Origin of the sequence: Streptomyces sp. MMG1533 (assembly GCF_001279775.1) — a bacterium.
Taxonomy (GTDB): domain Bacteria; phylum Actinomycetota; class Actinomycetes; order Streptomycetales; family Streptomycetaceae; genus Streptomyces.
The window spans coordinates 115,343-163,084 of the sequence record NZ_LGDG01000272.1 but is presented as its reverse complement, the minus strand read 5'-3'; the positions used below and the strand labels follow the sequence as shown (position 1 = coordinate 163,084).

Here is a 47,742-nt window from a genome sequence, read left to right as displayed (position 1 = left end):
CGTGTCGGGGAAGACGATCCGGGGGTGGACGACAACGGCACTCCGCCGGTGATGGGAACCGCACCGGCGGTGAAACTGGTCGAAAGCCAGGCCGGGGGCGAGGGGTCCGCGCGAGTCGTCGATGTGCCCGTCACCTCCGTCAACTCGGCCGACTTCCTGGTGACGGGTGCCGCGTTGAAGGGCAGGGGCGGACCACTTTCCTCGGTGGGGGATCGCGGCCCGACCGCTGCGCGCCTGACGCTCATCAGTTGAACCACGCCGCCCCGGACGGCTGCCGGTGTGGAAGCAACAAGGCAAGGAGATTCCCATGCGGATCGCCAACCTGAAGGGACTGCTGGTCCTGCTGACCGCGCAGGGCGCAGCGGACGTCGAACAGGCCGGCGCAGAACCATGGTCCTCGGCCGGGGATCGTCCGTCGCGGCGCACATGAGGGTGGCACCCGACAGCGCGTGCCGGACGGTGTGGTCGTCGAGGGAGCTCTCCCGGTCGCCGAAGGACTCGGCGACCGGCGGCAGACCGGCCTCACGCCGCAAGGGCGCGAGGAGCCGGTCGGGATCAAGGGACAACAGGTAGTCGAGGGCGGTGGTCTGCGTCCAGGAACGGGCCGGGGAAGGCGTACCGCTGAGGGGGAGTGCCCGCATGAGTCCTTGCCGCTCTTGTCCGAACAGCGGCCCGACACCGGGATCGTCTCGTCAGCCGTGCCGTGGCTGGCGTACCACCGCGATCTCTCCCGGTGCCAGCGTCACCGAGCCCGGCGTCGCCTTGCCGGTGAGGAGTTCGACCGCGTCCTCGGCGACGGGTACTGCCGCGCCGTGGCCGCCGTGGTCGATGAGGAACAGGTAGTCCGCGGACGGGGATCGGCGGCGCACCACCTCGACGCCCTCCGGTGCCGTGCGGACCGGTTCCACTCCGGCCTCGGTGCAGAGGGCGGTGAGGCAGGACGTGAGGGTCGCCGGGTCCGGGTGCGTGGCCAGGTACCAGGCCGTGCCCTCGCCGTACGTGTTCCGTGTCACGGCGGGTACGTCCGTCAGGGGTCCGTCGGTGTACCAGGTCACCGCCTCCGCCCCCTCCAGGCGTACGCGTTCGGACCACAGTGAGGAGGTACCGCCCCCGCGCAGCGCGACCGTGTCGCCGGGTTGCAGCGGGAAGTGCTCGTCCGAGCTGATGCCCAGCGCCTCGCGGAACGCTCCGGGGTAACCGCCCAGCCGGACATGGCAGTTCCGGTCGACGGCTCCGCTGTGAAAGCCGACCGCGAGGGTGCCGCCCCGCTCCGCGAACCCCGCCAGGTTCGCCGCGCCCTCGTCGTCGACCAGGTACAGGCCCGGAACCAGGACCAGACGGTACGGCGACAGGTCCGCGTCCGGGCGTACGAAGTCCACGGCGACGCCCGCCCGCCACAGCGGCTCGTACCAGGCGCGCACCAGGTCCACATAGCGCAGTTGGCTGTTGGGCTGGGCGGGGAATTCCAGGGCCCAACGGGCGTTCCAGTCCCAGGTGATGGCGACCTCGGCCGTGCCGGTGCTGCCCCGCACCTCGGCCAGCGCCTTGAGGTCGGCGCCCAGTCGGACCACGTCCCGCCAGATCTGGCTGTCGGTGCCGGCGTGCGGAACCATCGCCGAGTGCCACTGTTCGGCGCCGGCCTTCGACGCCCGCCACTGGAAGAAGGCGATGCCGTCCGCGCCGTGGGCCACGTGTGCCAGGGCGTTGCGGCGCAACTCACCGGACTTTTTGGCCCGGTTGACGGTCTGCCAGTTCACCGCGCCGGTGGAGTGCTCCATCAGGAACCAGGGGCCGCCCGCCAGCGACCGCATCAGATCGCTGCTCAGCGCGATCTCGATCTCCGCCTCGGGGTCGGTGGACATCGCGTAGTGGTCGTTCGACACCACGTCCAGCTCCGGGGCCCACCGCCAGTAGTCCAGCGCGTCGGTGATCGCCATGAAATTGGTGGTGACGGGAGTGACGGGGGTCGCCTCCCGCACCACGTCCCGTTCCGCCTTGTAGAGCGACAGCAGTTCGTCCGAGCAGAAGCGGCGCCAGTCCAGCAGGTTGGACGGGTTGGGGCCGGCGGCGGTCGCCCGTGGGGGCAGGATCTCGTCCCAGTCGTAGTACCACTGGCTCCAGAAGGTGGTGCCCCAGGCGTCGTTCAGCGCCGCCAGGTCATCGGCGTACTTCGTACGCAGCCAGGCCCGAAACGCCGCCGCGCTGGTGTCGCAGTAGCAGGCGTTGGTGTGGCAGCCGTACTCGTTGTGGATGTGCCACATCGCCACCGCCGGGTGGTCGGCGTACCGCTCGGCGAGCGCGCCCGTGATGCGCAGGGCGGCCTCGCGGTAAGAGTGGCTCGACGGGCAGAACGTCTGGCGGCTGCCGTACGACAGCCGGCGGCCGTCCTTGTCGACCGGCAGCGCCTCCGGGTGGGCACGGTAGAACCACGCCGGGGGCGCCGCGGTCGGCGTCGCGAGGTCGGCGGCGATGCCATTGTCGTGAAGCAGCCCGAGGATCCGGTCCATGCGCGAGAAGTCGTAGGTGCCTTCCGAGGGCTCCAGCAGGGCCCAGGAGAAGATGCCGACGTTGACGATGTTGACGCCGGCCTCGCGCATGAGACGCATGTCCTCGGCCCACACCTCCTCGGGCCACTGTTCGGGGTTGTAGTCGGCGCCGTAGGCGATGCCGGGGACGGAGGGGAAGGGGTGCGTGGTCACTGTGCGGCTCCGGGATCGGCAGAGTTGGTCACTTGAGTCGGGACGTGGCGGTGCTGGTGACGAAGCCACGCTGCAGGGAGGGGGAAGTGCTGTCGTGCACCCGGATGGGGTGTACGTCCTCGTCGGCTGCCGCCGAACGCACCGGTGAAGGCCGAGAGTTGATGGACCGGTGCTTCGTCTGTGCGGCGTCACGCCCCGCAACGCCTGCTATAGGAAACCGGTTGGGGAGAACTTCGGCGAACGCTAGGTGCGGTCTCCGGGTGGTGTCAAGAGGTCAGAACATCCCAAAAGTACGAGTATGACCGGGTGTTCACGTCCGTCGGCGTGACCTTGGCGCAAGCATCCTGACTCATTCGATGCGGCGGTGGCAGCTTCTTGTACCGCTACAAGAAACCGGTTGCTAGCATTTTCAACACCTCGAACAAGGCAGCGACGGTCGGGATCGCCGCGCCATCCCTGCTCGCGCCCCGCAACTCAACGCCCCGCAGCCCCACCGCACCCCGCGCACCCCGCCGACGCCGTGCTCCATCCCGCCGCCCAGCACGCGGCGGGGCCTGCGTGACCAGGCCGAAGCTCACCACCATGTCAAGAGGAGCCGGAACCCGTATGACCGATCCGCTGACGACCTTCAGCCCGGGTGAGGGCCGAAGGCCCCCGAGGGCCGCGTTGCGCTCGGACGCCCCCCGGCTGCTCCTGGACGGCGACTGGAGGTTCCGGCTGTCGCCGTCCACCGCCGAGGCGCCGACGGGCATCGAACGGCCGGACTTCGACGACTCCGGATGGGAGGAGCTGCCCGTCCCCGCCCACTGGCAGTTGCACGGTCACGGTGCCCCGGTCTACACGAACGTCTCCTATCCCTTCCCCCTCGATCCCCCGTACGTCCCGGACGACAACCCCACCGGTGACTACCGCCGAGCCTTCGACCTTCCCGAGGAGTGGAGCGATCTGGGAGCGGCCCTGCGCTTCGACGGGGTGGACTCCTGCTTCACCGCCTGGCTCAACGGGCGGGAACTGGGATGGTCGACCGGCAGCCGGCTGCCCACCGAGTTCGACGTCACCGGGATCGCCCGGCCGGGCCGCAACGTCCTCGCGGTGCGTGTCCACCAGTGGTCTCCCGGCAGCTACCTGGAAGACCAGGACATGTGGTGGCTCTCCGGCATCTTCCGCTCGGTCACGCTTCTCGCCCGCCCTCTGGGAGCGCTCGACGACTTCTTCGTGCACGCGGACTTCGACCACACCACGGGTCGCGGCACCCTGCGCGTCGACACCTCCGCACCCGCCCGGCTGACCGTCGAGGAGCTCGGCCTGTGGGATGTCCCCGCCCAGGGGCCGTATGACATTGCGGCGGTCGAGCCCTGGACGGCCGAGACTCCCCGGCTGTACGCCGGTGAGCTGCGGGCCGGGGGAGAGACGATCCCCCTGCGGTTCGGCTTCCGTACCGTCGCGGTCGAGGACGGGCTGCTGAAGGTCAATGGCCGGCCCGTCCTGCTGCGGGGCGTCAACCGGCACGAGTTCCACCCCGACCACGGGCGCGTTCTCGACGAGGAGACCATGCGCGAGGACATCGTGCTGATGAAGCGCCACAACATCAACGCGGTCCGCACCAGCCACTACCCACCGGACAGCCGGTTCCTGGAACTGTGCGACGAGTTGGGCCTGTGGGTGATGCTGGAGTGCGACCTGGAGACGCACGGCTTCTCCCTGACGGGCGACTGGCGCGGCAATCCCAGCGACGATCCGCGCTGGCGCGAGGCGTACCTGGACCGCATGGAGCGGACCGTCGAGCGGGACAAGAACCACCCCAGTGTCGTCATGTGGTCGCTGGGCAACGAGGCCGGTGACGGCTGCAATCTCCAGGCCATGGCGGAGTGGGCCAAGCGGCGCGACCCGGACCGGCCACTGCACTACGAGCACGACTGGGGCAGTCGCTACACCGACGTGTACAGCCGTATGTACACCTCCCACGAGGAGCTCGACGCCATCGGCCGGCGCGCGGAGGAGCCGCTCGCCGACCCGGTCGCCGACGCGCGGCGGCGCGGGATGCCGGCCGTCGTCGTGGAGTACGCCCACGCCATGGGCAACGGTCCCGGCGGACTCGCCGAATACCAGCGCCTGTTCGAGAAGTACGAACGATGCATGGGCGGCTTTGTGTGGGAGTGGATCGACCACGGCCTGCGCCAGGACGGTTACTTCGCCTACGGTGGCGACTTCGGGGAGGAACTGCACGACGGAAACTTCGTCTGCGACGGCCTGGTGTTCCCCGACCGCACCCCCTCCCCGAGCCTGGCCGAGTACAAGAAGGTCGTGGAACCGGTCCGCATCACCATGGCAGCGGACGGCATCGAGATCGCCAACCTCCACGATTTCCGAGACCTCTCTCATCTGGTTCTGACCTGGTGTCTGGAACACGACGGCGAGAGGACCGCCTCCGGCAACCTGCCGCTTCCGGCGATTCCCGCGGGCAGCCCTCCGGCCCGGCTGCCGTACCCCGCGGCGGACACCGCCGGCACACTCACCGTCAGCGCCCTCCTCGCCAAGGACGAGCCCTGGGCCCCCGCCGGCCATGAGGTCGCCTGGGCCCAACGCATCCCCGAGCAGATGCCCGCACGCCGACCGACCCGCGGGTCCAGGCCGGACCCCGGTCTGTTCGACACCCGCACCGGCCGGCTGACCCGGCTTGGAAACCTGCCCGTCACCGGCCTCCGACTCGACCTGTGGCGGGCGCCGATCGACAACGACCGGCTCGGCCACGATCCGGTGGCGGACACCTGGCGGCGCATCGGCCTGGACCGTCTGCACCACCGTCTCCTCGGCATGGACACCGAGGACGACACGGTGGTCGTACGTACCCGGGTCGCCCCCGCCGCCACCGACCTCGGCATGTACGCCACCTACCACTGGCAGGACACCGACGAGGGACTCCGCCTCACCACCGAGATCGAACCGGACGAAGGCTGGCAGGACATCCCGCTGCCCAGACTCGGACTACGCCTCGCCCTGCCCGCCTGGATCGACCACGTGACCTGGTACGGGCTGGGCCCCGGGGAGGCGTATCCGGACAGTCGCCGCGCCGCGCGCCTGGGCCGGCACAGCGGCACCGTCGACGCGCTGCAGACTCCGTACGTCTTCCCCCAGGAGAACGGCAGCCGGGCCGACGTCCGCTGGGCGGAGCTCACCGGCCCGCGCGGCGGACTACGCGTCACCGGTACTCCGACCTACCACCTGACCGCCCGCCGCTGGACCAGCGAGGACCTCGACACCGCCCGGCACACCGACGAACTCCGCCCCGGCGACGCCGTCCACGTCAACATCGACCTCGCCCAGCACGGACTGGGGTCCGCCGCGTGCGGCCCTCGCGTCCTGCCGCACTACGAGCTGACCGCCCGGTCCGCCGCTTACAGCGTCACCTTGTCGGAGATCTCCGGCAGGTGATCACCGAGTCGTGTTCACCGGCGGGCTCACCCCTTTGTAGTTGATCTGCTTGGCGAGCAGCTGCACTTCGGTGCGGCCGAGGTACTCGGCGCCGGCCTGCGAGACGAAGGCGTTGCGGCGGTCGGCCTTGGTGTCGGAGGCGTAGGTGACGACCTTGACGTTGTTCCAGAACGCGCGCCCGGATCAGTCGCTGCGGCGGGCTCGACTGTCATGCGAGTGTCGTATGGACCAGGCGGCCGTGGAAGATGAGTGAGGCGGCCTGTTTAAGGCGGCGGACGCGGATGCTGACCTCGTAGGCGTCGATGCCGTCGATGGCGGCGACGCTGGTGGTGAGGTAGCGGTAGAAGTCCTCCGCGTCGCGGCAGATGACGCTGACCATCAGGTTGTGGTGGCCGCTGATGGCACCGGCGAAGGCGACTTCGGTGTGCCGCGCGAGTGCCTCCCCGGCCTGTGCGAGGCGGGCGGGGGAGACGCGCAGCCAGAGGGTGGCGTTGAGGGCGTGACCGAGGCGCTCGGGCAGCAGTTCCACGTCGTAGAAGAGCGTGCCTGACGTCTCCAGCGCCTCCAGGCGGCGGGCGACGCGGGCGTTGGACCAGCCGGTGAGCTCGGCGAGGCGGGTGTGGGTGGTGCGGCCGTCCTCGGCGAGGGCTTCCAGCAGGGGGGCGTCCTCGTCCGTGGGGGGCCGCAGTGGTCCGGCGGGGGCGGGTGGCCGGTCGGTGGTGAGCTGCCGCACCTGGTCGGGGGTGAGGCCGTCGCCGTACCCGGTCCATTCGCTGGTGCCGGTCTCGCCGAAGGGGTGCAGGAGGAGGTCGATGCTGACGTCCAGGACCGAGGCGGAGCGGGGCAGTTGACGCAGGAGGATGTCGTCGCGCTCGGCCTCGACGGGGGAGCGGATCATGCAGATGATCTCCGAGCCGCCGGAGGCCAGGTTGGCATAGGCGATGTCCGGCCGCTTGGCCAGGGAGTCCGCCAGGGGCCCGACCCGGTCGGGGCGGGAGCGGATGCGGGCCACCCACTGGGCCTTGCCGTGAACGGCCGGATTGACCAGGCCGACCACGCGCATCACCCCGCTGCGGCGCAAGGCGTGGTAGCGGCGGGCGGCCGTCTGCTCCGACACGCCGGTCACCTCGGCGATGTGCCGGAACGGGAGGCGAGGTGCGCACTGGAGCGCGTGGAGGATTTTACTGTCCACATGGTCGATCACGAGAGGAGTCTGGCACATTCCTGGGGCGGCATAGAAGTTTCTGTTCGTTTTGGGCGGTTGAGTTCATGGTTATGGGCTGCGAGACGGATGCTGGTCGTGTCCTGAAGAAAGGGCGTGACCCCCATGAGCACGCGGCTGGCGCCGACAGCGGCCTGCATCTGCACATTCGTCCTGCTGATGCACCTCACCACGGCGGGCGCGGTGCCGTCCCGCCGGACGGCGCTCCCGCACACCGGTCTCTCTCGCATCCAGCGGGTGATCGGTGACACGGCCCCTGCGCCCGGGCCGGGGCTCCTGGGAGTCCGCGGGCCGGCTGCCCGGCGGGGCGTCGCCGTCGCTCCCTGACCGGCCCGGAGCGCCGTCCTCGCATCCCCCCGCGGGCGCTCCGGGCCTCTGGGCCGCGCTGTGCCGACGAGCCGGTCGCACCCCGCACACGAGCAGTGCCACTTCCCCAGAGAGGCATCCGTCCCCGTGGACCTCACCACCGACGCCTTCCCCTCGACACCCCCGTTAGGCATCCTCGCCAAGCCCCTCGGAGAGCCGGAGCACGCCGACTGGCTCGACGAGAGCTTGTCGTGGAAGCAGACCTGCTGCATCGGTGACTGGTCCTTCCTGCCCCGGCGCCGCTACAGCCACTACTTCCGCAAGATGCTCTCCCCGACGGTGCTGGACGTCGCCGACGCCGAGGTCGGCACGCAGGTCGAGGTCATCTGGGGCAACCCGGGTGACCCGGTCATGCAGATCCGCTCCACCGGTGCCAGCGCCCCGTTCAAGCGCGTCCGCCCCCATGCCGGGCTGCAAGCCCATCTGGCCGCGTACCGGGCGGAGTTCGGGCTGACGGCGTAAGCCGCGGGGCGCCATCACCCACCGACGTCTGGGGGACGCCACCGGCCGCGTCCCCCAGGCAGGGGCTGCCCGCTTCCGCATGGCAGCCCCTGAGCACCACCCACCCAACCGATTGCGGCGCATCACGCCGTACGCAAGAAAACGGAGAATTTCCGTGAACGTCACCACACCGGCGAGCGGGCCGACGGACAGGCGGGCGGCCACCATCGTCATGGCCTGCCTCGGCGTGTTCGTCGCCTACCTGCCGATCACCACGGTCGCGGTCAGCCTGCCCGCCATCCAGCGGGCGCTGAACACCTCGACCGCGCAACTGTCCTGGGTCCAGGACGCGTTCGTCCTGCCCATGGCCGCCTTCATCCTGACCGCCGGCGTCTTCGGCGACGTCCACGGCCGCAAGAAGGTCTTCCAGGCCGGCCTGTTCTTCAGCGCGGCCGGCGCGGCGGTCGCCCTGTGCGCGCACAACATCCAGACCCTGTGGGCCGGGCAGGCCCTGGCCGGTCTCGGCTCGGCCGCGCTGCTGCCCACCACGCTGGCGCTGATCAGCCACGCGGTGCCCGACTTCCGCGAGCGCGGCAAGTTCATCGGCATGTGGGCCATGGCCCTGCTCGCGGCCCTGGCCGTCGGCCCGGTCATCGCCGGCGTGATCCTCGACCACTTCGCATGGCGCTGGATCTACCTGCTGTCCATCCCCCTCTCGCTGGTCGCGACGGCCGTCGCCGCCCCGCTGCTGACCGACTCGCGCGCCCCGCACGGACGCAAGCTCGACTGGCCCGGCCAGATCACCGTGGCCGTCGGCGTCACCGCCCTGGTCTACGGCGTGATCGAGGGCGGTGCCGACTCCTTCACCACGCCGAAGGTGGTCGCCGCCCTCGCACTGGGCGTCGTCGCGCTGATCGCGTTCGTCGTCGCGGAGAAGCGCAGCGCCAGCCCCATGCTGGACCTCGCGGTCTTCCGCAGCGCGGCCTTCACCGCCACCGCCCTGGTCGCCCTGATCACCTTCCTCGGGCTGATCGGCTTCTTCTTCGTCCTCAGCCTGTACTTCGGCATGGTGCAGCAGCTCGGCACTCTGGAGGCCGGCGCCCGCCTGCTGCTGGTCCCGGTCGCCGCGATCGTGGCCGGCGCCCCGGCCGGACGTCTCATGCACCGGGTCCCGGCCCGCTGGATGATCACCGTCGGGCTGCTGCTGATCGCCGGGCCCCTGCTGGCCATGACCAACCTCGACGCCGACACCTCCTACGGCTCCATCGCCTGGCGGCTGATCGTGCTGGGCGTCGGCCTCGGCCTCGTCACCACCCCGATGACGGCCACCGCCGTCGCTGCCGTGCCGCACCAGCTGGCCGGTATGGCCTCGGCCGCCAACAACGCCTTCCGCCAGGTCGGCGGCGCGCTCGGCCCGGCCGTCCTCGGCGCCCTGCTGTCCACCCGCGCCGTCCACACCCTGCCCGGCCACCTCGCCGACGCCGGAGTGACCGGCACCCAGGCCCATACCATCGTCGCCACCGCCAAGGACGGCGGCCTGGGCGCGGTCGCGGGGATGAACCTCGGCTCCACCGCCGGTCAGGTCTACGGCGCCCTGGGCGACTCCCTCATCGACGGCATGCGGCTGTGCCTCATCGTGGCGGCGGTGCTGGTGCTGATCGCGGCCGTGTGCGCGGTCACCCTCCTGCGCCAGCCCAAGCAGGCCGCGGCGGGTGCGGCTAAGGCCGCGGGCACGGCACAGCACGGCCGCCCGGACGCCGCCGCCGAGAACGCTCAGGCGGCGGGCACCGCTCAGCCCGTGGGAGACCGGCGCGGCTGACCGGGCGACGAGGGACAGACGGGGCATCGCCCGGGCCGGTCACACCGACTCGGGCGATGGCCCGCCCCCGTGCCGGGCCGGCGTTGTCGCCGCGTCCGGGGTGCGGTATGCGGTAAGTCAGCGGCGGGCACCGAGCAGGGCCGTTCGACACCGCCCCGACCTCGGCCGATTCGGGGCCAGACAGAGGGCAATTGCCTCTGACTGGCTCCGAGCAGCTCGGGTCGAATCGGGGTCGAATCAGAGCGGTTTCCTCTGACTGCCTCCGATCGCCTCTGCAACCCGTCCTGGCAGGTCACAGCCGGTCCGATCCCGGAAAGTCGCAGGTCAGAAAGGTGCTCCAGGAATCCCGGCGTATAGCACGACTCGTCTGCCGCTCTGCATTTCCACAGGTCAGACGCGGTGTTCTTCAGCGAAGTAAACCGTCCGGGTCGCATCCAGGTTGATTTCGGGCCCACGTATTGTCCGTCCCGTCCAACCCGTGGACGGACAGGGCGGACATATCGGCTCCTGGCCCTCTGCGCCGACGGTCTCGTCGAAACCCCCGACCGTGATCCCGACGAGGGATACGCCCTTCTCCGTGACGCCCTCGCCACACCAGGCCGCCCCCTGGAGGAAACGTGCGAGGATGCCCTGCGCTGCGTGCTGCCCGAGATCCGTACCGACGACGCGGCTCTCCTCCTGGCCCGGACCCGGGCCCTGGCGGCACAGCGCCTCGTCTTCGGCGTGGTGATCTCACTCGCCACCCCGGCGACCGAGGGGCTCTGTTGGTTCCGTGCCCTTCCACCCTCAACGGAGAGCGGGCGCCGGTGCTCGGGCCCATGCCGCGCGTTCTTCTTGGCGAGCCCGTTCCAGAAGATCGTCTTCTTCGCGGTTCGGCAGTGGTTTCGACCCTTGTCCGGGGAGTCGCGTGAGTGTTGCTCGCGGTAGCTGATGGAACATGCGAGCTCTGTCCTACGGCGCTGATGGTCTGGAGCAGGCTGGGGCAGACCTCGGCCCGTCCGATGAGCGGCAGTGGGCCGAGGCTCGCCGCCCCCAGTACGCCGTTGTCGTGGTGGACGCATGCACCGCGCAGCTTGACCGTCTCCCCGTTGATCCGCAGTCCGTGCTCGGGGTCCAGGCCCAGGGAACGGATGCCGAAGGTGACTCTCTCGGCGTCCACGGCCGCTTCGGCGTCCGTGAGGGCCACGGCAGCGCCGTAGAGGGCCGGTGTCTTGGGGCTCCACAGCAACGGGGCGTGGACGTACAGGCGTTGGCGTACGGTCGCGGGCTCGCCCGGCAGCACCGTGGCCTTCGAGACGTCGCTCGCGACGACGCTCCCGTTGGCGTCGCGGATCTCCGTGACGAGGTCGACCGTGCGGATCGCGATCGAGTCGTTCTCGACCCTCGTCGCGATCTCGACCACCGCTCGCTCCCCGTCGATGTCGGGAGTGGTGACCCGAACCCCGTGGGGGGCGATCCGGACCACCTCTCCGACGAGCATCCACGTGTCGCGGTAGACGCCCGCGCCGGTGTACCAGCGCGAGTCGCGATGGGTGCGGGCCTCGACAAGCGGATCTCGTTGTCCTCGCCGAAGCGCAGGAAACGGTCGGCGTCGATGAAGAAGTGCTGGTAGCCGAAGGAGCGTTGACCGGCGTAGTCCCCGTTGATGTGGACGGCGGCGTCCCGGTACACGCCCTCGAACACGGCGGTCAGCCGTACCGCAACGGCGGTAGGCGCGACCTCACTTCACCCCTCCAGTTCACCTTTTGGACATCTCAGATACCCCTGCAATTACCCCGCAATTCTCAGCGGTTTCTCACACGCCCTGGGTTACGTGTGCCTGGCCAGCCGGTCCGGAACGTACGACGAAGGAGGCGCAAGGTGGCACCACTACCCCAGGTGACCGCACTGCGGAAGGCGCAGGGCCGCGAGGCGGACCAGGAGGACGAGCAGCCGCTGCACGTGGCGAGCCGACTGCACGCGTTCAACCGGTTCGAGCTGAAGTATCTCGTGCCGGTCGAGCAGGCCGCCGAGATCCGGGACGAGCTGGCGGAGCGGATGGACCGGGACCTCAACAGCCCGGTCGGCGGCTACGGCGTGTGGAGTCTGTACTACGACACTCCGCAGCTGCGGTTCTACTGGGAGAAGATCGAGGGCCTGAAGTTCCGGCGCAAGCTGCGCATCCGCCACTACGGGGACTTGGACGGCGTCACCGACGAGTCCGCTGTGTGCGTGGAGATCAAGCAACGCGTCAACCGGGTCACGCAGAAGCGCCGGATCACCCTTCCCTACGGCGTCGCACGGAAGCTGTGCGACGGCCGGGAGATGGTGGAGCACTCGCCCAGGGAGCGGGCCTTCATCCATGAGGTGCTCGAACTGGTCATCCGGCTGAACCTGCAGCCCACTGCGATCACCGGCTATCAGCGTGAGGCGCTGGTCGGCCGAGGCGCGGACACCGGGCTGCGGGTGACCTTCGACCGGCGCATCCGCGGCAGGGACCGGGACTTCCACTTCGGCACCGCCGTTCCCGAGAACCGGTTCACCATCCCGCCGCACATGTCGGTGATGGAGATCAAGGTCAACGAGCGCACCCCGCACTGGATCACCGACCTCGCCGCCCGCCGGAACCTCAGCCTCATCCGGGTCTCCAAGTACGTGCAGTCCATCGAGGCGTTCGGCCTGGCACCCCGATCCGTCTTCCACGTCAACGAGGCGGACTATCCGCCGCCCACCCCCACCGAGCAGTCGCTGCCCCAGCAGCGGTCGGCGCACGACGCGCCCTTGAAAGCAGGAGCACAGTGAACTTCGATCTGCAGGAACTCAGCGGTACGTTCAGCGTCGCCGACGTGGTCGCGGCCATGGCGCTGTCGTTCATCCTGAGCACGGTGATCGGTTACGTGTACCGGTACACGCACCGCAACGTTTCCTACAGCCAGTCCTACGTCCAGACCCTCGTCATCGTCGGCATGATCGTCGCCCTGATCATGCTGGTCGTCGGGTCCAACCTGGCCCGGGCGTTCTCGCTGGTCGGAGCACTGTCCGTCGTCAGGTTCCGCAACGCGGTCAAGGAGACCAGGGACGTCGGCTTCATCTTCCTGGCCATGGCGATCGGCATGGCCTGCGGTGCCCGGTTCTACACGTTGGCCGCGGTCGGCGCCGTGGTGATCTGCGTCGTCATCCTCGTGATGTTCAAGTTCAACTGGTTCGCCCTGAACGTCCAGCGCCAGGTCGTCAAGGTTCAGGTTCCGGCCGGCGAGGACTACTCGTCGGACATCCGCGACGTCCTCATCCGCTACACCAGTGAGTTCGAGCTGGTGAGCACGGAGACGATCCGCGGCGGGGCGCTGACCGAGGTGTTCTACACCGTGCGCATGAAGAAGGGCACCGAGCCCAGCGACCTGGTGACCGCGTTGCAGGAGCGCACCTCCGGTCAGCGGGTGACCGTCCTGACCGGTTACGACACGACCGATCTGTGATGAGCGACGGCGAGACGGCCCGCAAGCCGCGGCGGCTACGGGACCGCGTCCCCGTCCGGCTGCGGCACCACTGGAAGCCGGCCGCGGCCCTGTGCGCGGGTCTGGCGGTGATGGTCTATTTCTTCGGCGACGCCCGCATATCGCCGTACGTCACCTCGTCCTCCAGCGTGGAGGCCGACACGATCACCGACAACGTGCGGGGCTCGGTCGATCTCTACGACACGTCGGTGTCCCACTCGGTCCAACTCGAGTACGACCAGACCGAGTTCGACAAGATGATGAAGGAGTTCCGTGAGGACGGCACCAAGGAGTACGTCAAGGCCGACCTCACCATCGACGGCGTGTATCTCGAGGACGTCGGGATCCGCCTGAAGGGGAACTCCACCCTGATGTCCCTGCGCGGCAACGGCCAGGGCATGCCCGGTGGCGGCCGGACCATGCCTGACGGCGCCGGAGACGCGCAGGGCGACCCGGGCCGGCTGCAGGACGGCGGGACCGGGGGCCGGGACCGCGGCCAGAGCAACGGCGGCGGTCCCGGCGCAGCCGCCGGAGGCATGGGCGGAGGCATGGGCGGGGTCACGCAGTACAACCTCTCGGCGAAGAAGCCCGAGGAACTGCCCTGGCTCATCAAGATCGACGAGTATGTCGAGGGCCGCGCCTACCAGGGCGAGCGGGAAATCTCGCTCCGCCCCGGCAGCAACAACCAGGTGCCGGTCAACGAGGCGCTCTCGCTGACCCTGATGGACAGCACCGGCCAGAAGGCCGAGCGCTACGCCTTCACCAAGGTCAAGGTCAACAACCGCCCGGTCACGACCCGGCTGATGGTCGAGGCCCCCGACACCGATTACGCCGAGTCCATCCAGGACGGCAAGGGTGTGCTGTACAAGGCCCGGGCCGGCGGCAGCTTCGAGTACAAGGGCGACGACCCCACCGACTACGAGGACTCCTTCAAGCAGCTCAACAAGGTGGGCAGCCAGGACCTGGAACCGGTCATGAAGCTCATCAAGTGGGCCGACAAGGCGTCGGACAAGGAGTTCGAGGAGGAGCTGGACCAGTACGTGGACGTCGAGTCCCTCGCCACGTACGTCGCCGCGCAGAACCTGCTGCTGAACTTCGACGACATGGCCGGGCCGGGCAAGAACTACCTGCTCTGGTACGACCTGGACACCAAGAAGTTCTCGGTACTGGGGTGGGACTACAACATCACCTTCAGCGGGGATGCGACGTCCGGCCCGGACGACGACACCGGGATGTCCGGTCTCTTCGGCGGCGGCCAGGGCGGCAACGGTGCCGGCCAGAACGGCCAGGGCCAGGGCCAGGGCGATCAGCAAGGACAGGATCAACAGGGCGCGCCTTCGGGGACGCCGTCGGGTATCCCGCAGGGCGAGATGCCTTCGGGAATGCCTTCGGGAATGCCTTCTGGGATGCCGGAGAACATGCCGGAAGGCGGTATGCCCTCCGGAATGCCGGGCGGCGCGCAGGGCGGTGGCCAGGGCGGCCAAGGTGAGCAGGGCGACCAAGGCGGTCAGGGCGACCAGCAGGTCCCGGGCGGCGGCGAGGGCGGCAGTTTCATGGGCCACCCCCTCAAGGAGCGCTTCCTGGAGTCGGACGCCTTCGACGGCATCTACAAGAAGGCCTACCGGCGCCTGTACGAGAAGTTCTACAGCTCGGGCACCGCTCTGAAGGCCCTGGACCGCATCGCCGATCAGGTCCACGAGGCCGGCACGGACTCCAAGGCCCTCGACTCCGCCGTCGAGAAGCTGCGCAAGACGGTCACCGAGCGCACCGCCGCGCTGGCGAAGAACAAGGAGGTCACCGGCTGACTCCTCCCGCCCGGACGGACCCTGTTCCAAGGGCCGTCCGGGCGTCCCGTGCATCCGGTTCGGCCGGGTGAACCGCACGCTGCATGACCGCTCCCACCCCAAGGAACCGCCGATGCCCGTCGTGCCGTCCGGACCCTCGCTCGCCAGGCACACCGTTCTCGTCGTCGAGGACGATCCGAGCATCCGCACCCTGCTCACGTCCGCACTGCACGCCGCGGGGTATGCCGTGGCCACCGCCGACAGCGGGCGGAGTGCCATGTTCGAAGCGGGTCGGTGCCAGCCGGATCTGATCCTGCTGGACGTGGGGCTTCCGGACACGGACGGCTTCGCGGTGACGCGGCATCTGCGAGCGGAGGGCGTCTACACCCCGGTGCTGTTCCTGACGGCTCGTACGGACATCGAGGACCGGATCATCGGGCTCAGCTCGGGCGGCGACGACTACGTCACCAAACCCTTCCACGTACAGGAGGTGCTGCTGCGCATCCGGGCCATCCTGCGCCGCAGCAGCGCCCCACCGCTCGCCGGGGCCAGGCGTGGGCCGCTGCGCTATGCCGACCTCACCCTCGACGAGGAGAGCCACGAGGTGCACAGGGCGGGCCACCCCGTACGACTGTCCCCGACCGAGTTCCGCCTCCTGGTGTGCCTGCTCTCCCAACCCGAACGAGTGCTGGACAAACGGGAGATCCTCAATCAGGTCTGGCACTACGACTTCGCGGGCGACGCGCGTATCGTCGACACCTACGTGCGCAACCTGAGACGCAAGATCGACTGTGTCCCGCCCACGCTCATCCACACAGTACGCGGGGTCGGCTACTGCCTGCGGACTCTCCACGAAGGTCCGGGAGCGGCGGCGCTGTGAAGCGGCCGCCGTGGCATCCGCGCTCCCTGCGCGCCCGGATGGTACTTGGAACCACCGTGCTGGCCACATCCGCGGTTCTGCTCTGCCAGGCCGCGGGACTCACGGTGCTGCGCTCCTGGCTCACGGGCCAGGTGGACGAGCGCCTCGCCGATTTCCGGCCGCCGTCCCGGTTTTACGAGGACGCGGCCAAGGGCGAGGATCTCCCCGAGCGGCCCGGCCACGGCGACGTACTGCCGTCGGACTTCCGGGTGTATTTCTACGACGGATCCGGCCGCCTGCTGTCGGGTTCGCTGGGCGGCGGTCGTGACGACGGACCACGGCTGCCCCGAGTCGTGGCGGCGCTGGGTCTGACGGACGGCCGGCCCGCAACCGTGCCGGACGGCACGGGCGACGGGGACTGGCGCGTCATGGCCGACGCCGGACCCGACGGCATGCGCGCCGTCGTGGCGCTGCCGCTGGACACCGTGGAGGGCGCGACGTCCAAGCTGCTGTGGTTCAGCCTGACCATGGGCGCGGTGGTTGCAGCCGGTGTCGTCCTCTTCGGCAACGTCGTCGTACGGCTGGGGCTGCGAACGCTGACCCGGGTAGAGCTCACCGCACGGCGCATCGCGGACGGCGAACTGGAGCTGAGGGTCCCGGACAGCGACGCCGACACGGAGGTCGGTCACCTCGGGCGCGCCCTGAACACCATGCTCGACCGGTTGCGTACGGCACTGCACCGCACGGAGGCGTCCGAGCAGCAGCTGCGCCACTTCCTCGCCGACGCCGGACACGAGCTGCGCACTCCGCTCACCTCACTCCAGGGATTCGCGGAACTCCTGCTGGGCGACCCGCACATGTCGGTCCACCGGCGCGAGGAGGCCCACCAGCTGATCGCACGGAACGCCGACCGGATGAGCCGCCTCGTCGACGACTTGTTCCTCCTGGCCAAGCTCGGGGACAGCCCGGCCATGCGGTGGGAACCGGTCGACCTGCTCTCGCTCGCCGCCGACAGCATCACGACGAGTGCCGTACACCACCCCGGCCGCAGTATCGTTCTCGACCCGCTCACCGGTGCGGCCGGTGCCCGTGAACAAGCGGACCTGGAGGTCGTCGACACCCTGGGCGACGCTCACCAGCTCGCGCAGGTCACCACGAATCTCCTCACCAACGCCTGCGTCCACACCCCGCCCGGCACCAGGATCCAGGTTCGCGTGGGCACCCTGCGCACCGGCCCGCACTCCGGAGGCACGGACCGCCCCGACCGCACCAGCGCCAACCGGCCGCTTCCTCCCGGCATCCGGGTCTGTGCCATCGAGGTGGCCGACGACGGACCGGGTCTTGAGGCGGCGGACGCGCGACGGGTGTTCGACCGTTTCTACCGCGCCGGTCCCACCGGCGGAGCGGACGCCGAACCCGGCTTTGGTCTGGGACTGGCGATCTCTTCCGCCATCGCCGAGGCCCACGGGGGACGTCTGGAAATCGAAACCCGGCCCGGCGAGGGCTGCACCTTCCGTCTGCTCCTGCCGCACGGGCCCATGGCCGCCGTGGCGCGGCACACGCCGGGGCCTACGGCCCAGGCGCCCTCTCTACCCGGCTGACCTCGGCTTGGACGCCGTTCCCGACCCCTCGTGAAGCGAAGGAGTTCCACTGGTGAAACTCAGCACTGTTCGACTGGGGCAAGACCGTACGGCTGCCGCGCGACTGCAGAAGAAACACTGTGTGCTGCTGCCCTACCCCGACGTCGGTGCGCTGATCGCCTCCGGCGTCGGCTGGCGGGAGCGGGCAGGCGCCGACACCGGCGAGCGCCACCGGCTGGACGACGTGTCCTACGCGCCCCTGATCCTCCATCCGAGCAAGATCGTTCACGTCGGCCCCAACTACGCGTCCCGTGCGCGGGAAACGGGACAGCCCCTCCCAGCCGCGCCGGAGTTCTCCGTACGGGACCACGGCCGTGTCCTCGGCGCCCACGACGACATCCACCTGCCCGCTGAGGGCCACCATGTGGACATGGGCGCCGAGCTGGGCGTGGTGATCGGGCGCCGGGCCCGTGGGGTGACGGCCGAAGCGGCGCTGAGCCACGTCGCCGGGTACACCGTGGTCAACGATGTCACCCTGCGCGGTCGACTCGACGGCACGCCCGCCTCCGCGCCGGGGCCCCAGGAGGCCGTCGCCATCCCCGTGGGGCCCGCCCTCGTCACCACCGACGACGCGCCGATGGGCGGCCGCGGCCTGGCCGTCAGCTGCGTCCTGGGCGGGCGCGTCACGCAGAAGGCCAACACCACGGAGCTGCTGTTCGATGTCGCCACGGTCATCGCTCGCGTGAGCACCGTTGTCACCCTGCTCCCCGGCGACCTGATCGCGACCGGGACACCGGCCGGAGCGGGTGCCGGCCGCGACCCGGAGGTGTTCCTCCGACCGGGAACGGAGGTGGTCAGTGTGATCAAAGGTGTCGGCGAACTGCGGAACGCCGTGGTGCGGCCGCGCTCATAGGGCCCCGTGGGAACCCTTTCGGCCATTGATCTGACTACCCGTCAATTCCCTGCATCCTCCCTCTGCCCCCACAGGCGAGGTGGCAACAGTGAAGCCGCGGCCCTCGACCAGGGCCTCGGAGCCGCAGTCTGCCGTCCCCTCACGCCTGAGGAAGCCATGACTCCCACCCCCCACCTCACCTCACGAACCATCCCCCTGGGGTGTACGGCGCCTTTCCAGCCCGCCGACCGCTCCGCTCTTCCGCAGGCCGGCGCGGCGACCGTGGACATCGTCGTCCCGGTCCACAACGAGGAGCGCGCCCTGCCGGGCTGCCTGCGCACCCTCCACGCGCGCCTCCGTGACGGCTTTCCCTTTCCCTGGCGCATCACGGTCGCGGACAACACCAGATGCCGTCCTCCCCGGACGGAACCGCAGGCAAGGCCCCGAGCGGGCGCGGCGGCTTCGGCGGCGGTGCGGAACTCGCCAGTGACCAGCGCAAGCTCCTGAAGTATGCCGTCGAGCACGCGCCCGACGCGCGCATCAAGCTCGCGGTCGAGGGCCGCGCCAACTTCGCCGGCGCCTTCATCCTGGGCAGCGACGAGAGGGTCATCGGCATGGGCGGCTTCACCAACGCCGACAACGCGCCGTCGGTCGCGCAACTGGAGAAGTGGACCGAGAACGGCGAACTGCGCTACATCTTGGGCTCGGATTCGGGCTCGGGCGGTGGCGGCATGCCGGGCGCGTCCAGTAACTGGACCAAGCAGCGCTCCGGCTGGATCTCCAAGAACTGCACGAAGGTTCCGGCCTCCGTGTACTGCGACAGCTCCGGCACGTCGTCGCAGGAAACCGGCGGCGGGGCGATGGGATTCGGAGCAAGCAACGTGCTGTACGACTGCGCCGCCAAGTAACCGGCAGCGAGACATCAAGGGCACAGTCCAGAGCGACAGACGCCCGAACGACAGAACGGACCGCACCGCCTCATGACCGAGCAGCCCGCGACAGCGGGGCCACGACACCGGCTCCTCGTGGTCGAGGACGAACCCAGCATCCGCACACTGCTGGAGTCCACCCTCCGGCTCACCGGGTACGACGTGAGCAGCGCGGAGAGCGGGCAGGCGGCCCTTGTGGAGGTCGAACGACTGGAACCGCATCTGGTGCTGCTCGACGTGATGCTGCCGGATCTGGACGGATTCGAGGTGACGCGCAGACTGCGGGCGGCGGGCAACGACGTTCCGGTGTTGTTCCTGACCGCCCGCACCGGCCTCGACGACCGCATCACGGGCCTGACCGCCGGGGGCGACGACTACGTCAGCAAGCCGTTCAGCATCGAGGAGGTGCTGCTGCGCATCGAAGCCATCCTGCGCCGCACGGCACCCGGAACCGAACTGCCTGCTGTACAGGACGTCCTGCGCTACGCCGACCTGGAACTGGACGAGCGCGCACACGAAGTGCACCGGGCCGGGCAGTACATCTCGCTGTCACCCACCGAGTTCAAGCTCCTGGCCTACCTCATGGGCAACGCGGGCCAGGTGGTGACCAAGGTCCAGATCCTCGACCATGTCTGGAGCTACGACTTCGCGGGCGATGCCCGCATCATCGAGACGTACGTCAAGTACCTGCGCAGGAAGATCGACTGTTTCGACCCGCCGCTCATCCACACCGTGCGCGGTGTCGGCTACTGCCTGCGGCTGCCCCGCGACCATGGTGGGGCAGCCGACCAGTGACCAGGCTCCTTCCCTCGCCGCCGAGGTCGCTGCGCCGGCGCCTGATCCTGGGCGTGACCCTCCTGGCCACCGCGGCGGTGCTGACCTCCGAGGTGATCGGCTTCGTCGTTCTGCGCTCCTGGCTGCTGGACCGGGTCGACCAGCAGCTCGTCGAGTTCCATCCGCCGGCTCCCGCGTTCCGCGACGCGCTCGACAACAGGCTCCCGGCTCCGCAAGAGCGCCCGAGCATGCTGCCCTCGGACTTCCGCGTCTACTTCTACGACACTTCCGGCCGTCGCCTGAACGACTCCCTCGGCTCCGAGGACAAGCCGGGCCCTCGGCTCTCCGGATCCGCGCAGAATCTCGGACTGCGGGACGGGTATCCCGAAACGGTGTCCGCCGTCAGCGGCGACGGCCGCTGGCGAGTACTGCGCAACCCGGGCCCCGACGGCATGAGCGCGGTGGTCGCGCTGCCCCTCGACACCGTCGACGGCGCCACCTCCAAGCTGCTGTGGCTGAACGCCGTGCTGCTCGTCGTCACGATCGCCGCACTGCTCGCGCTGGCCCGCTGGGTCGTCCGACTGGGGCTGCTGCCCCTGACCCGCATGGAGCGGACCGCCGCCGACATCACCGCGGGGCAGCTCGGCCTGCGCCTGGCCGACACCGATGCGCGCACCGAGATCGGACGGCTGGGGCGAGTCCTCAACACCATGCTGGACCGTTTGCAGAGGGCGCTCCTGGAACGGGAGGCCTCGGAAGCCCGGCTGCGCCGGTTCGTCGCTGACGCCGGACACGAACTGCGCACCCCGCTCACCGCGATCCAGGGCTATGCCGAACTCGCCCTGCGTCCCGAACAGCGCCCGACGCGCGAACGGCGCGAGGCCAACCGGCTCATCGCCCAGAACGCGGAACGCATGAGCCTGCTCGTCGACGACCTCCAACTGCTGGCCACCCTGGACAGGGAACCCTCGTACCGGAGACAGCCCGTCGACCTGCTGTCCCTGGCGGCCGACGCCGTGAGCGCCGCCGCCGTCCACAGCGGGTCCCACCCCGTCGACCTGGGCCCGCTGCACACTCCGGACGATCCGGCCGGTACCCATGAGCTGGACCTCGCGGAGACGGTCGGCGACCCGCACCGGCTGCGGCAGATCGTCGAGAACCTGCTGTCCAACGCGCGCACCCACACCCCGGCCGGGACCCGCGTCCACGTCCGGGTCGGCACGACCGAGGTCGGCCCCCGCACGGGTGGCGTCGACCGTCCCGGACGTACCAGCGCTTCCCCGCCGCTGCCGGAGCGCCTTCCCATCAGCGTCATCGAAGTGGCCGACGAAGGGCCGGGTCTCGCTCCCGTCGACGCCGAGCACGTCTTCGAACGGTTCTACCGGGCCGACCCTGCCCGCTCCCGCGCCCAGGGCGGCAGCGGGCTCGGCCTGTCGATCGCGGCCGCCATCGCAGAGGGCCACGCCGGCCGTCTCGAACTCGACACCGGTCCCGGCGAGGGCTGCACGTTCCGCCTGGTGCTGCCCACCGACGGTTCCGGCGGGGATCCTTCCTGACCTCAGGCGATCAGCCGCCGGTCCGACGCACCCTCTTCCCGGACGTCGAGGCCCGCGACGAACTCCTTGGGCCAGGACACGAACTGGGGTCCCAGGTCCGGCCGGTCGCAGGCGAGGCCGACGACGGTGCGCAGGTAGTCCGCCTTGTCGCCGGTGTCGTAGCGCAGTCCGTCGAAGACCAACGCCGTGCACCACGTCCTCCGTGACGAGTTCCTGGAGAGCGTAGGTGAGCTGGGTCCCCCGCCCCGGCCCGGCGACGTACGCAAGAAATCGACCCCCGTACGCGCGACGCCCCCCGGTGAGGGGGGCGTCGGCATCTGCTGTCCGCGTCAGGCAGTCCGGGTGTGTCCGAGGTCAGGTTCCCCAAGTGATGAGCCTGAGAGTGGAACTCCCCGTTCGGACAGCGGTGAGAATGTTCTGCCCCTGCGGTCCGACCAGGGCCGGGAGAGCGGCGGCGCCTGCGAGGTCGTCGCTGTCACCCCACCTGGTCACCGTGCCGGAACCGGTCACCTGCCAGAGAATGACCTTGAGGTTTCCCGTCTCGGTGATGACGGGGGTTGCCAGCCGTCCAGCGGGCGCCGCACCGAGATCGTGGCCGTTGGTGATCCCGGCCAGTTCGCCGCTGTCTCCGAGCCGCTGGATCACGCCGCTGGGCTGGACCCGCCAGGTGATCAGCTTCAGTGTGTCGGACGCGGTCTTGACCGCGGTCACCGCGACTCCGGACGGGTCCATGAAGACCTTGACCAGCCTGCTGTTTCCGGCCTGGGTTCCGCTGTCTCCCAGCCGTTGCACGGACTGGTCGGTGACGCGCCAGAGGATGAGCTTGAGATTGTCGGATCCGTCGCGCACGGCGGTGAGGACCAGTCGGGTGTCGACGACGGCCACGTCCACGTCGCGGACCTCGCCGGCCTGGCTGCCGCTGTCCGCGAGCCGGGCGAAGGAGCCGTCGGATTTCAGGCTCCAGACGATGACCGAGAGATTGCCGCTGCCGTTACGACAGGCTGTCGTCCAGAGCAGTGAACTCGCCGGGACGACCCGGATCAGACTGGCCGCGCCCGCCTGGTTCCCGCTCTCCCCACGCCGCTGTATCGAGGTGCCGTCATCGCTGACGGCCCAGCTGATCAGCTTGAGACTTCCCGCACCGGTCCGGCAGGCCGTCACGAACCGGTCCCCCGTGAGGGAGCGGGCGAGGTCGATCGACGTGGCCGCACCGGCCTGCTCGGCACTGTCCGCCGTGCGGCTCACGGATCCGTTGGCGTTGAGCCGCCATCCGATGAGCTTCAACGTGCCGGCCTGGGTGCGGACGGCGGTCAGGGCATGGTTGTCGTTGTGGCGCGCGGCGCTGATCTCACCGACGAAGCCCGCCTGTTCGGCACTGTCGCCCCGGCGCTCCAGCGCGGGGTAGAGGCGCCTGATCCCGTCGATGTCGTCCTGCGTCAGGCTGCGGCGGACTCCTCCGTAGCTGCGGAACATGACAGCACCTGTGACGGCCGAATGATCGAGGCCGAGCAAGTGGCCGATTTCGTGGAGCGCGACAGTCTCCGCGTCGAACGTCTGGACAGTGCCGGTGAGACTCCATGTCTCCGCGTCGTCATAGTGCAGCGAGCCGGCGTTCGCTCCGCCGCACGGCGGCGGGTAGAAAGCGTGCGCCAGAGTGTTGCCGACGCCGTCGAATGCGGAGCCGTCTCCGTGGTCGCCGGTGTGCCAGCCGATCACAAAGTCCGAGTTCGCGGTGTCGACCTGCCGGAAGCTCACGCCACGCAATACCGAGGCCCAGGTGGTGAAGGCGCGCTGCACAGCCCCGCGTTCATCGGTGCCGGTGATGTCGCCGGTGCCATTGGTGAACCTGTAGGTGAAGGCCAGCTTGGTGTAATTGCATCCACGCAGAACGAATTCCGCGCCCGTCCCCCGACGAGCAGCATTTACGGTGGGCAGATCCGGAACTCCGCATCGCGGCTGCTCAAGCGCGTCGACGGTGCTTGGATCCAGTTCGCCGGTTTCGCTGATTCCGCCGATGTGCTGGAACATCCGAAGCGCGTCACTCGTGGCTTCGTCCAGTTGCCCGGGCATCACCGTGGTTGTCAAGTACCCGTACTTCGTCAGGTACTTCTGTAACTTCCCGACTTCCTCGTGCTCATCGCCGCGGTGCAGTTCCTTTACTTCCAGTGTGAATCGCTGAGCCGTCATGACTCTTCCCTTCCGCTGTGTGAAGACTCCTCTCATTCATGGCGGAGGCATAGAGCCGGGAAAGCGTAGAAAGACCGGGCCCCACCGCGCACGCACATGCGGTGGGGTCGACTCCCCGGACCAGAACGTGACCGTCTGGAGATGACGGCCCGGGAGCGCACCCCAGAACGGTGGTGCCGTGAGGCCCGGCGTCAGTTCAGGATGTGGCGCGTGGACCTCGATCATCCCCGAGTCGTCACTCCCTGGCTGCACCAAAGTGCCTCGCTCCCGGCCTGGACAACACCTTCGTGGTGGCCGCCGCCCGCACCTTTCTCGACGGGGATCCCCTTACGCCGACCCGCGCTGCCTCTGCCTGCCCAGCAGCGTGCTCGCCGCCCGTGCCCGAGGCGGTGCTCGACGACCGGCTCCTGCGCGTGGCCGCCCCCTGCACCGCCGCCGCCCTGGTCCGCACCGGCTGGCTCCTTGCCGCCTCACTGGTCACCGTCCTGCCCCGGCTCTCCGTGCCGGGCCGGCGGCTGGTGGAGACCGCGGCCATGCTCATGTTCGCCACCCTCCTCGTTTCCCGTCCGGCGTTCCTCCACTACGCCCTGCTGCCGCTGCTGCCGCTGCTGCCGCTGCTCGCCTCGGCGGGCGTACCGGGGAGCGCTCCCCGCTCGCCCTGGTTCTGGATCGCCCTGCTCCCTCAAGTTCAGGCGTTCGCCTGGCCCCTGCTGGAGGCGCCCGAACGCCGGGCGTTCAAGGATGCGGCGATGCTCTGCCTGCTCGCGGTCGTGCTCGGCAAGCGGTGCCTGCACTCGACAGCCGCCGGGCAGCCGAACACCCCGGCCGTGCCGCCGGTGAGCTTCCGGGCCGGAACATGATCACCAGGGGCCGGCCACCCAGGCCGCCGAGGTCATCTGCCGAAGCAGACGTACCGGGGCTGCTGCCGGTGGTGGACTCTCGGCGCACGGTGCTCAAGGTGCTGAGTAGCAGTCATCGGGGCAGGCCGCCACGCGGCTGTCCTCGACACTGCTGCGGACGTGGCTTGTCGTCGGCGTTTCCTCCGGCCGGCGTGTGGCGTAGCGTGGCCGCGTGCCAGAGCCGCCGCTGTCGCCCGCCGCGCCCCGGATTCCTCCGCAGTCTGCCGAGGAATGGGCTGAATCCGTGCGGGAGACGTTGTCCGCCGACATCGGCTCACTCGGGCTTGGCGTGTCTTCGCTCGGCGAGGCGCATGTCTTCGCCACCCTTGCCCGTCATCCGGAATTGTTCGCCGCCTGGCTCCCGTTCAGCAGCCAACTACTGCTCGCGGGCGAACTGCCCTTCGTCGACCGGGAGTTGGTGATTCTCCGGGTGGCACGCAACTGCGAGTCGCCCTACGAGTGGGGCCAGCACGTGAGGATCGCCGCGAAGGCCGGGTTGTCATCGGACGACATGGATCGGGTGGCGGCGGGTCCCGACGCGCCGGGTTGGACGGAACGGCAGTCGCTGCTGCTGCGGGCGACGGACGAGTTGCGCTCCGGGGCACGGATCAGCGGGCCGACGTGGGAAGGGCTGGCCAGGCATCTGACGGAGCGCCAACTGATCGAGCTCCCGATGCTGGTGGGCCACTACCATCTGCTGGCTTTCACTCTGAACTCCTTGCAGGTGCGGCCGGAGCCGGGACTGCCCCCCATGCACTGACGGAAGGGCCGGCCACCCTGTGCGGCGCGAGCCGGGTCACGAGCGCTGCCCCGGCCCGTATCGCTTGCGCGCCCACTACTACCGGGAGAAGGCTTCTCCCGATGGCATGGGTGGCGGTGAACCTGAGAGGGGTCGGGCTACTCGCGTGTCTGCGCACGGGAGTTCCGGAGGGGCGCGAGGCCGTCGAAGACGATGGCGAGCATCCGGTCCCGTACCTCTTCCTCCAGATGGGCGCGTGCTGCGGCTCGTGACGTGGCAACGAGCAAGGCGTACACCTCGGGCAGTTCGACGTCGTCTCGGACGGCGCCGGCGTGTTGGGCATGCCGGAGCAGAGTGCCTACGGCTCCACGCAGTCCCTCCGATGCCTGAGTGGCGTCGCCGGCGTCGCCACCACCGGCCTCGAGCAGGGCGTCGGCTATGGCGATTTTGCCGGCCGCGTCGGCGACGAGGTGGCTGAAGAAGTCGAAGAACGCCGTACCCGGGTCCGTCGTGTGAAGCAGCGTTTCGGCCTGCTCGCGCAGGCGATCGAACCGCTTCACGAGAACGGCCTCCAGCAGCGCCGCCTTGGTGGGGAAGTGACGGAAGACGGTGGCGATGCCGACGTTGGCCAGGCGGGCCACCTCCTCGGTGGATGCAGACTCGCCGCCCTTGCCGAAGACCTCTTCGGCGACGTTCAGGATCCGCTCGCGGTTGCTTCGCGCGTCAGCGCGTTGCGGCCGTCTGCCGCTGGACTCTGGGGTGCCTGGGGTGCCTGGGTTGCTCATTGTTCTTTCGCTCGTATGTCGTCATCCGAAGTCACGACTCCGTATAATCGGAGTCCGCACTTCGGATAGTAGTCCGCCGACACCACTGCGTGTCGGCGCCGATGACAGGAGAGCGCCATGGCCCAAGTCCTCAGCCCGCGTGAGGTTTTCCTCGCCCTGGTGAACGGTGTCGCGGAGGGACGATGGAATGATCTGCCCGATCTGTATGCGGAACAGACCCATGTCGTGCACCCGTTCGACCCGCTTCGTGCAGCCGCGCTCCGTACCCGTGACGAACTGCGCGAACACTTCAGGCCGACCGACGCCGGCCCTCGGCTGCACCGGCAGGCAGCCGACATCACGATCCACGAGACGGCCGACCCCGAGGTCATCGTGGCGGAGTTCGAGTATCAGGGAACAGTCGCAGATACCGGAGAACCCTTCGCGCTGCCCGGCATCTTCGTGCTTCGGGTGCGCAACGGTGAGATCATCAGCTCCCGCGACTACTTCGACCACGTCACCGCCGCCCGAGTCCGCGGCCAACTCGACGCGCTGGTCGCAACCTTGAAAGCCGGCAGTGCCCCCTCGGTCCAGCCGGGTTCGGTTGGGTGATCAAGCGAGTTGCTGACCTCTCCGAGGTCGCCCAGCGAGCCGTCCGCTCACCAGAATGAGCGGGTGACGACCCCATTACCCTCTCCTCATCCTCTCAGTGCTGTTCTCTTCGACTCATGCGGCGTGTTGATGCAGCCGATCGGTGGTCGGTGGAATCCACGGGCGGACTTCGAGCAGACCCTCCACGCCGGACTGTGTGGAACGCCCGCCGGGCTTCCGTGTTGTCGTGGCTGGGTTGGTGTGCCGAGCGCGGGTACGACGGCCCGACGATGTCGGCCTGGGTGAAGCGGCTGCCCCGCCGGACTCGGAGACCCCGGCCCGTTCGAAGATGGCGGTCGACCGGCTGATCGCCCGCCGAGACGTCCACCTGCGGGAGAAGACACTGTGGCGGATGCTGTACGAGACGTGCGTGCGGGCGGAGGAGATCCTTGAGGTCAACCTCGAGGAGCTGGACCTGGCCCGGCGCCGAGCGCGGGTGAAGGCGAAGGGGGCCCGGCCGCGTACCCGGCGCCGGGGCGCTTCGCGCGAGGACTTCGTGCTGTAGCCCGTGTTCCGGGACGTCGGCACGGCCCGCCTGTTGCCCCGGCTGACCAAGGGGTGTATCCGCGGGCCGGTGTTCGTCACCCACCGCAGGCCTGGGCCGGGCAAGGTCCTCGCACCGCGCGACGTGTGCCCGGACACCGGGCCGGCGCGGCTGTCGTACGGGCAGGCCCGCGCTCTGTTGGACGCGCACACAGCCGTCGGCGGGGTACCGGGCACAGGCTGGGACCTGCACAGATAACGGCACTCCGGGCTCACTCACCTCGGCGAGTCGGGGGCGAGCCTGCCGATGCTTATGGCGACGTCGCGGCACAAGAAGCCGGAGAACGTCCGGCGCTACTTCCACCCCTCGGCGGAGGCGATCGCCGAGGTCACCGGTTTGCTTGCGCCCGGCGACAGCCGACGCTGACCGCAGACCGGAGCGGGACCTCACGGATCCGTCCTCCCGCCCAGGGAATGAGCCGCCCGCACTCCAACGCGCGAGCGAAAAGAGAGCCTTGGGGCAGACGCCTTCACCACCAGCCCCGTAGCTCCGCGAGCGCTTCGGCAGGCACTGGCCACTCCGGTACCGGGCGAACTCGGCGCTGTGCTGCACCACCTCAGAGAAGCGATCGACGCGATCCCACCGTGACCGGCCGGAAGATCATACTGAGGTCTACCGGCCGCCACCTGAGCCCAGCACAATCGCCCGTATGACGATCACCACGGGTGCGCCTCCGCCCACGCACAACACGCCCGTCGCGCTCGCCCGGGGTTTCCTGACCGGTGGCGTGGTCGGGACGTCGCTCGCCGCGCTCGTTGTGGGCGGGATCATCGAGAACGCACCGCTGATCGTCGCGGGGTTGGTGCTGCCTGCGGCCTACGGACTGCTGTTGTTCCTCGCCGGTATGCCGAGGCGGGGCCGGGAGGCGGCGGTCGTGCCCCGCACGGCGCTTGCGATGATCGAGAGTCGGGAGGCCGTCGGCGGCGAGACCAGCGACGTACCGGTGCGGTTCGAGCTCACCGTCGTACCGGACGACGGGCCGGCGTACCGGGTAGAAATCACGCAGGACATCAACCTCGTGGACCTGCCCGACTACCGGCCGCGCGGTGTCGTGGTGGTCCAGTACCCGCCGGACCGGCCATGGCGGGTGCGCATCGTCAAGCGGCCGACGCCGGAGTGGGAGGACCGGGCGGCCTCGGCCCGCCTCGATTCGGTGCCTGGGACGGCCAGAGTGGCCGCGCCCCCTGAGGGCTGTGCCTTCGGCTTCGTCGTGCTCCTCGGCCTGCTGCTCGGCGCGGCCGCCGTGGTCCTGCTTTTCCGCGCGGACCTCTTTGACCAGGACGACACCGCGAAGCCGCCTTCGGCCGCGCGGCCGTCCGTTTCCTCCACGTCGTCGACCACGGTTGTGGTTGTGTCGTCGGCGTCCGGAACGGTCGCCCTGGGCCCGGGCCAGTCGTTTCTCGACAAGGGCGAGCTGGACCGGACCCTCGGCTCGCTTACCAAGGGTAGGGACACACGCCAGGCGCTCACCGTCGTCGTGCAGGAGCGCCTGCTGTCGGTCGTGTTCTCGCCCGCCGGCACGCAGACTCCGGGGTTCGACCCCCGTGCGCTGCCCTACGACCGTTTCCCCGCCCTGGTCGAGGAGGCCACGACCACCCTCGGCGTCCGCTCCCCGCGGACCTGGCAGATCACCGCCGACCGTCTCACCGGCTCCCTCATCATCAGGGTCGCTGTGACCGGGGCCGAGCGCACGGCGTCACTGGAGGCGGACGGACAGGGCAAGGTGGTGCGGCGCGCGCCCGCACGGTGAGGTGCCCTGGGACCGCACTGTTCCGGACGGCAAGGGGTGGCTCGGTGGCCGTCCCTGAAGTGGCAGGAGGAAAGACGGATGGGCTGGCACGGATATCTGGTGCTGTGGTGCGGCGTGTTCGGCGCGGTGGCGCTGGTCGGATACGGGAGGTCGCTGGCCGGGGTGACCCGGGCGCAGCGGACGGTCCGGACGAAGGGGCGGATCGAGCGGGTGGATGAGCCCCGGCACGGAAGCTCCCCGAAGGACGGGATAGCCGTGGTCGCCTCCTTCCAGGACCCGGCCACCGGGCAGGAGTTCACCGTCACCAACGACGGTGAGCGCGGCGAGAGGATCAGCGTGGCCTGGACGGGCCGAGAGATCGGGGTCCACTACCCGCGCGGCAGGCCCCACGCCTTCCGGTTCGCCAACCACCTCTCCGAAGGCGGGCGCGGACTCGGCTGGCCGACCTTCGCGCTCTTCCTCGTCTACGCCGGTCTGGTCGCCGTCGCCGCGATCGACCGGGGCTGGCCGTGGGCGCTGCTCGGCTTCTGCGGACCCTGGGCCCTCTCCGGCGCGTACCACCTGCCCGGGAACGTCCGCGACAGGAACCGCCGTATCGACGCGCTGGCCGCCATGGCCGCCGTACCCGGCCGTGTCGTCGCCGTGCTCAAGAGCGTCACCGTCGACTCCGATGACGGCTACACCTCCACCCACCTGGTACCGGTCGTCGCCTTCACCACCCTCGACGGCAGGGCCGTCACGGCCTACTGCGAGTCCGGACTGCCGGACCCCGCCGGATCGCGGGGCCTGGACGTCACGATCCACTACACCCCCGACGACCCAGCGGTCTTCGTCCTGGACGTCGAGGCCGAACGCCGGTCCTGGAAGCGGGACATGGCCGTCAACGTCGTGGGTGTTCTGGTCGTGGCGGCGGCGGCCGTGGTGGGGGTGGTCGCGCTGTGACGCGGGAGCCGGGCTATCTTCTCGGCATGGATCCGCTGACGTTCGACTACGAGGACCTGCATCTGCGGGTGGACCGGGGGGGTGTTCGAACTGTTCTACCTGGCCAGTCCCGCTAACACCTTCCGGGTGCCGCTGCGGTGGCTGGGGGCGCTGGTGCACTGCAAGAAGCCCAACCAGCCCGGCCAGTTGTTCATCGGTTCCGTACGTGATCCGAACGCCGCGCTCTACGGCACCGCCCCGGCCGCCTTCTGCTACAGCACCTCGCCCGCGTTCCGGGTGCCGCACGGTGACGAGCTCTTGTTCCGCGCGTACCTCACCGAGGTGGCCGGGCTCGCCGACCGGAGGGTGGTCTGACGTGGATCCGGCGAAGCCGAAGGTCTTCCAGCACGGGCGTGTGCACATCCAGGCCGACCGCGGGATCCTTGAGGTCTTCCGCCGCAGTAACGTCATCGGGCCGTACCGGTACCCGCTGGCCTGGGTGACGGTGTGTGCCGAGGCACGCCGAGGCGGTCTGACCCGGCTGTACTTCGGCATCGCCGAAGACCTGGGCGAACCGATCTACGGGAGCGTGCCGGGCGCCGGACCCGTGTTCTTCCGGCACGAGATCCCGACCGCCGACGAGCCCCTCTACCGCGCCTTCTTCACCGAACTCGCCCAGCTGGCCGACCGCCCGATCGCCGTGTAGGACCGAGGCCGGGCAGTCGACGGCCATGGCCCGACTCCGGCTGCCCCGAGCACCGGCTCCCTCGTCCCGGCCCGCACGGCAACGCCGTCCGGGTGGCACGGGGAACACGACGGCTCAGCTCGACGTATACAGAGCCCCGGTGGGCAGACGACCTGTTCAGGGCCGGCGGCCCAGCGAACTGACCGGAGCGCTGGGAGGAGAGCTTCGGCCGGGACGAGTTGGACGACCGGCACGAGGAGACCAGCCCGTACGAGCTGCGCGTGCGATAGCCCCCGACCGGGGCCCGGTACTTCCGAGGCCGCGGTGGACGCCCGTCGGCGCCGGCCGCAGCCCTGGCCTACTCGTCGTCGGCGGCGTCCGGTGCGCGCAACGGGCGCAGTCCGCCGGGCAGCTCGGGGAGCTGGAACGAGTACCGGCCGTGCATGGTGATGTGGTGCCGCACGAACGGCGAGAGGCGGGCGACGTCCTCGTCACGGACGTCGAAGCTGTCCGTCCTCAGCTGGTTCACCGCGGCGTCCATGTACCGGGTGTTGAAGAGCACGACGGCGTTGAGGACCAGGCCCAGGGCGCCGAGCTGGTCCTCCGCGAGGTCCGCCACGGTCCCACCATGACGCTGGCCACGGTCAACGGTGACGTCGACGTACGCCGGGACTGAACCCGGCGCCGCCGCCATCGCCTCCAAGGAGGAGAGGGTCTTCCTGATGGGCGTCTGGTCCTTGCCGCCGCCACCGGTGACTTCCCGCAGTCGCGGCGTGATCAGCGCTCCTGGACGCCGGTGCTGTCGTGGATGAACAGGGTCCGGGTGTCCGAGGAGCTGTAGCGCTCCTTGAACTCGAACTCGTCCGCGGTGCCGGCCACCGGGGCGTCCGGCGGTTCGAAGTGCAGGACATAGGTCTTGGCCGTGTCGGACTGGCTCTCCAGCTGAAGCCACCCCAGGTAGCCCGCCGCGGGAAACGTCCCGGTCGCCTTCACCGTGACCGCACTGGGCGAGCGGGTGACCGTGAACTGGGCCGTACCGAGCTCGAGGCGCTTGAGACCGCCTTCCCGCCAGCGCGTGAAGAGATCGATCCATTCCTGTGGCCACGGCCCGCCGAGCGCGGTCGGCGGCATGGTTCCGTCCTCCACGCGATCAAAGATGTGTTCGGCGTGCTCGACCACCTGGGCGTAGTCCCAGAGGTCCAGCCCATGGGGGATCATGTGATCGCGGTCCGTCGCGCTGAACATGGGCCGGATGTGCAGCTCGAACACCGGTGTGCGCATCAGATGTACACCTCCATGCGCACATCCTTGAGCTCGACCTCGTCGAGGGGCGGTACGGGATGCGGGGGCAGTCCGGTCTCGCTGGGTGCGGGGATGAACTGCAGGCTGAACACCAGGTCGGCACCGGCCGCCCCGTGCGAGTCCACCGCGCGCGTCACGTCGAAGCGTGCCGTACGGGAGACGGGGTGGTGGGCGACGGGCGGACCGTCGTGGTCGTTCTCGTGGTCGTGGTCGTGGTCGGCATGCATGTGCGGGTGGGCGCGCCACAGGGTCACGTAGCCCGCACCGAACCGACGTGTGAACTCGCTGTCGTCGGGCTGGAAGGGGGCATCGGAGGGATGCACGAAGCCGCGCAGCATGTAGCTCCCGGTGTTCGGCACCTTGAGCTCGTCGAGTCGCACGAGCAGCCGCTCTCCCCGGGTCTCAGGCACGGTGAACCCGAGCCGTACGAGCTCGTTGTCCTGCAGCTCCGTCACGAGGTCGGCGTCGCCGAGCGGTGTGATCGGCTGGGTCGCCAGCAGATTGAGCGGGGCGGGGGGTGGCACCGGCACGGCGAACGCTGCTTTGAGCTGCTCCGTGTACTCGTACTCGTAGTCGAGGTCCGCGATTTCGGTGAAGTCGGAGACCTTGTTCTTCGGCTGCGTGGTGAAGCCTCGCAGTGCGTGATCCGGCGAGGTCAGGGGCGGGGTTCCGTTACGGTGCTGCCATTCGGCCCACATCAGGTCGATGAAGCAGTGGAAGCTGAAGTAGATCGCGTCCTCGGCCGCCGTCGAGGGGTTCCCCATTTTCCCGCCGATGTAGAAGCTGTGCATCGTGTCGTGCGGACCGCTTTCGAGCCGTCCGGCGTCTCCGAAGGGATCGCCGTCGGGATAGCCGGCGAACTCCTTCTGGTTCGTCTCCGTCGTCACGATCTCGAGAGTGTTCGGTGGCAGCGGCGTGGGCGTGGAGTTGCGCGGTGATTTCAGCCCGGGCTTCTTGAATGCGAGGGGGAATTTCTCGGGTGTCTGCTCGCTGATCCAGTCCCAGTACGGAATGGTGACGTTCTGCGTGCGCGGTGGGTCGGCCGCTCGGAGCAGCTCTTCGAAGTAGTGCAGATGTGCCCGATGCCAGGGCAGGAAGAGGTCGCTGCCGTGTTCGCAGGCGATGGGCGGGGGTCCCGCGGAACCGTTGTGCAGAGCAGCCTGGAACGCGTACCCGGTCGGATCCTCCTCGTCCACCTCCGAACGCTGCCGCAGAATGTCGAGCGCGTGGATGTAGTCGTCCAATTCCGCGTCGGTGAGCGAGTTGATGTCTTTGCGGACCTTGGGCATTGTGCCTCCCATGGGGCGGAGCCGTGGCGGGCAGGTCGCCCGCCGGCGCCAGCCTTCAGCATCAGACGAAAGGAAGGGTGCCGCAAACCGGCGGGGCGCCCATCACCTCCCGGTAATCGACCCTCCCGAGGGGCCTGGGCAAAGTGGGGCCCTCGGGTTCCGGGGCCGCGCACTCGAAGGGGCTGATCCGCCATGTCCGCGACCCTCATCTCCGGCATGGCCCGGACGTCCGAGGGGAGCCAGGCCCGCGTCCGCTCAGACGACCCACCACCGCAAGCGTCAACTCACTTGAGATCGAACTGCGTTATCGGGTTCATTTCCTGCCACGCGGTGGCCTGTCAGGACACCCGTCGGCCGCTTCGCTGAGCCGGTGGTCATCGTGCGGATGCTTCCCCGTGGAGGGGCGAGTGCGGCGGTGCGGGCTGGTGGCGGTGGGAAACAAGCAGTGGGAGGCCGAGTTCGCGGTCGTGGCGTCAGAGGGCAGGAGCCGTCACGGCGTATGAGCCGTGCCGCACTTGGGTGTCAGGAGCGGCGGCCCACGCTGCGGTGAAAGGGCGTCAAGGAGCCATACTTGACCGTGCGGGGGATCGTCCCGTGGTGGCTTGATGCGGGAGAGGCGGCGTCCGGTGAACAGCGTCGGTCAGGGACTGGAAAAGGTCGAAGTAAAGCTCCGGTGGGACCCGAGTCCCTGGGATCAACCGCCTCACCATCTCGACATCATCGCGGCGACCTACTCCGTGGAAGACCCTTACGGGCGGCCGGCGTACGTGGTCCACTTCGACAGCCGCTCGCCGGACGGCACCATCAACATGAGCCGGCACAGCCAGACCGGCCAGGGTTTCGGCTTCGTCGAGGCGATGATGCTGGAGCTCGACCGGCTGGCCGACTCCTACGCACGAGTGGTCGTGGGCGTGGCGGTCCATCAGAACAGTGGCCCCAAGACCTTCGGAGACCTGTCGAACACCGGAGTGCTGGTCCTCGAGGGATACAAGGAGCTGCTGAACGACGATTTCACGCAGGTCGCCGGATCCACAGCCGCGACGGTCGCGGAATTCACCAGGGACGTCTCCGGGGAGTGGAAGTTCCACGAGAGGATCCGAGGATTCGACAGCGATCCCGAGGTCTTCACCGCGGAGATGGGCAACGTCCGGCAGCCCTGACCGGCTTGTCACAGGCGGAGGACGATCAGGGCCGTGTCGTCGGTGTTGCCGCTTGGGGGCAGGAGGTCGGCCAGGAGGGCGTCGGCCAGGGCCTCGGGGTCGGATCGCCGGTGGCGGGTGAGGGAGTCGGCGAGGCGGCTCAGGCTCGTGTCGATGTCCTCGGTACGGCGTTCGATCAGGCCGTCGGTGTACAGGACCAGGGTGGCGCCTACGTCGAAGGGCGTGCGGGCCTGGGGGCGGGGCAGGTGTTCGGGCCGGGCGCTGAGCGGCGGGTCGGTGGCCTGGTCGAGGAAGGTCACGGTGCCGTCGGGGTGGAGCAGGGCTGGGGGAAGGTGGCCGGCGCAGCTGTAGGTGATGGAGCGGTCGTCCCAGTCGATGAAGGTCGTCGTTGCGGTGGTCGACTCGGCGCCCTCGACGGAGCGGGCGTACAGGCCGAGGGCCTCCAGGGCCTGGGCCGGGCCGTCGGCGACGCGGCAGGCCGCGCTCAGTGCGCTGCGCAACTGCCCCATGACGCAGGCGGCCGCCAAGCCGTGGCCGACGACGTCGCCGACGGCGACCGCGAGGCTCCTGCCGGGCAGTTCGACCAGGTCGTACCAGTCGCCGCACACGTTCAGGGCGCCGATGGCGGGCTGGTAGCGCACGGCCGCCTGGTGGTGCCCGAGGGGTCTGGGGGCGGGCAGCATCGCCGCCTGCAGGGCCAGGGCGACCTCGCGTTCGTGGGCGTGCGCCGTGCGCAGGCGTTCGTTGACCTCCTGCAGCTCGCGGGCGCGGGTGTAGAGCTCGGCTTCCAGTACGCGGGCCCGGCTGTCGCCGCCCGGGCCGCCGCGGGCGCGGATGAGTTCGGTGACCTCCTCGACCCGGTGCACGACCAGCACCACCCGCCCGTCGGGGCCGAGGACGGGTGCGTTGACCGGGCTCCAGTAGTGCTCCCTCCACAGGCCGGGCCGCTGTGGATCCTCGATGTCGTAGCGGAGCAGCGCCATGGTGTCGCGTTCGCCGGTTGCCACTACGCGAAGCATCGACTCTCGGGTTTCCCGCATGCCGGCCGCGGCCGGATCGTTGGGGTTTTCGGGGAAGACATCGAAGATGTAGCGGCCCAGCAGCTGCTCGCGGGTGCGGCCGGCCAGTCGCAGGAAGTCGTCGTTGGCGTCGACGTACACCAGGTCAGGGGCGAGCAGCGCCACCATGCCGGGCAGCGCACGGAAGACCGCCGCGTAGTCGATCTGCCGTTCCTTCATGGACTGCCTGCCTCGGCGCCGAGCGTCACTGTGCCGTTTCACGATATGAGGGAACACGGCACGGGGCCCGGGCACTGCTCCCTCTGGGGTCAGGCAGCCGCACATCGCCGACGTGAGGGGCGGGTCTTCGGCAAGGCCCGATGACGGCGCCGGTGGATCCGACACTGCTGCCGGAACACATGCGCCGACCCGGCACGTGGTACGCCGCCCTGACCCGGGCGGGACCGACGTCGACCTGTCGGCCTTGATCGCCGAGGGCAGAGGGCAGAGGGCAGAGGGCAGAGGGCGAGTGGCCGGTGGCCGGTGGCGCGTGGCCCGGTGAGGTGGCCCGCGACGCCCGCCGGAATGGCGTCTCGGAAAGAACCGGTCCGACAAACACATGGCCCCGAACGGGGGAGTAACGCTCATCCGATGGGGCCATAACAGGACGAGGACGTACCCACCCGCGTGCGCGGGCGCGTTGCTGAAACATGGATTGCAAGGTCACCACCGGGCGTCTCCTTTGGGAGAGCGAGAGCCGAGAGGCTCCGAACGGCCAGTCCCCCCAGGTGTCGGAGGGGGATCCACCCATTTACGCCGCACTCGTCGAGGAATGGGGGGCTCGCGGCCGGACGGTCCCCGGTGTGCGGGATGCGCAGTGGACCATCCTCACCTCCGTCGGCCCCGGGCTGGGCTGGCAGTATCGGTACGCCGCCACGCCGCCGCGCACGGGCCGGTGGGGGCACGCGGAGCTGGCTCTGGAGCAGCGCGCCGACCTCGTGCCCGTGTACTGAGGAGGCCGCATGGCGCTGCCACCGTGCCTGTGCCGCCGTGCGACCGGCCGCGGATCCGCTGGGATCAGCCAGGCCGGCCATCGCTCCGGATTCCGGCTGCCTGCGCCGGTGCCCCGCACATCGGGCACTGCCGTCTGGTGTCGTTCGCTGCGGCGAGCCTCCCGAGCGCCAGCTGCAGGGCCAGTTCGACGGCGGCCGGCACAAACAGTGCGCCAGTGCCGTCCGGCGGGACCAGCCAGCGAAGGCGCCCGGCGGAGCGGTGCGGCGAGGGCACCGCGATCCACGATCCTTGGCCCCCGTAGCGGATCCCCGAGCCGGTCCAGGCGCCCTCGGGATCCGGCGGCAGGAAGAAGGCCACCCGGCGGGCCGCGGAGTCCGCGAGCGCCGGACCGGGCGCCTGGGGAACGCACAGCAGGGTGTCGAGGACCAGTATGCCCAGCTCCTCCGGCACGCTCAGCACATCCCAGAACCGCCCGCAGGCCAGCACCGCGATGCCACTCTCGCCCTGCCACTGCCGTTTGCAGGCCCGAGGGTCGGTGGCGGCGGCCGACAGCCATTCCACGGCCTGTCGCGTGACTGATCGCAAGCTGTACCTCCCGAATCCGTTTGCCCGCGCAAGCGGGACCCGCCTCCCCGCCGCGGGGCGGTCGAGCTGGGCTTGTTCATGCTGATAGATATCTCTATTGCGCGGAAGGGGTGGCGAACCGTGGCGATTACCTCCGGAACGTTCGCTCTTGGAGCAAACGTTCTAAGCACCTTCGGGAATCCTTCGCGATCATGACGTTGATGGGGGAGTGGGTCTGTCGTTGGTCGACATGGCGAGACGTGTTGCGAAGGACATGGAATGCGCTGCCGCACCGGGCCTCTCGCGGGGACCCGTTGGCACCCCTCGTGAAGACGGCACAACACCTCGACTACGGCGCCGGACGGTGTTGTTGCCCGGAATCGGAACAGGGCCGGGTGAGCAGCGGGCTGCAGCGGTGACGTGCAGGTCGGTGGTGATAACGGCGACGGCGGCCCGGGCGTGGCCGGTCACGGCGCATGACACGCCGCCGGACGGACCATAGGGCCCCTCTGCAGACCGCCGGGCTTATCGTCCGCAATATGACGAAATGCCATATTGCGTACTTGGTATGCACCGCAGCGGTCCTTGGGGCGGGGCTCGGGGCCGCTCCGCCGGTCGCCGGCCACACGATCCACGTGGTCCGCCCGGGGGAATCGATCCAGAAGGCAGTGGACGCCGCCGAGTCGGGTGACACCGTTCTCGTCGCCCCCGGCACCTTCCACGAGAGCGTCAAGGTGACGACGCCCGGGCTGACCCTGCGCGGCATGGGCCGCAGAACGGTGATCGAGCCGGCCGAGAAGAAGGCCGTGGGCACGAAGAAGGCCGCCAACAGCTGCGCCGAGGGCGGCAACGGCATCTGCGTCGTGGGGACGAAGGACCGCAAGGTCGAGGGCGTCACCGTCGCCTCCCTGACCGTGACCGGCTTCACCGCCAACGGCGTGTTCGCCACGGCGACGGACGGGCTGACCGTGCGGAACGTACGGGCGGTGAAGAACGGGGTGTGGGGCATCGCCCAGGAGGAGTCGGTCCGCGGTGTGTTCCGGAGGAACACCGCCCGGGACAACGGTGACGCGGGTCTGTTCCTCGCCAACTCGGTCAAGGCCGAGGAAGGCGCCACGGACACCCGGGGAACGGTGGTCGCAGGCAACCGGCTGGAGGGCAACCGGATCGGTGTCACCGTCCGGCGCCTTCGGAACCTCAGCGTCGAGCACAACCGCCTCACCGGCAACTGTGCGGCGATCTTCGTCGTCGGTGACGAGAACAAGCCGAAGGCCGGCGACCTGGCCGTGCGCGACAACCGCATCGCGCGGAACAACAAGTTGTGCCCGAAGACCGCCCGGCTGCCGTTCCTGCAGGGCTCCGGCATCGTCCTGACCGGTGCCGAGGAGACGTTGGTGACGGGGAACGTGATCACGGACAACGTCGGCACCTCCCCGTTGTCGGGCGGCATCGTCCTGTTCAAGAGCTTCGTCGGCGGCACCAGCGAGCGGAACCGGATCAGCGACAACGTGCTGCAGGGCAACGCCCCGGCCGACCTCGTGAACGCGGACACCGGCAAGGGCAACACCTTCGAAGGCAACACCTGCAAGGCGTCCAAGCCTGCGGGTCTGTGCTGACCGACCGGCAGTAGTTCATCCGTGGACCCAAGAAGGAAGAGAGGCGGCACATGACGACCGCACAGACCGCCCCACCGCCGCCCATGCGGCTGAGGGAGCTCGTGTTCGGGGCGGCGTGTGCCGCCGCCCTCCGCGCGGCCGCCCGGCTGGGGGTCGCCGACGCTCTCGGCGACAGCCCCATGACCGTGGAGGATCTCGCGGCTGCGGTGAAGACCGAACCCCGGCCGCTGCGACGGCTGTTGCGGGCCCTGTCCTGCTACGGCGTCTTCACCGAGCAGCAGGGCGGGACGTTCGCGCACACCGACATGTCCCGGCTGCTGCGCGAGGACGACCCGCACAGCCTGCGCAACATCACGCTGTGGTGCACCGAGCCGTGGACCTGGGACGCGTGGCCGAGGCTTGACGAGGCGGTACGCACCGGCCGCAACGTCGTCGAGAACCTGTACGGCAAGGAGTTCTTCACGTACCTCAACGAGGACGCCCCCGAGTCGGCCGAGGTCTTCAACCGTGCCATGACGACCTCCAGCGAGCAGTCGGCGCGGGACGTCGCGGCCCTCCTCGACCTGTCGGGCAGTACGTCGGTCGCGGACATCGGCGGTGGCCAGGGGCACGTGGTGGCAAGCCTGCTGGACAAGTACCCCTCGATGCACGGCACCCTGCTCGACCTGCCCCGGGTGGTCGAGAACGCGGTGCCACGGCTGCGCGAGGGCGGCGACCTCGCGGAACGCGCACGCATCGTGCCCGGCGACGTCCGGGTGGCCGTGCCCGTCAAGGCCGATGTCTACGTCATCAAGAACATCCTGGAGTGGGACGACGAGAGCACCGCCAGGACGCTGGGCAACGTCATCGAGGCGGGCGGGCCCGGGGTACGGGTCGTGGTCATCGAGAACCTCGTCGACGACACGCCCTCCATGCGGTTCAGCACGGCCATGGACCTGCTGCTGCTCCTCAACGTCGGCGGCGCGAAGCACACCACCGAGAGCATGGTCGGCCGGCTGACCGATGCGGGCCTGGTCATCGACGACATCCGCCCGGTCAACCCCTACCTGCACGCGTTCGACTGCCACGTCCCCGGGTGACCGACCGCGTCCCCGCACACCACCGGCCGCCGGGCCCGCAGCGTCGCGGGCCCGGCGGCCGGTCGTGGTGAGCCGGGTCAGCCGGCCGGGTCACGCTGCCAGAGGTAGAAGCGCTGTGCCATGGCGTCCTTCGGGGAACGCCAGGTCTCGGGGTCGTACGCGCTGACGTACGCCGACAGGCGCTCACTGACGTTCCGGAACTCGGGATGCCCGGTGACCTCGGCGATGGCCGGACCGGGCTCGCGCTCGGACTCGATCAGGTGCATGTACACATCGCCGAACTGGAAGAGGCTGCGCCGGACGACGCCGACGAGGTGCGGCAGCTCTCCCCGGTCCGACTCCTCGAACACCTTGGCGATGTCGGGAGCCGAACCCGGAGCCATCCGAGCGACGATCAGAGCCTGGTGCATCGGATTCGCCCTCTTCCGTTCAGTCGGCCAGGACGGACTCGGGCTCGTGCCCGGCGGCCGCCTTCTCGATCTTGTCCCGGATCAGGGCCATCTGGACCTTGGAGTTCCGGTTGATGTTGTCCGTCATCCAGGCGTCGTCGACCGGCGCGTCCGGCTTCATCGCGAAGTCCTGCGTCCAGATCATCCGCGTGCCGGTGGGGACCTCCTCGTAGTGCCAGTGGATGTCCATGTGGTCGAAGGGCCCCGTCTCGACCCGGCGAGCCCTGACGCTGAGCGTCTCGCGGTCCGGCTCCCGCTCCGAGACCCAGCTCCACACGGTGCCGTTCTCGTCCGGGTGCATGGTCAGCCGGAAGGTGGTCTTGTTCCCCTCCCGGGAGAGGACCTCGACGGACGCGTACTCGCTGAACAGCCGCGGCCAGTTCTCCAGGTCGTTGGTCATGTCCCAGACCAGGTCCAGGGGCGCGGCGATGATGATCTCGTTCTGCGTGTTTCCGGCCATGTCACGCTCCCGCCGTCATCAGGGCACCGTTTGCCTGGTCGAGGAACTGCCGCGGCGTCTTGCAGCGTTCTGCGTCCGGGGGCATCGGCATGCCGTACCGGTTCTCCAGCTCGCCCACGATCCCGAGCAGGCCGAGCGAGTCGACGCCGAGGGCGTCGAAGCCGGCGTCGTACTGCTTCTGGAGCTCCTCCGGGGTGACGGTGACCCCGGCGGACTTCTTCATGAGTTCGGCCAGCTCTTCCACGGTGATGCGGTCACTCATGCGGTTCCTCTCCTTTGCTGTGCGGCGCCTCGCTACGAGGCGTCGGCGGCGCCGTGCCGCAGCACCAGCGCCGAGTTCGACCCCATGAGGCCCCGGCTCAGGACCAGCGCCGTGCGCAGCTCGGCGGCGCGCGCTCGGACGGTCACGAGGTCGAGGTCATGGCAGATGTCGAAGACGTTGGGGGTCGGGGGGATGAGGCCGTGCTCCATCGCGAGCACCGCCGCCGCGGCGTCCAGCACGGGCGCCGCGCAGTAGCCCCGGCCGATACCGGTCTTCGGCGCCGTGACCGGCACGTGCCGGCCGTGCTCGCCCAGCGCGTCGGCGATCGCCAGCGCCTCGGCACGGTCCGCCTCCGGTACGCCGAGGGCGTCGGCGAAGACCACGTCGATCTCCTCGGGGGCACAACCGGCCTCGTCCAGGGCACTGCGGATGGCCTGAGCGAGCCCCTCCCGGGACTCCTCCCAGCGGGAGGCGCCGGTGAATGTCGCCCCGTGTCCGGCAAAGGTGGCCCGCACCCGCGCGCCGCGCTCCCGCGCCGAGGTCTCCTCCTCCACGACGAGCATGGCGCCGCCCTCGGCGGGCACGAATCCGCAGGCCGCTTCGGTGAACGGGCGGTAGGCGTGCGCCGGGTCATCGGCGGTGCTCAGCTCCTCGTAACCCAGCTGGCACACCATCGAGTAGGGGGCGAGCGGTGCCTCGGTCGCGCCGGCCACGATCACGTCGGTGCCACGCCGCGCGGCCCGCGCCGCGTGCGCGAGGGCGTCCAGGCCGCCGGCCTCGTCGGCGGCGACGACCGAGCATGGACCCTTGAAGCCGCGGCGGATGGAGATCTGGCCGGTGCTGGCGGCGTAGAACCAGGCGATCGACTGGTACGGGCCGACGAAGCGACTGCCCTTTCCCCACAACTGCTGCAGCTCCCGCTGTCCGAACTCGCCGCCGCCGGAACCGGCCGCGGTGACCACGCCCACGGAGAACGGCGCCTCGCGGATGTCGGCCTGGCCGAGGCGGGCGTCGTCCAGCGCGAGGTCGGCCGCGGCCATCGCGAAGTGCGTGAACCGGTCGGTCTGGACGAGGAAGCGCTCCTCGACCGCCGTCGACGGCTCGAAGCCCCGTACCTCGCCGGCCACCCGCAGCGGCAGGTGCTCACAGCCCTCGCGGGTGACCCGGTCGAGGACGCTGATGCCCTCCTGGGTGGACTTCCAGAAGGACTCGGTGCTGGTTCCGTTGGGCGCGACCACACCGATTCCGGTGACGGCAGCGCGCCGTGGATGCGGTTCGCTCATCGTGTCCTCTCCCTCGGCCGGGTCAGGACCACCGCGGACTGGAAGCCGCCGAACCCGCTGCCCACGGAGAGCACGCTGTTCAGCCGGCGTTCGCGAGCGACGCGCGGGACGTAGTCCAGGTCGCACTCGGGGTCCGGAGTCTCGTAGTTCGCGGTGGGCGGTACCACCTGGTGGGCCAGGGCCAGCACACAGGCGACGACCTCTATCGCACCGATCGCGCCCAGGGAGTGGCCCACCATGGACTTGATGGAGCTCATGGGTGTGTCGTAGGCGTGCTGTCCCAGGGTCCGCTTCACCGCGGCGGTCTCGTGGCGGTCGTTCTGCTTGGTGCCCGACCCGTGCGCGTTGACGTAGTCGATCGCCGTGGCCTCGAGCCGGGCGTGGTCGAGGGCGTCCTCGATGGCCCGGGCCATCTCCAGGCCCTCGCTGGTCAGTCCCGTCATGTGGTAGGCGTTGCCGAAGGTCGCGTAGCCGCCGAGCTCGCAGTACACGTGCGCGCCGCGGGCCAGGGCGTGTTCGAGTTCCTCCAGGACGAGCACGGCACCGCCCTCGCCCATGACGAACCCGTTGCGGTCGGCGTCGAAGGGACGTGAGGCGTGGGCGGGGTCGTCGTTGTTCGGGGAGGTGGCCTTGATCGCGTCGAAGCAGGCCATGGTGATCGGGGAGATCGGCGAGTCCGAGGCGCCGGCGATCACCACATCGGCCCTGCCCTCCTCGATCGTGTGGAAGGCGTACCCGACCGCGTCGAGCCCCGAGGTGCAGCCCGTGGAGACGGTCTGCACCGGTCCGCGGGCCTCGAACCGTTCCGCCACCGTCGAGGCGAGCGTGCTGGGCGAGAATGCCCGGTGCAGGTGCGGCTCCGCCTCCCGGTGGTCGACGTCCCAGCGCTGTCCGCCATGGCTGACCAGGACGTAGTCGTGCTCCAGCCGAGTGGTGCCGCCGACCGCGGTGCCCAGGGAGACTCCCACCCGCCACGGATTTTCCCGGGCGAGGTCGAGGCCCGAATCAGATATCGCCTCGTCGCCGGCGACCATCGCGAACTGGATGTACCGGTCGCACCGTGCGGTCTGTTCGTCGTCCAGCCCGTGGGCCGCCGGGTCGAAGTCGCACTCGGCGGCGATCCGCGAACGCAGGCCGGACGGGTCGAAGAAGGTGATGCCCCGCGTCGCCGTGCGCCCGGCTGCCAGCAGATCCCAGAAGGCCGGTACACCGATGCCGCCCGGGGCGACTATGCCTATGCCGGTGACCGCCACGCGCCTGGTCATGAACCCACCCGGGGGCGTGCGCCCGTGCGGCCCACCCCGGCGGCGGTCGCCTCCGTCGGGACCGGGACTGCGTCGGTCTCCTCGGTGTCGACGTGGCCGAGTGGCGGGCTCGGGGCCAGCGGACCGAGATGGAAGACCATGCGGGCCTCCACGTTGCCGACGTTGCGGAAGCGGTGCCGCATGTGGGCGGGGATCATGAGCCCCTGCTCGGGCTGCAGCGGGTGGGGTTCGCCGTCCAGATCCACCTCCAGCTGCCCGCAGATGACGTAGATGAACTCCTCGGAGTACGGGTGGTAGTGCTCTGCGATGCGGTCGCCGGGCTGCACGATGGCCACGCCCATGAAACCGCTGGTGGAGCCGACTGTGGCGGGGGTGAGCAGGGCACGCAGATCGCCACCGCGCCGGGTGTTGGGCTCGACCTCGCTGAGATCCACGACTCTGGTACGGGGTTTGGTCACGACGTTGCTCCGATCGTGTGCTGTGTCGACATGGGGGGCCGTGGCCGCCGCGATCCGCGTGCCGGGCGAATCAGGCGTCGGGCGAGCGGCGGTCGGTGACGGGTTCCATGCGGGCGAGCTTGAGGAAGTGCCTGAGGTCGCCCTCGTCCGGTGCGGAAGTGTTCGCACCGGCGGCGCCCTCCAGGAACGTCGTCAGCTCGGCGACCTGCCCGGGGTCCGGGAGGCCGAGGAACAGTACGGGGTCGCCCGCGTCGAGGCCGCCACGCACGTCGATCAGCCGCACCACGACGTCGTCGCGCTGGAAGATCGTGCTGCGCAGGACGGGGCTGCGGGGATCGTCGGCGGCCGCTTCGTCCTGCTGAGCAAGCACCTGGGCCAGCTGCATGCCGCAGCCGGGCCGGGCCGGGTAGTGCAACGCGTGCCGTTCGGCCGCCGGGTCCTCCTCCTCGGCCGTCACATGGTGTACGGCGGGCAGGGCAGCCCGGGTGAAGAAGACCCGGGCGGACTCCGGGTTGTCGAGGTCCCGGTCCTGCTCCAGATACGGGTTGATGGCCTCCTCCACGGCCCGCACCTCGGGCTGCCGGGCGACGTGGCGCAGCGCAGCGAGCAGGTCGCCCCGCACCTCGATGGCCCGTACCACCCGGTTGCCGTGCATGAACAGGGAGGTGCGGCACAGCCGGGTGTTGTCGTCGACCTTCGGGTCGGGCGAGGCGTAGTCGGCGAGGATCCCGGCGACGGTCGCCTCACTGCCCGGCTTGACGGTGAAGGTGAGCGCGTGGCGGATCACGCCGTCACCGATCCTGGGTGACACCTGGAGCCGGCGCTTGCCGGACGTGGTGTCCGTCGCGGGGCCACCGGTCTCGCGGACGACGTTGAAGCGCAGCGACCTGGTGTCCCGAACGCAGCTGTGCAGCGGCTCCACCATCCGCACGTGCTCCTCGCTGTTCACCCATGCGAGGAAGGGCGGAGCGCTCTCCCACTCACTGGTGATGAGCCACTGGGAGGGATTCTCGATCGACTGGCACAGCTGGTCGCTGACGTGCCCGGGAACGGACGCGACCTGGTTGCAGAGTTGCTCGTAGGCCTCCAGGAACTGCTGCTGTGCTCCGTCGTAGACGTCCACCAGCAGGACGACCCGGAGCCTGGAGCCGTCGAACACTGACTGGGAGACACGCGGCGACACCTGTCGGGTCAGCGGCTGTGATGAAGGTGCAGACGTGGCGGTCATCCTGGGCACATCTCCTTCGCGGGGGAGGGGACCGGCGACCTTTGGTCGCGGTGCTCCGATGTGAGCGTGAGTCGATCCTGTTCCGGTCCCCACCGGCGCGCGATTCGTATGGACTACGTGGGTGACCGACCCTGAGGCGGGACGAGTTCACGTGAGGTGCGCGAAGACCACCAGGTTGTCCGTGTAGTCCTTCACCGTGCGGTCGTAGTCACCCGCGCAGGTGATGAGCCGCACCTGGGCCTGCGGGGTGTCGTCGTACACACGTCGGCTGGGGAAGTCGTCCTTGTCGAACGTCTCCACGCTGTCGACCACGAAGGTCGCCTTGCGCCGGTCGGCTCGCACGACATCGAAGGTGTCGCCCTTCTTCAGTTCACCGAGGCCGGCGAACACGGCGGCAGAGGTGGCGGTGTCGACGTGCCCGGCGATGATCGCGGTGCCTGCCTCCCCGGGGGAGACGCCCTTCGCATGCCAGCCGACGAGGTTCACGTCATCGGCGGGCGGGGCTTCGAGCTGTCCGGTGGGGCCGATGGCGAGGTCCGTGAAGGGAGCGTCCACGGAGATTTTCGGGATGAGGAGGCGCACGGGCTTCGATCGCGGCAGGTGTCTTCCCGCCGGGCGTCCGGCGGGCGATGCCGGCGCTGCGCTGAGCGGCGCTTGAGGGGCTTGCTGGGCCTGCGGGGGGCCGGACGTGCCGGACGACGGGTCCCGGTCGCCGATCAGGCCGGCCGCCACGATCAGGAGAACCACGGCGCACAGCATCATCACGCCGCCGCGAGAGCCCTGGCCGGTCGGCCTCGGCTCGGCGGCGGCGGGGGAGGGAGGAGGGAGTGCCATCGGAAACCACCTCAGTGGGGCACGGGAGCAGGGCGGACGGGGCGGGCCGAAACCGGCCGGGGCGGCCGCCACACGATGCACCGGTGGCGGCCGCGGTTGCTATCACGTCCGGCATGGGTCAGGCCAGACCGTGGGACTTCTTGCGGCGCGCGGCGTACAGACCGGTTCCGGCGACGGCCAGGACCGCCAGCCCGCCCGCGGTCACGGCGGGCGTGTCCAGCGCGCCGCCTCCGGTGTGCATCCCGCCGCTGGGCTTCTTGTGGCCGCCGCTCCAGGAGTCCCCACTGTCCTTGGTCCAGGAGGAGTCCTTGCCGTAGGTCTCCGGGTCGTGCTTGGAGTCGCGGGCCGTACCCGGGTCGTCCGCCTTCAGCGAGGTCAGCGCACCGCCGCCCGTGTGCATGCCACCGCGCGGCGCGTCGTGGTTGCCGCCCTTGCCGTGTTCCTTGCTGTAGGAGGAGTCGTCGTGGTCCCAGTCACCCGCGGCTGCGTAGGCGCCGGGTGCGGTGATGGCGAGGACGGCCGAGGCCGCCGCGGTGGCCAGGAGGATGCGAGCAGAACGCATTCGAGGGTCCTTTCGCCATGACCGGGCAGCTGGCGCTTCGTCAGCTGAGGTGACCCGGCCCTGACGTGATCCACCGTCAGCCAGCGAGCCGTATCCCACCACTCGAGGCACTCAGCCGGGTGACCGAGATGGTCCAGCGATGCCGCGGCCTCACCGGCCCGGCACACCGATGGGTCGTGCCGAAGAGTTGCCGGCATCGACAGCCCTCGCCCGTGCCGAAGGGGCCAACGCTTCGGCCGACAGCATGGCTGTCGGCCGAGGTCGTGCTCATCGAATGTGGCGGTCGGTCAGGTCAGTGCCAGCGCCGTGGTCAGGACTTGACGCAGCGTCGATTCGGCGTCCGGGACCGGACCCGGGGATCGCCATGCCACGAACCCGTCGGGCCGGACGAGTACGGCGCCGCCACGTGTCGTGCCGTGGCGTTCCAGCCAGTCCGCACCGTCCTCGGGAGTCAGCTCGGCGTCCGGCCCGGTCCCCACCCGGTACGAGACCAGCGGGACGGACATCTGCTCCGCGAGGCGGACGGCGGCCTCGTGCCATCCGCTCGGCTCTCCGGCGTCGCTGAGCAGGACCAGGGACCGTTCGTACAGGTCGAGGGTGGAGATGCGCTCGCCCTGGTGCCGTACCCACAAGTGGGGTGCCCTGCTGCCGGGTTCCCCCGTCAGGGCCAGTTTCTCCGGGACCACCGCGGTCGTGGGATCGGTGCCGACGACGGCGCCGTTCGGGTAGCGGTAGCCGAGGGCGACGTTGAGGATGCCGCGCTGAGGCCCCCCGCCGCCGGAGCCGGCCGGCGGGGCGAAGCCGGGGTGGCTGTGCTCGGCCGACCGGGCGGCCGCGCGGGCGCTGGTCGACTCCGCCACCGGGCGGCGTTCGGCGTCGTAGGTGTCCAGCAGCCCGTCCCCTGCCCAGCCGCCGAGTACCGCGGCCAGCTTCCAGGCGAGGTTGTGCGCGTC

44 protein-coding genes and 6 pseudogenes (1 of these 50 running past the window's edge) are annotated in these 47,742 nt (G+C 69.7%); 27 read left to right on the top strand and 23 right to left on the bottom strand.

The annotated features are described in order from the left end of the window. A partial coding sequence (locus ADK57_RS51835) for a hypothetical protein (RefSeq protein ID WP_420711971.1) occupies window positions 1–252 on the top strand: 252 nt, incomplete at its 5' end. A gap of 55 nt (window positions 253–307) precedes the next feature. Further along, complete coding sequence (locus ADK57_RS52135; protein WP_267890804.1) at window positions 308–430, top strand: hypothetical protein; 123 nt, start codon at window positions 308–310, stop codon at window positions 428–430. A 31-nt stretch (window positions 431–461) separates the two neighbouring features. On the opposite strand, the pseudogene ADK57_RS52705 reads toward ADK57_RS52135, so the two are convergent. Both ADK57_RS52705 and ADK57_RS42520 read right to left on the bottom strand, forming a co-directional pair. Then, window positions 462–641 (bottom strand): annotated as a pseudogene (locus ADK57_RS52705) (hypothetical protein); the annotation flags it as partial. 51 nt (window positions 642–692) lie between these two features. Next, entirely contained in the window at window positions 693–2,699 is a 2,007-nt protein-coding gene (locus ADK57_RS42520) for a beta-galactosidase (RefSeq protein ID WP_053755108.1), read from the bottom strand. Window positions 2,700–3,305: 606 nt separating this feature from the next. On the opposite strand from ADK57_RS42520, the gene ADK57_RS42515 reads away from it, so the two are divergent. Continuing rightward, window positions 3,306–6,131: a glycoside hydrolase family 2 TIM barrel-domain containing protein gene (locus tag ADK57_RS42515; RefSeq protein ID WP_053755107.1), complete on the top strand. Its 2,826-nt coding sequence runs from the start codon at window positions 3,306–3,308 to the stop codon at window positions 6,129–6,131. Window positions 6,132–6,161: 30 nt separating this feature from the next. Here ADK57_RS42515 and ADK57_RS51830 read toward each other — a convergent pair. Together ADK57_RS51830 and ADK57_RS42510 are read right to left on the bottom strand one after the other, a co-directional pair. Further along, window positions 6,162–6,296 (bottom strand): annotated as a pseudogene (locus ADK57_RS51830) (rhamnose ABC transporter substrate-binding protein); the annotation flags it as partial. A 43-nt stretch (window positions 6,297–6,339) separates the two neighbouring features. After that, window positions 6,340–7,335 carry an Lrp/AsnC family transcriptional regulator gene (locus ADK57_RS42510; protein ID WP_053755106.1) on the bottom strand — a complete coding sequence of 332 codons (996 nt, stop codon included), beginning with the start codon at window positions 7,333–7,335 and terminating at the stop codon, window positions 6,340–6,342. Window positions 7,336–7,806: 471 nt separating this feature from the next. Here ADK57_RS42510 and ADK57_RS42500 point away from each other — a divergent pair, with 471 nt between their 5' ends. The 3 genes from ADK57_RS42500 (at window position 7,807) to ADK57_RS49595 (ending at window position 10,906) form a co-directional block, all read left to right on the top strand. Next, window positions 7,807–8,181: a hypothetical protein gene (locus ADK57_RS42500; RefSeq protein ID WP_053755104.1), complete on the top strand. Its 375-nt coding sequence runs from the start codon at window positions 7,807–7,809 to the stop codon at window positions 8,179–8,181. Between the two features lie 154 nt (window positions 8,182–8,335). Then, window positions 8,336–9,979 (top strand): DHA2 family efflux MFS transporter permease subunit, encoded by a 1,644-nt coding sequence (locus ADK57_RS42495; protein WP_199830801.1) that lies wholly within the window; start codon window positions 8,336–8,338, stop codon window positions 9,977–9,979. Window positions 9,980–10,378: 399 nt separating this feature from the next. Continuing rightward, complete coding sequence (locus ADK57_RS49595; RefSeq protein WP_234390582.1) at window positions 10,379–10,906, top strand: SpoIIE family protein phosphatase; 528 nt, start codon at window positions 10,379–10,381, stop codon at window positions 10,904–10,906. Between the two features lie 259 nt (window positions 10,907–11,165). Here ADK57_RS49595 and ADK57_RS51825 read toward each other — a convergent pair. Then, window positions 11,166–11,459: pseudogene (locus ADK57_RS51825) on the bottom strand (glycoside hydrolase family 2); the annotation flags it as partial. 461 nt (window positions 11,460–11,920) lie between these two features. Here ADK57_RS51825 and ADK57_RS42480 point away from each other — a divergent pair. From ADK57_RS42480 to ADK57_RS42440, 9 genes are all read left to right on the top strand, one after another. Further along, window positions 11,921–12,760 carry a polyphosphate polymerase domain-containing protein gene (locus ADK57_RS42480; RefSeq protein WP_053755121.1) on the top strand — a complete coding sequence of 280 codons (840 nt, stop codon included), beginning with the start codon at window positions 11,921–11,923 and terminating at the stop codon, window positions 12,758–12,760. Continuing rightward, entirely contained in the window at window positions 12,757–13,434 is a 678-nt protein-coding gene (locus tag ADK57_RS42475; RefSeq protein WP_053755101.1) for a DUF4956 domain-containing protein, read from the top strand. Before ADK57_RS42480 ends, ADK57_RS42475 begins: the two co-directional genes overlap by 4 nt. Then, window positions 13,434–15,257 carry a CotH kinase family protein gene (locus tag ADK57_RS42470; protein WP_053755100.1) on the top strand — a complete coding sequence of 608 codons (1,824 nt, stop codon included), beginning with the start codon at window positions 13,434–13,436 and terminating at the stop codon, window positions 15,255–15,257. Before ADK57_RS42475 ends, ADK57_RS42470 begins: the two co-directional genes overlap by 1 nt. Window positions 15,258–15,369: 112 nt before the next feature. Beyond that, window positions 15,370–16,116, top strand: a complete 747-nt coding sequence (locus tag ADK57_RS42465) for a response regulator transcription factor (protein ID WP_053755099.1) — start codon at window positions 15,370–15,372, stop codon at window positions 16,114–16,116. Window positions 16,117–16,154: 38 nt separating this feature from the next. Then, complete coding sequence (locus ADK57_RS42460; protein WP_053755120.1) at window positions 16,155–17,696, top strand: sensor histidine kinase; 1,542 nt, start codon at window positions 16,155–16,157, stop codon at window positions 17,694–17,696. A 52-nt stretch (window positions 17,697–17,748) separates the two neighbouring features. After that, entirely contained in the window at window positions 17,749–18,588 is an 840-nt protein-coding gene (locus tag ADK57_RS42455; RefSeq protein WP_053755098.1) for a fumarylacetoacetate hydrolase family protein, read from the top strand. A gap of 386 nt (window positions 18,589–18,974) precedes the next feature. Further along, complete coding sequence (locus ADK57_RS42450) at window positions 18,975–19,475, top strand: hypothetical protein (RefSeq protein ID WP_053755097.1); 501 nt, start codon at window positions 18,975–18,977, stop codon at window positions 19,473–19,475. Window positions 19,476–19,547: 72 nt separating this feature from the next. Then, entirely contained in the window at window positions 19,548–20,291 is a 744-nt protein-coding gene (locus tag ADK57_RS42445; RefSeq protein WP_053755096.1) for a response regulator transcription factor, read from the top strand. Continuing rightward, a complete protein-coding gene (locus ADK57_RS42440; protein ID WP_053755095.1) occupies window positions 20,288–21,826 on the top strand; it encodes a sensor histidine kinase in 1,539 nt (512 codons plus the stop codon). The genes ADK57_RS42445 and ADK57_RS42440 overlap by 4 nt, the downstream gene beginning before the upstream one ends. Window positions 21,827–21,828: 2 nt before the next feature. Here ADK57_RS42440 and ADK57_RS42435 read toward each other — a convergent pair. Both ADK57_RS42435 and ADK57_RS42430 read right to left on the bottom strand, forming a co-directional pair. Beyond that, window positions 21,829–22,089, bottom strand: a pseudogene (locus ADK57_RS42435) (UTP--glucose-1-phosphate uridylyltransferase); the annotation flags it as partial. 91 nt (window positions 22,090–22,180) lie between these two features. Next, the gene (locus ADK57_RS42430; protein WP_053755093.1) at window positions 22,181–24,013 is read right to left on the bottom strand and encodes a matrixin family metalloprotease; all 1,833 of its coding nucleotides are present in this window, start codon (window positions 24,011–24,013) and stop codon (window positions 22,181–22,183) included. Window positions 24,014–24,390: 377 nt separating this feature from the next. On the opposite strand from ADK57_RS42430, the gene ADK57_RS42425 reads away from it, so the two are divergent. Further along, entirely contained in the window at window positions 24,391–24,873 is a 483-nt protein-coding gene (locus tag ADK57_RS42425) for a hypothetical protein (protein WP_053755092.1), read from the top strand. Between the two features lie 211 nt (window positions 24,874–25,084). Beyond that, on the top strand, window positions 25,085–25,672 hold the full coding sequence (locus tag ADK57_RS42420) for a carboxymuconolactone decarboxylase family protein (protein ID WP_078973647.1): 588 nt from the start codon (window positions 25,085–25,087) through the stop codon (window positions 25,670–25,672). A 137-nt stretch (window positions 25,673–25,809) separates the two neighbouring features. Here the strand turns inward: ADK57_RS42420 and ADK57_RS42415 are convergent, their stop codons facing one another. Further along, window positions 25,810–26,436 (bottom strand): TetR/AcrR family transcriptional regulator, encoded by a 627-nt coding sequence (locus ADK57_RS42415; RefSeq protein WP_053755090.1) that lies wholly within the window; start codon window positions 26,434–26,436, stop codon window positions 25,810–25,812. Window positions 26,437–26,553: 117 nt separating this feature from the next. Here ADK57_RS42415 and ADK57_RS42410 point away from each other — a divergent pair, with 117 nt between their 5' ends. The 6 genes and pseudogenes from ADK57_RS42410 to ADK57_RS42385 all read left to right on the top strand — a co-directional run bounded on the left by ADK57_RS42410 (window position 26,554) and on the right by ADK57_RS42385 (window position 30,987). Next, entirely contained in the window at window positions 26,554–27,027 is a 474-nt protein-coding gene (locus tag ADK57_RS42410) for a nuclear transport factor 2 family protein (RefSeq protein ID WP_053755089.1), read from the top strand. 197 nt (window positions 27,028–27,224) lie between these two features. Then, a pseudogene (locus ADK57_RS51815) lies at window positions 27,225–27,976 on the top strand (site-specific integrase); the annotation flags it as partial. A gap of 283 nt (window positions 27,977–28,259) precedes the next feature. Beyond that, window positions 28,260–29,360: a hypothetical protein gene (locus ADK57_RS42400; RefSeq protein WP_053755088.1), complete on the top strand. Its 1,101-nt coding sequence runs from the start codon at window positions 28,260–28,262 to the stop codon at window positions 29,358–29,360. Window positions 29,361–29,438: 78 nt separating this feature from the next. Further along, complete coding sequence (locus tag ADK57_RS42395; protein WP_053755087.1) at window positions 29,439–30,302, top strand: DUF3592 domain-containing protein; 864 nt, start codon at window positions 29,439–29,441, stop codon at window positions 30,300–30,302. Window positions 30,303–30,383: 81 nt separating this feature from the next. Continuing rightward, window positions 30,384–30,656 (top strand): hypothetical protein, encoded by a 273-nt coding sequence (locus ADK57_RS42390; protein WP_053755086.1) that lies wholly within the window; start codon window positions 30,384–30,386, stop codon window positions 30,654–30,656. 1 nt (window position 30,657) lies between these two features. Beyond that, window positions 30,658–30,987 (top strand): hypothetical protein, encoded by a 330-nt coding sequence (locus tag ADK57_RS42385; protein WP_053755085.1) that lies wholly within the window; start codon window positions 30,658–30,660, stop codon window positions 30,985–30,987. Between the two features lie 337 nt (window positions 30,988–31,324). Here the strand turns inward: ADK57_RS42385 and ADK57_RS42380 are convergent. The 3 genes and pseudogenes from ADK57_RS42380 to ADK57_RS42370 form a co-directional block, all read right to left on the bottom strand. Continuing rightward, window positions 31,325–31,579, bottom strand: a pseudogene (locus ADK57_RS42380) (Tn3 family transposase); the annotation flags it as partial. Window positions 31,580–31,743: 164 nt separating this feature from the next. Then, window positions 31,744–32,247, bottom strand: coding sequence for a hypothetical protein (locus ADK57_RS42375; protein WP_053755084.1), 504 nt, complete (start codon window positions 32,245–32,247; stop codon window positions 31,744–31,746). Then, on the bottom strand, window positions 32,247–33,557 hold the full coding sequence (locus tag ADK57_RS42370; protein ID WP_053755083.1) for a tyrosinase family protein: 1,311 nt from the start codon (window positions 33,555–33,557) through the stop codon (window positions 32,247–32,249). The genes ADK57_RS42375 and ADK57_RS42370 overlap by 1 nt, the downstream gene beginning before the upstream one ends. Window positions 33,558–34,162: 605 nt before the next feature. Here ADK57_RS42370 and ADK57_RS42365 point away from each other — a divergent pair. Further along, window positions 34,163–34,717 (top strand): TerD family protein, encoded by a 555-nt coding sequence (locus ADK57_RS42365; protein ID WP_420711969.1) that lies wholly within the window; start codon window positions 34,163–34,165, stop codon window positions 34,715–34,717. A gap of 8 nt (window positions 34,718–34,725) precedes the next feature. Here the strand turns inward: ADK57_RS42365 and ADK57_RS42360 are convergent, their stop codons facing one another. Beyond that, window positions 34,726–35,955 carry a PP2C family protein-serine/threonine phosphatase gene (locus ADK57_RS42360; protein ID WP_053755081.1) on the bottom strand — a complete coding sequence of 410 codons (1,230 nt, stop codon included), beginning with the start codon at window positions 35,953–35,955 and terminating at the stop codon, window positions 34,726–34,728. A gap of 623 nt (window positions 35,956–36,578) precedes the next feature. Here ADK57_RS42360 and ADK57_RS50285 point away from each other — a divergent pair. After that, window positions 36,579–36,728, top strand: coding sequence for a hypothetical protein (locus ADK57_RS50285; RefSeq protein WP_159050236.1), 150 nt, complete (start codon window positions 36,579–36,581; stop codon window positions 36,726–36,728). Between the two features lie 64 nt (window positions 36,729–36,792). Here the strand turns inward: ADK57_RS50285 and ADK57_RS42350 are convergent, their stop codons facing one another. Then, the gene (locus ADK57_RS42350; protein WP_053755079.1) at window positions 36,793–37,314 is read right to left on the bottom strand and encodes a bifunctional DNA primase/polymerase; all 522 of its coding nucleotides are present in this window, start codon (window positions 37,312–37,314) and stop codon (window positions 36,793–36,795) included. A gap of 518 nt (window positions 37,315–37,832) precedes the next feature. On the opposite strand from ADK57_RS42350, the gene ADK57_RS42345 reads away from it, so the two are divergent. Together ADK57_RS42345 and ADK57_RS42340 are read left to right on the top strand one after the other, a co-directional pair. After that, window positions 37,833–38,909, top strand: coding sequence for a right-handed parallel beta-helix repeat-containing protein (locus ADK57_RS42345; RefSeq protein ID WP_053755078.1), 1,077 nt, complete (start codon window positions 37,833–37,835; stop codon window positions 38,907–38,909). A 50-nt stretch (window positions 38,910–38,959) separates the two neighbouring features. Beyond that, a complete protein-coding gene (locus ADK57_RS42340) occupies window positions 38,960–39,988 on the top strand; it encodes a methyltransferase (RefSeq protein WP_053755077.1) in 1,029 nt (342 codons plus the stop codon). A 77-nt stretch (window positions 39,989–40,065) separates the two neighbouring features. Here ADK57_RS42340 and ADK57_RS42335 read toward each other — a convergent pair whose 3' ends face one another. The 10 genes from ADK57_RS42335 to ADK57_RS42290 form a co-directional block, all read right to left on the bottom strand. Then, window positions 40,066–40,398, bottom strand: a complete 333-nt coding sequence (locus tag ADK57_RS42335) for a TcmI family type II polyketide cyclase (RefSeq protein ID WP_053755076.1) — start codon at window positions 40,396–40,398, stop codon at window positions 40,066–40,068. A gap of 19 nt (window positions 40,399–40,417) precedes the next feature. Then, window positions 40,418–40,897 carry an SRPBCC family protein gene (locus ADK57_RS42330; RefSeq protein WP_053755075.1) on the bottom strand — a complete coding sequence of 160 codons (480 nt, stop codon included), beginning with the start codon at window positions 40,895–40,897 and terminating at the stop codon, window positions 40,418–40,420. 1 nt (window position 40,898) lies between these two features. Then, window positions 40,899–41,159, bottom strand: a complete 261-nt coding sequence (locus ADK57_RS42325) for an acyl carrier protein (protein WP_053755074.1) — start codon at window positions 41,157–41,159, stop codon at window positions 40,899–40,901. Between the two features lie 32 nt (window positions 41,160–41,191). After that, a complete protein-coding gene (locus ADK57_RS42320; RefSeq protein ID WP_053755073.1) occupies window positions 41,192–42,442 on the bottom strand; it encodes a beta-ketoacyl synthase N-terminal-like domain-containing protein in 1,251 nt (416 codons plus the stop codon). Continuing rightward, complete coding sequence (locus ADK57_RS42315; protein ID WP_053755072.1) at window positions 42,439–43,707, bottom strand: beta-ketoacyl-[acyl-carrier-protein] synthase family protein; 1,269 nt, start codon at window positions 43,705–43,707, stop codon at window positions 42,439–42,441. Before ADK57_RS42315 ends, ADK57_RS42320 begins: the two co-directional genes overlap by 4 nt. Beyond that, complete coding sequence (locus ADK57_RS42310; protein ID WP_234390581.1) at window positions 43,704–44,165, bottom strand: cupin domain-containing protein; 462 nt, start codon at window positions 44,163–44,165, stop codon at window positions 43,704–43,706. The genes ADK57_RS42315 and ADK57_RS42310 overlap by 4 nt, the downstream gene beginning before the upstream one ends. Before the next feature lie 70 nt (window positions 44,166–44,235). After that, complete coding sequence (locus ADK57_RS42305) at window positions 44,236–45,393, bottom strand: SchA/CurD-like domain-containing protein (protein WP_053755070.1); 1,158 nt, start codon at window positions 45,391–45,393, stop codon at window positions 44,236–44,238. A 147-nt stretch (window positions 45,394–45,540) separates the two neighbouring features. Next, complete coding sequence (locus ADK57_RS42300; protein WP_053755069.1) at window positions 45,541–46,227, bottom strand: class F sortase; 687 nt, start codon at window positions 46,225–46,227, stop codon at window positions 45,541–45,543. Between the two features lie 118 nt (window positions 46,228–46,345). Continuing rightward, complete coding sequence (locus tag ADK57_RS42295) at window positions 46,346–46,789, bottom strand: hypothetical protein (RefSeq protein ID WP_053755068.1); 444 nt, start codon at window positions 46,787–46,789, stop codon at window positions 46,346–46,348. Window positions 46,790–47,076: 287 nt separating this feature from the next. Next, window positions 47,077–47,742 carry the 3' portion of an FAD-dependent oxidoreductase gene (locus ADK57_RS42290; RefSeq protein ID WP_053755067.1) on the bottom strand. It continues 993 nt past the right edge of the window, so 666 of the gene's 1,659 nt are visible here — the last part of the coding sequence; the start codon falls outside the window, past its right edge; the stop codon is at window positions 47,077–47,079.

Bases quoted from the DNA above. Each gene is read 5' to 3' on its own strand.
- ADK57_RS52135 (WP_267890804.1), top strand. From the start codon at position 308: ATGCGGATCGCCAACCTGAAGGGACTGCTGGTCCTGCTGACCGCGCAG.
- ADK57_RS42515 (WP_053755107.1), top strand. From the start codon at position 3,306: ATGACCGATCCGCTGACGACCTTCAGCCCGGGTGAGGGCCGAAGGCCC.
- ADK57_RS42470 (WP_053755100.1), top strand. From the start codon at position 13,434: ATGAGCGACGGCGAGACGGCCCGCAAGCCGCGGCGGCTACGGGACCGC.
- ADK57_RS42465 (WP_053755099.1), top strand. From the start codon at position 15,370: ATGCCCGTCGTGCCGTCCGGACCCTCGCTCGCCAGGCACACCGTTCTC.
- ADK57_RS42460 (WP_053755120.1), top strand. From the start codon at position 16,155: ATGGTACTTGGAACCACCGTGCTGGCCACATCCGCGGTTCTGCTCTGC.
- ADK57_RS42450 (WP_053755097.1), top strand. From the start codon at position 18,975: ATGCCGTCCTCCCCGGACGGAACCGCAGGCAAGGCCCCGAGCGGGCGC.
- ADK57_RS42445 (WP_053755096.1), top strand. From the start codon at position 19,548: ATGACCGAGCAGCCCGCGACAGCGGGGCCACGACACCGGCTCCTCGTG.
- ADK57_RS42430 (WP_053755093.1), bottom strand. From the start codon at position 24,013: ATGACGGCTCAGCGATTCACACTGGAAGTAAAGGAACTGCACCGCGGC.
- ADK57_RS42415 (WP_053755090.1), bottom strand. From the start codon at position 26,436: ATGAGCAACCCAGGCACCCCAGGCACCCCAGAGTCCAGCGGCAGACGG.
- ADK57_RS42410 (WP_053755089.1), top strand. From the start codon at position 26,554: ATGGCCCAAGTCCTCAGCCCGCGTGAGGTTTTCCTCGCCCTGGTGAAC.
- ADK57_RS42400 (WP_053755088.1), top strand. From the start codon at position 28,260: ATGACGATCACCACGGGTGCGCCTCCGCCCACGCACAACACGCCCGTC.
- ADK57_RS42395 (WP_053755087.1), top strand. From the start codon at position 29,439: ATGGGCTGGCACGGATATCTGGTGCTGTGGTGCGGCGTGTTCGGCGCG.
- ADK57_RS42375 (WP_053755084.1), bottom strand. From the start codon at position 32,247: ATGCGCACACCGGTGTTCGAGCTGCACATCCGGCCCATGTTCAGCGCG.
- ADK57_RS42370 (WP_053755083.1), bottom strand. From the start codon at position 33,557: ATGCCCAAGGTCCGCAAAGACATCAACTCGCTCACCGACGCGGAATTG.
- ADK57_RS42365 (WP_420711969.1), top strand. From the start codon at position 34,163: ATGCGGGAGAGGCGGCGTCCGGTGAACAGCGTCGGTCAGGGACTGGAA.
- ADK57_RS42360 (WP_053755081.1), bottom strand. From the start codon at position 35,955: ATGAAGGAACGGCAGATCGACTACGCGGCGGTCTTCCGTGCGCTGCCC.
- ADK57_RS42345 (WP_053755078.1), top strand. From the start codon at position 37,833: ATGACGAAATGCCATATTGCGTACTTGGTATGCACCGCAGCGGTCCTT.
- ADK57_RS42340 (WP_053755077.1), top strand. From the start codon at position 38,960: ATGACGACCGCACAGACCGCCCCACCGCCGCCCATGCGGCTGAGGGAG.
- ADK57_RS42335 (WP_053755076.1), bottom strand. From the start codon at position 40,398: ATGCACCAGGCTCTGATCGTCGCTCGGATGGCTCCGGGTTCGGCTCCC.
- ADK57_RS42330 (WP_053755075.1), bottom strand. From the start codon at position 40,897: ATGGCCGGAAACACGCAGAACGAGATCATCATCGCCGCGCCCCTGGAC.
- ADK57_RS42325 (WP_053755074.1), bottom strand. From the start codon at position 41,159: ATGAGTGACCGCATCACCGTGGAAGAGCTGGCCGAACTCATGAAGAAG.
- ADK57_RS42320 (WP_053755073.1), bottom strand. From the start codon at position 42,442: ATGAGCGAACCGCATCCACGGCGCGCTGCCGTCACCGGAATCGGTGTG.
- ADK57_RS42315 (WP_053755072.1), bottom strand. From the start codon at position 43,707: ATGACCAGGCGCGTGGCGGTCACCGGCATAGGCATAGTCGCCCCGGGC.
- ADK57_RS42305 (WP_053755070.1), bottom strand. From the start codon at position 45,393: ATGACCGCCACGTCTGCACCTTCATCACAGCCGCTGACCCGACAGGTG.
- ADK57_RS42300 (WP_053755069.1), bottom strand. From the start codon at position 46,227: ATGGCACTCCCTCCTCCCTCCCCCGCCGCCGCCGAGCCGAGGCCGACC.
- ADK57_RS42295 (WP_053755068.1), bottom strand. From the start codon at position 46,789: ATGCGTTCTGCTCGCATCCTCCTGGCCACCGCGGCGGCCTCGGCCGTC.